We start from the raw sequence: 56,635 nt of genomic DNA, 5'->3' as shown, positions 1-56,635 counted from the left end.
ACCCGGGTGCCGCGCTGGAGCAGTACCCGTACCACCGCCATGTCGTCGGCGGTGAACATGTGCACCTCGTCGATGCCGACCACGTCCACCTCCTCGTCGAGGGCGGCGGCGAGGCTGGTGGTCTTCACCGTGGCGAGGGCGGCGCCGCTGCGGGAGACGACGCCGATGTCGCGTACGTGCCGGGCGCTCTGGTAGACCCGGTGCCGGACGTTCGTGTACTGCAACGGCGAGAGCAGGCTGACCAGTTCGAGCGACTTTCCGCTCTTCATCGGCCCGAGGATGACGGTGAGATCCACGGCGCACACCGTAGCGCCCGGGTCCGACCGTCGAAGAAAGGGCCAAATGTGCCCGGATAACCGACGTGATCGTGGGTAGTCCCGCTCAGACGGGGGGAGTTTGTCCATGGCGACGGTCCGGGAGACGACGTACGACCTGCTCCGGCGCCTCGGCATGACCACTGTCTTCGGCAACCCCGGCTCGACCGAGGAGCCTTTCCTCGGCCACTTCCCGTCTGACTTCAGCTACGTGCTCGCCCTCCAGGAGGCGTCCGCGGTGGCAATGGCCGACGGGTACGCCCAGGCGACCGGCGAGCCCGCGCACGTCAACCTGCACACCGCCCCCGGCACCGGTAACGCCATGGGCAACCTCATCACCGCCTGGCACAACAAGACCCCGCTCATCGTGACCGCCGGTCAGCAGGCGCGGGAGATGCTGCTGATCGAGCCCCGACTGACCAACGTACGTCCGGCGGAACTGGCGCAGCCGTACGTCAAGTGGAGCTACGAGCCGGTCCGCGCCCAGGACATCCCGGCGGCGCTGATGCGCGCGTACCACACGGCGGTGCAGCCGCCGGCCGGTCCGGTCTTCCTCTCGTTACCGCTGGACGACTGGCACCAGCCGGCCGAACCGGTGCCGCAACTGCGTCGGGTCAGCCGCCGGTTCGCCGCCGATCCACAGCGGTTGGCGGACTTCGCCGAGCTGCTCGCGGCGAGCGCGAACCCGGTGCTGGTCTTCGGTGGCGGGGTCGACCGCAGCGGTGGCTGGCCGGCGGCGGTGGCGCTGGCCGAGCGGACCCGGGCCCCGGTCTGGTCCGCGCCCGCGCCGGAACGGGCCGGCTTCCCGGAGGACCATCCGCAGTTCCAGGGCATCCTGCCGTTCGCGATCGGCCCGCTCGGGGAACGCCTGCGCGGGCACGACACGGTGCTGGTGATCGGGGCGCCGATCTTCCGTTACTACCCGCATGTGCCCGGCGATTATCTGCCGCCCGGCACCCAACTGCTGCACATCACCGACGATCCGGCCGAGGCCGCCCGCGCCCCGGTGGGGGAGAGCCTGCTCGGCGACCCCGGTCTGGCCTGTGCGGCGTTGGCCGCGCTCGTCCCGGTCGCGGACCGTCCGCCGCCGCCGCCCCGGCCGGCGCCACCGGAGCCGGAGGTCGGCGACCCGCCCGCCCCGGCGGCGCTTTTCGACCTGCTCGCCCGGCACTGGCCGGCGGACGGGATCCTGGTGGCCGAGTCCCCGTCGAATCTGACCGTCCTGCGCCGCTACCTGCCGATCAACCGGCCCGGCTCGTACTTCACCACGGCCAGTGGTGGCCTCGGCTTCGGGCTGCCCGCCGCGGTCGGTATCGCCCTCGCCCAGCGGGCCACCGGCCGGAGCCGGCCGGTGATCGCGGTGATCGGGGACGGTTCGTTGCAGTATTCGGTGCAGGCCCTCTGGACCGCCGCCCAGCATCGGTTGCCGGTGGTCTTCGTGGTTCCGGTCAACCGCCAGTACGGCATCCTCAAGGCGTTCGCCGAGTTCAAGGAGACCGCCGGGGTGCCCGGACTGGACCTGCCCGACCTCGACATTCCCGCCGTCGCCGCCGGTTTCGGCGCGCATGCGCCCCGGCTGACGACCCTGGACGGCTTTGTCGAGGCGTTCCGGGCGGCGCTCGCTGCGGACGGGCCGACCGTGCTGGCGGTGCCGATCACCGCCGAGGTGCCGCCGATTCTCTGAGCCCCGGTTCTGCCCCGATTCTTCGGGGGCCGGTTCCGCCCCTGCCGTGGAGCGCCGACAGCGATTACACTACTAATCCGATCGGGATTGAGGAATACCGAGAGGAGAACGTCGTGACCGCCGAGATCGTGGTGCTGGTCGGCAATCCGCGCCCCGGATCACGCAGCCGAGCCCTTGCCGAGGCCGCCACCGAGGCGCTGGTCGCCGGAGTCGGCCGCACGGCCGTCCCGCCACACGGCGTACAGGTGCTGGAACTCGCCACCCTCGTCGGGGTCACCTTCGGCCCCGAGCCGGCCGTCGCCGCCGCCGCGGTGGACGACCCGTTCGAGCTGGTCCGCTCGGCCCGACTGCTCGTCGTCGCCACCCCCACCTACAAGGGCAGCTACACCGGACTGTTGAAGATCTTCCTGGACCAGTTCGGCCACCGTGGGCTGGCCGGTGTCGTCGCCGTACCGGTCACGGTCGCGGCCTCCGACGCCCACCTGCGCGCGGTGACCGACGCGCTCACCGACGTACTGGTCGAACTCGGCGCCGAACTGCCCGCCGAACCGCTCGCCCTGCGGGAAGCGGCACTCGCCGCGAGCGAACAACCGGTCCTGGAGTGGGCCGACCGGCAGGCGGGACCGGTCGCCGAGGCCCTCGGGCGGCTCCCGGTCCGCGCGTAACCCGGGCGACCGGCAGCGCCCCGGGTTAGCGTGGGGCTTGCTTCCGGCCCGAGCCGGTGGCCGCACCCGAACCGGGGCCGGACCGGAACCGGCCGACGACCGCGCCGAAGGACAACCGTCATGGACGACATCACCGCACTCATCCTGGACGACCACCACGCCTTCCGGCGCGGCTTCGCACGCCTCGACGACGCCCGGGACGATGCCGAGATCCGGGCGGTCTGGGAGGCGCTGGCGCTGCACCTGGACATCCACGCCGAGGCGGAGGAGGCGATCCTCTACCCGTACCTGGTCCGGCACGGTGACGACGGTGCGGCGGAGACCGACGACGCCATCGGCGACCACAACCACATCCGGGACGCCATCGCCGAGGCGAAGCAGCACGTACTCGGCTCCGGCGAGTGGTGGGCGGCGGTCTGGCGGGCGCGGAAGGAGAACAGCGAGCACCTGGCCGAGGAGGAGGACGGGGCGCTGGCCGACTTCCGGCGAAACGCCGGCGTCGAACTGCGGGCCGAACTCGGTTCCCGCTGGCTCACCTTCTACGGCCAGCACCCGAACGGCAAGGGCCTCATGTTCCGGGACAAGGACCCCCAGCAGTACATCCAGGCACATCGCTGACGTCAGACCCCTATTCCCGCCAGCGAGGTGACCACCGTCCCGTCGGAGATCAACCGCAGCCCTGACGGTGGGCAGCGCGGCGAGCTAGCGTGTTCCAGGTGACGGAGATATCCCAGTTGCCGCCCAATCCGCCGGCCGACCTGCCCCGCACGCTCGGAGAGCTGCGCGCCGCAGGTCACCGCTACCGCACCGTGAAACAGGAACTCCGGAACAACCTGCTCGCCCGGATGCGGGCGGGCGAGGAGCGGTTCCCCGGCATCGTGGGCTACCAGGACACCGTGCTGCCCGAGGTGGAGCGGGCCCTGCTCGCCGGGCACGACCTGGTCCTGCTCGGCGAGCGTGGGCAGGGCAAGACCCGACTGATCCGAGGGCTCGCCCAACTGCTCGACGAGTGGACCCCGGTGCTGCCCGGCTCGGTCCTCAACGAGCACCCGCTGCACCCGCTGACCCCGGCCACCCGTCGGCTCGTCGCCGAGACCGGTGACGAGCTGCCGATCGCCTGGCTGCACCGCTCGATGCGGTACGGCGAGAAGCTCGCCACCCCGGACACCAGCGTCGGCGACCTGATCGGCGACGTCGACCCGATCCGGATCGCCGAGGGACGCACCCTCGGTGACCCGGAGACGATCCACTTCGGGCTGGTTCCCCGTACCAACCGGGGCATCTTCGCCGTCAACGAACTCCCCGACCTCGCCGAACGGATCCAGGTCGCGCTCCTCAACGTGCTGGAGGAGCGGGACATCCAGGTCCGTGGCTACCAGCTCCGGCTACCCCTGGACCTGCTCCTGGTGGCAAGCGCCAACCCGGAGGACTACACCAACCGGGGCCGGATCATCACCCCGCTCAAGGACCGGTTCGGCGCCGAGGTCCGCACCCACTACCCGCTCGACCTGGAGTTGGAGCTGGACCTGATCCGGCAGGAGGCGGAACTCGTCGCCGCCGTACCGGAACACGTGCTGGAGGTGCTGGCCCGGTTCGCCCGTGCGGTCCGCGAGTCGCCGTCGGTCGACCCCCGCTCGGGGGTCTCGGCCCGGTTCGCCATCGCCGCCGCCGAAACCGTGGCCGCCGCCGCACTGCGCCGGGGCAGCCTGCTCGGCGAGGATGCTGAGGGCTCAGGTGCGCCGGTCGCCCGGGTCGGTGACGCGGTCTCCGTCACCAGCACCCTGCGGGGCAAGGTCGAGTTCGAGAGCGGCGAGGAAGGGCGCGAGGTCGAGATCCTCGGCCACCTGCTGCGTACCGCCACCGCGGAGACGTTCCGGGACCGGCTCGCCGGACTCGACCTCTCCGGTTTCATCAACCTGGTCGCCGAGGGCACCGTGATCGAGACCGGTGAGCTGGTCGGCACCGCGGACCTGCTGCGCCAGGTCGGCACCGTACCGGGGCTGGCGAAGGCGCTGGACCGGCTCGGGCTCGGTGACGCGCCCACCCCGGGCGAGGCCGCCGCCGGCATCGAGTTCGTGCTCGAAGGGCTGCACCTGACCCGTCGGCTGGCCAAGGACGTGACCGAGGACGGCCGGACCCGCTACGGCGGGCGCAACCCGGAGGGCGGCCGGTCGGCCGGTGGGCGGGGCTAACCGATGACCCGCGCTGACCTGCCCGGCGGAAACCGGTTCCGGTACGGCTCCTGGCGGGGCGGTCCGGACCCGCTCGCCCCGCCGTACGACGTGCGTGCCGCGGTCGACTCCGTCGGTGCCGAGGTGTTGGCCGGGGGGAGCCTCCGGGACGCGCTGCGTGCCCTGCTGCGCCGTGGACCGGAGGGTCGCGCCGGCCTCGACGACCTGCTCGCCCGGGCCCGGCGGCTGCGTCGGGAGGCGATGCGTCGCGGCAACCTCGACGGTGCGGTCACCCGTGCGCAGGCCCTGCTCGACCAGGCCCTCGCCGCCGAACGCGACGAACTGCGGGGCCGGGACGACGACGCCGCCCGGTTCGCCGAGGCGGTGCTCGACAACCTGCCCCACTCCACCGCCCGCGCCGTCGAGGAGCTGAACGGCTACGAGTGGGCCAGCGACGAGGCCCGTCAGGCGTACCAGCAGATCCTCGACGGGCTTCGCCGGGACGTGCTCGAACAGCGGTTCGCCGGGATGCGCGACGCGCTCCGCTCGTCGGCCGCCGACCCGGCCGCCCGCCAGCAACTCGGCGAGATGATGCACGACCTGAACGACCTGCTCGCGCGACACGGTCGGGGTGAGGACACCACCGACGCGTTCGCCGAGTTCATGCGCCGGCACGGCGAGTTCTTCCCGGAGCAGCCCGGGTCGACCGACGAACTGGTGGACGTACTCGCCCGGCGGGCCGCCGCCGGGGAACGGCTGATGCGTTCGCTCTCCGACAGTCAGCGGTCCGAACTGGCCCAGCTGATGGAGTCGGCGCTCGGCCCGGACCTGGCCCGGGAGATGTCCGCGCTCGACAACAACCTGCGTGGACTCCGCCCGGACCTCGCCTGGGACCGGCGGGAGCGGGTGCGGGGAGAGCAGCCCCTCGACTACGGGCAGGCGACCGGGGCACTCGCCGAGCTGGCCGAGTGGGACGACCTGTTGGACCAGCTCGGGCAGGAGCATCCGGGGGCGACCCTGGACGAGGTGGACGTGGAGGCGGTCCGGCGCAACCTGGGGCGGGACGCCGCCGACGACGTACGCCGCCTGCGTGACCTGGAGCGGGAGCTGCGCCGGCAGGGCTGGGTGACGCGGGACGCCGAGGGCCTGACGCTGAGCCCGAAGGCACTGCGCCGGCTCGGCGGCACGGCCCTGCGTCGAGTCTTCGCCGATCTCGGTTCCGGCAAACGCGGGGAGCATGACCTGCGCGCGGCCGGTGCGGCCGGCGAGGTCACCGGGGCCTCCCGGCCCTGGGAGTACGGCGACGAGCAGCCGCTCGACGTCGTGCGCACGGTCGCCCGCGCGGTACGCCGTGGTGGCGGCGGGGTGCCGGTCGCGCTGGCGGTCGAGGACTTCGAGGTGGTGGAGACGGAGCGGCGGGCGTCTGCGGCGGTCGCACTCTGTGTTGACCTCTCCTATTCGATGATCTCGGAGGGGCGGTGGGGTCCGATGAAGCAGACCGCGCTGGCCCTCTCGCACCTGGTGGCGACCCGGTTCCCGCAGGACGCGTTGCAGATCGTCGGGTTCGGCCGGGAGGCGGCGACGCTCTCCCAGGAGGAGCTGGCGGCGGTCGAGCCGGACATGGTGCAGGGGACCAACCTCCAGCACGCGTTGCGGCTGGCCGGGCGGCACCTGCGCCGGCACGCGGGCAGCGAGCCGGTGGTGCTGGTGGTGACCGATGGGGAGCCGACGGCGCACCTGGATCCGGACGACGGCGAGGCGGTGTTCCACTGGCCGCCGTTGCGGGAGACGATCGAGGCCACCGTGGTCGAGGTCGACGCCCTGACCCGGTACGGCGCCACGATGAACCTGTTCATGCTCGGCGAGGATCCGGGCCTGCGCCGGTTCGTCGACGCGGTGGCGAAGCGCTCGGGTGGGCGGGTCTTCACCCCGTCGACCGAGGATCTGGGTCAGTACGTGGTCGCCGACTACCTGCGGGTCCGTCGGGGTCGTCGGCGTTGACGTACGTCCCCGGGGCGGCGAGGTGAGCCGGCCCGGGGCACTTCCCAACCTGCCCCGGTGCCCCGCCCAGCGGTCGTAAGCTCGGGGAATGGAGACGGCCGAGCTGCGTCGGGCGTACGAGGACCTGTTGCGTGAGGTCACGCTGGGCGGGTTCGGCTCGCCGGACGGTGACGGGCTGAGCGCGGAGCAGGTGCTCGCCCACCTGGTGGCGAACGACGAGTTACTCGCCGACGCCACCGAGGCGGTGCTCGTCGGTTCGCCGTACGCCTACTACGAACTGGACACCATTCACCGCCCGCAGCTCGACGACCTGGTCGCCCGGTACGGCGGGCTGGACGGTCTGACCGACCGGTTGCGTGCCACCAGTGACCAGCTCTGCGCGCTGACCGAGCAGGTGGGTGACCGGGTGGACACGCTGGTCCAGACCCGGTTGCGGGAGGCGCCCCGGCTCGACATCGACGAGGCCCTGCCCTGGGGGCGGGTGCTCGACATCCATGGCCGGGTGCACCTGCCCGCGCACGCCGACGACCTCTGCCTGCTGCGCGACCCCGCCCTTGGCTGACCGGCGGCTCCGGTGTTCCGGAATCGGGTGGCTCAGCGGGCGTCGGTGACCACGTGCGAGCAGGCGGGGCAGGCGGCCGGTCCCTGCTCGGCGTACCACCGGCAGGTCCGCCGGATGGCGCAGCGTGGCAGCGCGGCCTCGTCCGGCACCCCGGTTTCCTGGTACGAGGCGACCAACCTTTCGCCGAGGCCACAGTGGTCGCCGGTCCAGAAGCCGCAGGACGAGGTGACGCAGGGCCCGGCGAGGCGGTAGCGGGACTCGGTCGCTTCGGTCGGGTCGGGGAGTCCGGCCAGGGCCACCTCGGCGGCGAGCGGTGGGGTGACGTACGCGACCCGGCCCGCCGGAGTGATCATGCCCAGGAACACCGTGGCGTTCGCCTTCGGCGTGCTCGGGCACATCCGCTCCGACGGGTCCGTCCGTACGGGAGCGTCGGTCACCGTTGGATCCAGAAGCCGATGTCGTTGATCTTGTGGCCGAGTTCCTCGGCGAGCGGGCCGTCCAGCACCCAGAGGCCGTACCACTCGGGGCGGAGCTTGATGTTCCCGTGGCCGACGGTCAGCGGGTTGGAGAGTCGGGCCGATACGTTGTGCAGCGCGTTCAGCCCGGCTTTCTGGATCTCACCGGCGATGCGCGCTTTCTGTGCCTCGTCCAGTTCGACTCCGTCGACGACGAATCGGAATTCGCTACGTGCCATTCCTGCCTCCTGTGGCTAGTACGACTCGGTGTCCAGTCCGAGTCGCAGGCTTGTTCTGGTGAATGCCGCCCAACCGGCCCGGGAGACGATGTCGGCCCCCTGGCCGGCCCGGCGCAACGCGCGGTTTGCCGCGCCGTGCCAGTCGGTGTCGGCGGCGGCCCGGTAGCCCCACAGTTCGCGGCAGGCCGAGGCGATGAAGGCGTGTTGGTCGGGGGAGCCGGTGTAGCCGGTGGCGGCGCCCGAGACGTGGACGGCTCCACCGACCGGTTCGACGCGACCGAAGTGGTGGTGCAGGCTGGCCAGGGTGGCCCAGTAGGTCCGATCCGCGCGCCCGGCCACGAACCCGTCGTGTGCCTGGTCGTGCCGGCGGTAGCGGATCGCGGTGAGGGCGAACACCGCGCCGGTGGCGTCGGTCCGCCCGGTCACCTCGACCGGCTCGTGCCAGTTCGACGGCGAGTTGGCCGACCAGAACGCCAGCCAGGCACCGAGCCGGTCGTGCAGGTCCACCTGGAACGGCAGTGCGGTCAGGCCGCCGCCGGGCGACCGGATGACGGCGGCGGCGATGCGGTCCCGGGTGACGAGGCTGGTGGCACCGGCGGTCTCGGTGGCGCTGACGGTGGCCGGGGTGGCGAATGCCGGGGTCGTGCCCGAGACGGTGACCGCCGAGGCGGCTGCTGCGGTGACGAGGATTCCCCGGCGGGAAAGTCCAATGGGTGTGTCGCTCATGGCTCCTCTTCCCGCTGCGACGACCTTTGCGGAGAGCCTAGTCAGCAAATGATGGTGATCAATGCAATGTACTGTCGTAATCGCGACGCGAGTCGATCAGATAAGCGGTGGTGTTCATGGTGGTGGCGCGAGGTCGACGTGGTGTCGGCCGACCGGTGGGGGCGGAGGCAGGTGCTGTTGGCTCCGACTGGTGTCCCGGCACCTGATGGGAGCGTTCCCACGTTCCGGGAAGTCCACTCCGGGGCAGGTCGACGGCGTTACGTTCCAGTCAACTGATGGGAGTAAATATGCTGCGACGTCAATCGTTTGGCCGAATCTGCGCGGCCGGCGCCATCGCCGTACTCATGCCCCTCACCCTCACCGGCGCACCCGCCGTCGCCCGCGACAACGCCCGGACCGGGACGTCACCGGTGGCCGCACCGGTCAGGATCCAGGCGGCGGCGGTGCCGCTCGACCGGCTCAGCGTCAGCACCACCCAGGTCGCCTCCGGGCTCCAACGGCCGACCGCGATCTTCGCGCCGGACGACGGCAGCGGCCGGTTGCTGATCACCGAGAAGCCGGGGACCGTTCGGGTCTACCACCCGAGCACCGGCCTCGACCCGGCGCCGCTGCTGGACATCACCGACCGCGTCTCGGTCTCGGGCAACGAACGTGGCCTGCTCGGCATCGTCACCTCACCCGGCTTCACCGCCAGCCGGGCGCTCTACGTCGCCTACACCAGCCTGCCCGACGGGGCACTCACCCTCTCCCGGTTCACCCTCGACACCCCCGGGCAGCACCCGGTGCCGGCAGCCCGGGAACAGATCCTGCTCACCCAGCCCCACATCGAGTTCGGCAACCACAACGGCGGGCAACTCGCCTTCGGCCCGGACGGCTACCTCTACTGGAGCCTCGGTGACGGCGGCGGCGCGGACGACGTACTCAACAGCGGACAGAACCTGAACACCCTGCTCGGCAAGATCCTGCGGCTGGACGTCGGCCGGGCCTGCACACCGCTGGCGTACTGCGTGCCGACCGGTAACCCGTTCGTCGGGGTGGCCAACGCCCGACCGGAAATCTGGGCGTACGGGCTGCGCAACCCGTGGCGCTTCTCGTTCGACCCGAACGACGGCTCGCTCTGGATCGCCGACGTCGGCCAGGGCACCTTCGAGGAGGTCAACCACCTGCCCGCCGGGCGAGCCGGGGCGAACCTCGGCTGGTCCTGCCGGGAGGGCACCCAGGTCTTCAACCAGGCCCGCTGCCCGGCCGGGGCGACGTTCGTCGAACCGGTCTTCACCTACCGGACCTCGGTCGACGGCTGCGCCATCATCGGCGGGCACGTCTACCGGGGCCAGCAGTACGCCGACATCGCCGCCGGCACCTACCTCGCCACCGACTACTGCTCCGGTACGGGCTTCGCGATCCGGCCGGGCAGCGGTGGGGCGTACGCCAGCCGAGCGCTCGGCGAGCTGACCATCCAGCCGACCACGCTCGGGCTCGACGCGGCCGGTGAGATCTACCTCGCCAACGACCTCCCCGGCCAACTGCACCGGGTCTCGTTCGCCGCACTGCCTCCGCCGCTCGCCTGCGCGGTCACCTATCGGGTCGACGCCCAGTGGGGGACCGGCTTCACCGCCACCCTGACCCTGACCAACACCGGCACTCAGCCGGTCAACGGCTGGACGGTGAGCTGGGCCTTTGCCGGAAACCAGCGGGCCGGCACATTCTGGAACGCAAGCGGCAGCCAGCAGGGCGGCACCGTCACCGCCCGCAACGCCAACTGGAACGGCGCCGTCGCCCCGGGCGCCTCGGTGAGCTTCGGCTTCCTGGCCAGCGGCAGCGGTCCCAACCCGCCACCGACCGCCTTCACCCTCAACGGGTCGCCCTGCGCCTGACCCCATTTTTTCGGGATCGTCAGATGCTCAGCCGCTCCTTCTTCGGCGTGTCAGGTGGCTGAGCATCTGACGATCATGAGAGGTGCGATCGGGATAGCCTGCGCAGGTGTTGACGGACGAAGATCGCGAATCGCTCGTACGGGTGACCGCTCTCCTGCTCCGGGTGACCAATCTCCGTGCCGCTCTCCCGTCGGCCCGGATCAGCGACGACCGCCACGGCGGAAACCACGGCTTGGGGATCATCTGCTGGGACGGTGTCCCGGGCAGGGTGTGGGTATGGCAGGTGGTGCGCGAGGACGTCGACCGGCCCGCTGTGCTGGAGCAGATCCGCGCCCGGATGGTGGATGTCCGCCTCGATCCGCGAGCGGCGGGTCGTACGGTCGAGTTAGGACCGCGTGATCTGATGACACCCGCGATCGAGCAGGGAGCGTTCCTGTTCAGCCCCGACGCGCTGGTGACCGTCCGATCGGACCAGGACGGGGTGGAGCTGTATCGGATCGACCGGTTCGACGATTTGCTTCCCGAGGCCCTGATCGACACATCCACCGCGGCGGTGCGCGTCGCGACTCTGGCGGCGATCGACGCGGAACGTCTTCTCGACTCGTTGATCCGTTCACCCGCAGCCGGGTAGGTGCCCGTCAGTCGACCTGGGCCGGGTGGCGGAAGGTGCGGCGGTAGGCGGTCGGCGAGACGCCGATGTGCTGGTGCAGTTGCTGGCGCAGGGCGGCGGCCGTACCGAACCCGGACTGCTGGGCCACCTGGTCCACCGGCAGGTCGGTGGTCTCCAGGAGTTGTCGGGCGTGGTCGGTGCGCTGTTGGAGCAGCCAGCGGGCCGGGCTGAGGCCGGTCTCGGCACGGAACCGCCGGGTGAAGGTCCGTACGCTCATGCTGGCGTGACCGGCGAGCTGGCGCAGGGTCAGCGGCTCGTGCAGGTGTTGCTGGGCCCACTGTCGGGTGGTGGCGGTGCTCGCGTCGGAGACCCGGGGAACGGGGCGTTCGATGTACTGCGCCTGGCCGCCGTCGCGCCACGGCGGCACCACGCACCGGCGGGCGGAGCGGTTCGCCACCGCGCTGCCGTGGTCGGTTCGGATGACGTGCAGGCAGAGGTCGATCCCGGCGGCGACCCCGGCGGAGGTGAGCAGATTGCCGTCGTCGACGAAGAGGACCTCCGGGGAGAGCCGGACGTCCGGGTGCCGGCGCCGGAACTGCTCCGCGTACGCCCAGTGGGTGGTCGCTGGCCGCCCGTCGAGCAGCCCGGCTGCGGCGAGGACGAAGGCTCCGGTGCAGATCGACATGATCCGGACGCCCCGCGCGTACGCCGTGTTGAGGGCGCGGTGGACTTCTGGTTCGAGCACCCCTTCGTCCAGTGCCGGGCCGGCGTGTACCCCGGGCACGATGATGGTGTCCGCCTGCTCCAGCAGCTCCAGCCCGTGGTCGGGCACCATCTGGAAGCCAGCGGTGCTGCGTACCGGCAGGCCGCCCGGGGTGCAGGCGTCGACCCGGTAGAACTGGTGCCCGTCGCTGTCCCGGGCGGTGCCGAAGATCTGTGACGGGGTGCCCAGGTCGAGGCCGACGACATGGTCGAGGGCGAGTACGGCGATCCGGTGCTGACGCGACGACATGGCCCGATTCTTGCGCATGATGGCTCTCCGGCCACTCGTCCGGCCGGTGGAGGTGACCGAGACTTCGATCGTGAAGTCATCCCGCCTCTTCCATCCCGCCTGGGCGGTCGCCGCCGTCGCCTTCGTCGCCCTGGTCGGCGCCGCGGGCTTCCGCGCCACCCCGTCGGTCCTGCTCCACCCGTTGCACGAGGAGTTCGGCTGGCCGTTGGCGACGATCTCCACCGCGGTCTCGGTCAACCTGATCCTGTACGGGCTCACCGCGCCGTTCGCCGCCGCGCTGATGGAGCGATTCGGTATCCGCCGGGTGGTCGTCGCCGCCCTGCTGCTGGTCTCCGCCGGCAGCGGGCTGACCGTCTTCATGACCGCGAGTTGGCAACTCCTCGCCACCTGGGGCGTACTGGTCGGGCTCGGCACCGGCTCGATGGCGCTCGCGTTCGTGGCGACCGTGACCGGCCGCTGGTTCGTCAAGCGTCGAGGGCTGGTGACCGGTGTGCTCACCGCCGGGGGCGCGGCCGGACAACTGGTCTTCCTGCCGGTGCTCGCCAACCTGGTGCAGGCGTACGACTGGAAGGTGGCCGCGTTGGTCGTGGCCGGGGCGGCGCTGCTCGTCGTACCGCTGGTGGTGATCTTCCTGCGCGAGCATCCCGCGGACCTCGGGATGCCGGCGTACGGCGGGACCGAGGTGATCCGGCCACAGCCGGTGACCGGTGGACCGAACGCGGCGGCGCGGGCACTGTCCGGTCTCCGGATGGCGGCGCGTACGCGGCCGTTCTGGCTGCTCGCCGGAGGGTTCGCGATCTGCGGTGCGACCACGAACGGGCTGGTCGGCACGCATTTCATCCCGGCCGCGCACGATCACGGGGTGGCCGAGACGACGGCGGCGGGACTGCTCGCCCTGGTCGGCCTCTTCGACATCGTCGGCACGATCGCCTCGGGGTGGCTGACCGACCGGGTGGACAGTCGGTTGCTGCTCGGCGCCTACTACGCGCTGCGCGGGCTGTCGCTGCTGGTGCTGCCGAGTCTTTTCGCCGACGTCACCGGTCCGACGATGCTGGTGTTCATCGTCTTCTACGGGCTCGACTGGGTCGCCACGGTGCCGCCGACGGCCGTCCTCTGCCGGGAGTACTTCGGCGACCGGGGTCCTGTGGTCTTCGGTTGGGTGTTCGCCTCGCACCAGATCGGGGCGGCGGTGGCCGCCGCCGGTGCCGGCCTGATCCGCGACCGGCTCGGCGAGTACAACCTCGCCTGGTACATCGCCGGTGGCCTGGCGATCGGCGCGGCGGCGTTCTCGTTGATGTTGAGGCGGCGTGAGCCCGAGCCGGTGCCGGTGGTCGAGCCGGAGCCGGTGGTCACCGCGGCCCCTCGTGCGTGGCGATTGCGCCCCAGCGACGGATAGGGGCGGGCGGCCGGGCGGGGTCAGCCAGGTTGGTCCGTCCAACGCTGGTTGCTACCGCCCTGGCAGCCCCACTGTTGGAGCCCGGTCTCCGGGGCGTTGAGCGTCTGGGTCGGTACGTCCAGGCACCTGCCGCTGTTGAGGTTGACCAGCGAGATCTGCCCGCCGTCGGCGGTGACCAGCCGCCAGCGCTGTTCCACGCTGCCGTCGCAGAGCGCCGGGCCGATCCGGGCGCCGTCGTCGCGGCTCGCGCCGGTCACCTCCAGACACCCGCCGGTGCCGACGTTCACCAGGGTGACCTGGTCGCCGACGACGGGCGTCGGTCGCCACCGTTGGTTCGGCTCGTCGGCGCAGACCACCTGCCGTACCTCGGCCCCGCTCGGGTCGTTTCCGGCGGTCATGGCGAGGCAGAACGACGACGCGACGGAGTGGAACGTCCGGGCCGGGATCTCGGCCGGCGTGGGGCTCGGTGGTGGTGCCGGATCGGTGCTGCCGGCGGCGCCACCGCCGGGGCTGGCCGCTGGGGGGTTACCCGAGTCGACCGGGACGGGCAGGTGCGCCGCCTGGTCGACTCCGGTGCCGGCGCCGCTGTCGGGGCCGCTGCCGCGTAGGGCGCCGGTGGCGAAGAGCAGGCCGGCGAGGAGACCGGCGGCGCCGATGGCGTACGCGCCCGTCATCAGCCGGTCTCGGCCGGGTCGTGGTGGCGGGCCGCCGCCGTACACGGTGCCGCCGGACGAGCCGGGCGCGGCACCGCCGGACGAACCGTAGACGTTTCCGCCCGGTGTCCGGCGTTGCTCGTCCGAGGTTGCCATCTAGCGATGATGACCTAGTCGACGGCGCCGTGACCATCCGGCCCGCCCGTCCGACCAGCTATTTCTGGTACGGGCGAGGGTGGGTTCCTCGGAGTACTTCGTCCCGTGACACGGCGCGTGGGAAGTAGTGGCCGCCGGCCACGGCGGTGTCCGAGCTTCCGGTGATGACGGGCTGCCATGACTAGCTCGATCTTGAGTGAACGGCAAGTCCGCGCCCTCTATCGGATCACGCATAGTTACGAGATAATTACAATATGTGGAGCATACCGTCGGACCGGAAGCTGTTCCTACAGGTCAGCGGCCCGATAGCAAAGAGCGGACGAGCCGACGCCGAGGCTGCGACCGCCCTCCTCCGTGAGCTGCTCACCGAGACCGGCGTAACGGTCACCCGGACCGAAACCACCCCGACCCCGGAGTCCGACCCGATCCCGGAGTCCGACCCGACCGCGCCGGTCACCTCCCACCGGGAGTCCGACCCGAAGTCGGCGCAGGAGCAGCACGTCCGCAAGGGCGGTGAGAGCATCTCCCTCGCCGAACTCGCCATCACCGGTGCCTTCTCCGCCAGCACCCTCGCCGCACTCACCCAGATCGTGATCGCCTTCGTCCGGCGGGGCGCCGCCCGTCGGATCGTGCTGCGCGACGGGACCCGGACGCTGACGATCGTCGACCCGTCGGACCGTACCGAGCAGGCGGTCGCCCGCTGGCTCGCCGGACCCGACCCCGACCAGCAGGCCGACGCACGCACCCTTCCCGACCAGTCGGCCGGTACGGTCACCGTCCCCGACCGGATCGCCGTACCGGAGCCGACCGTGGCGGAAGCGGGCGGTGCCCCGGAGACGGCCACCGGACCACGCACGGCCCGCGCCCGACGGGGTGTCGGCTCCGGTGTCGACTAGGCCATCGGCTGGCCGGTACGCCCTGCTGGTCGCGACCGGCGAGTACGCCGACCCCTCCCTCGACCGGCTGCGCGCACCGCAGCAGGACGTACGGCGGCTCGCTGCCGTACTCGCCGACCCGGCGATCGGCAACTTCACCGTCCGTACGCTGAGCGACGCCCCGGAACGTGAGGTACGCGCCGCGATCGAGGACCTGCTCACCGACCGCAGCGACAACGACCTGGTCCTGCTCTACTTCTCCTGCCACGGGATCGTCGACCCGTACCACCGGCTCTACTTCGCCGCCACCGACACCGTCCGGGCCCGCCCGGCGAGCACCGCCATCTCCCGCTCGTTCGTCAACGAGCAGTTCGAGGCGTGCCGGGCCGCGGCCAAGGTGCTGATCCTCGACTGCTGCTTCGCCGGCGCGTTCGCCGAGGGGTTCAAGAGCGCACCGCAGGGCGCGCTCGACTGCCAGGTCGGCCGGGGGTACGTCGTCCTCAGTGCCTGCGACAGCTACGAGTACGCGTTCGAGTCCGGCGAACTGGTCGCCTCGGCACCCCGGGGTTCGATCTTCACGGACGTACTGATCGACGGGCTGGTCACCGGCGACGCCGACCTCGACGGCGACGGCCTGGTCGGCGTCGACGAACTCTTTCGCTACGTGCACGACGGGGTCGTACGTCGTCGGCCCGAACAGCAGCCGAAGTACAGCGCCTACAACGCCGAGCCACACATCTACCTCGCCACCGTGCCGCTGGTCGCCGCCGTGCCGGACCCGGCCCCCGTCACCGGCCCGTCCAAGGTCGGCGGCCCTCCGGCCATCACCTCCTACAACCAGCACCAGGCGATCGTGGCGCGGGGCTTCCGCGTCGGTGCGGAACTGGTCCGACGCACCTACGGGCCGTTCGGGCGGCGGATGCTGGTCGAGGACGAGCGCGGTGGGCTGCACGAGGTGGCGGACGCCAGCGGCATCGTCCGGTTGCTGGCCGGCGGGGACACCCGCGACGGTCTCGGCACCGGTTATCTGCGCGAACTCGTGGACGGGATCCGGCACCGGGTCGGCGACGGTGCCACCACCGGCGTGGTCCTGGCCCAGTCGATGCTGGACTCCGCCTCCGCCGCGCTGCGGAACGGGGCGAACCCGGTGGCGCTGCGGCGCGGGATCTCCGCCGCCGTGGCGGACGTGGCGATCGAACTCGCCGGTTTCGCGGTCCCTGTACGCACCCGGGCGGAGTTGCGTGCGCTCACCACCATCGCCGCCGGCGACGAACTCGTCGGCGACCTGGTCGCGGAGGCGGTCGACCGGGTCGGCCGGGACGGGGTGATCCGGGTCGAGGCAAGCAATCTGTTCGGCCTCGAACTCGAACTGACCGAGGGGATGAGTCTGCGGGCGGGACACGTGTCGCCGGCCTTCGTGACCGACGAGGAGGAGGGGGAGGCGGTGCTCGACGAGCCGTACCTCCTCCTGGTCGACGAGCGGATCTCCGGGGAGGAGGAACTGCTGCCGTTGCTGGCGGCGGTGCAACGGGAGGGGCGCCCGCTGGCGGTCTTCGCCCACGAGATCCGGGACACCGCGCTCGGGGCGCTGGTCCTGGAGAAGGCCCGGCGGCTGCTCAGCCCCGTCGCGGTGGCCCTGCCCTGGCCGGCTGGGCAACGTACCGAGGCGTTGGCGGATCTCGCCGCGCTGACCGGCGCGACCGTTGTCGGGGGCGGCTCCGGGCCGCGCCTCGCGGAAGCCACGCCGGACGTGCTGGGCCGGGCTCGGCGGGTGGTCACCACCCGCAGCGAGGCAGTCGTGCTGGCCGGTCCCGACACCCCGGCACCGATCGTCCGCCGCTTCCGTCCGCAACGGGACGAGTCGGGGCCGGAAGACGCCACGGGAACGGTGTCGGCGGAGCGGATGTCCCGGGTGGTCGGCGGGGTCGCCGTGATCAAGGTGGGTGAGGTGACGGTGGAGCAGCGCCGGGTACGTCGCCGCCAGATCGACCACGCGGTCCGCAACGCGAAGACGGCGGCAGAATGGGGGCTGGTCGCGGGCGGCGGTGCGGCGCTGCTCGGCGTACACCGCCGGCTCGCCGGTCGCTCCACCGTTCCGGTGCCCCGGCAGCGCGGCGACGACGAGGCGCTCGGCTACGCGCTGGTGGTCGACGCGCTCCCGGCGCCCTTCGAGGAACTGCTGCGCAGCGCCGGCCGCGACCCGACCGGGGTGCCCGAGGACCTCGCGTACCGGGGTCCTGGCGTCACTTTCGACGTGGTCGGCGGGCGTTACGTGGTGGCCCGCGACGCCGGCATCATCGACGCGGCGGCCACCGTACGCGAAGCGGTGACCGCGGCGGCGGGGATCGTCACCCGGTATCTCATGCTCGGCTGAGCACCGGCGGGGACGCATCCCCGGTCAGGGTGGTCGAACGGGGGCGGCACCGACCGACCGGCTGCGGTGGCCGGCACCGGTCGCCCGATGCCGGCCAACGCCCGTGCTGCGACGTGGTGCCGACGTGCAGCAGGTCTTTGAGGTGCGAGTTCGGCCACGCGCCACCGTGAGCCGCGCGCGACGCGATGCAACTTGCACTTGTCTAGTCCACTATCCGCCTACGGCGGTGGATCACGGTCAGCCCGAGCGGTAAAGAAGAGGCCCGGCATGTCCGATGCGCGTTCCCGGTTTGTCTGTTGTCCCACCGACGCAAACACGAAGGGTGACCGACCACAGTGGAGAAAGTGGTGGATCGATGCGCGTCACCAAGGGCCGGGCTCGACCCTGCCCGTACCGCCGGCTACCGTCCCGGAGCGAGGGTCGGCCGGAGCACGAAGACCGCCCAGCCGAAGTAGCGGCGACCATACTCCAGGTGCCAACGCCGGGACAGGTCCCGGAAGTCGCGTACCTGCTGGGCGCGGGGATCGTGTGGGTAGGCACGCAGCCACTCGGTCAGCGTCCACCACTGCTGGGCCACGTACCGGTCCCAACTGTCCGCGTCGGCGTGCACCACCTCGACCAGGTCCGTGCCGGCCGCCTCGAAGCGGTCCAGGGTGCCGCTGAGCGAGGCGAAGTCGTCCACCCCGAAGCCGTACGCCCCGTACGCCCCGGGCGGTGGCGGGTCGATCCAGTACGGCTCGCCGATCAGCAGCAGCCCGTTCGGACGTACGGCCCGACGCATCAGGTCGATGGTGCCGGCGAGTCCACCGCCGATCCAGGTCGCGCCGAGGCAGGAGACGACGTCGTAGCCACTCGCCTCGGCCCGGTACTCGGCGGCGTCACCGTACTGGAAGCTGACCCGGTCGCTCACGCCGAGTTCGGCGGCGCGCTTGCTCGCGGCGGTCAGGAACACCTCGCTGATGTCCACACCGTGCCCACGGATGCCGTACCCCTGGGCCCAGCGGCAGAGCAACTCGCCTTTGCCGCAGGCGAGATCGAGAACCCGACTCTGTGGGCCCACCCGGCTGGCCGCCCCGAGCAGCATCAGCTTCTCGTGGGTGAACGGGTTGAGGATGCGGTGCTCCGCCTCCGACAGCTCGTGCAACCAAAGCGACATCGGGCCAGGATTACCCGTTTTCCGGATCGTGTCGAGTCCCATCTTTCGGCGGAAGATCACAAGCGCGCGGTCGGGGCATCACGACCGCCCTCGACCTCCCGCTCACCGGCCGCCCTGCCGCACCGGTAGCCGCGTCGTCTGCGCAGCTCAGAGCCATCGTTTCGGGAGTGTTGAGTGGTCGAACCGGTCGGCCGTGAATCGCACAGACTAGACCGGCTTCGATGTGTTTCCGATCGGAGCGCGCCGACCCGTGTCGGGTGGTGGGAAAGCTCACGGCCGGTTCACCATCCGCTCTTCCGGCTCACCACCCGCACCACCGGGTCGACACGACCGCCCCCGGTCGGGCAGTCTGTCCGCCGTGCAACCAGAGGTATTCATCGCGGTCGCGTCGGCGGTCGTATCGCTCCTCAGTGTCCTATTCACCACGATCTCGGCACGCCGGGTGACGGTGCTCCAATATCAGTTGGAGGAGCAGCGGCACCAGCAGTCCAAGGCCGAGTTGGCCGAGCAGTTGCTCAGCCGCTACCGGGAGCCGCTCCTCTGGTCCGCGCACGCCCTGCAGGGCCGGCTCTTCAATGCCGTACGGCCGGGTTTTCTCTCCACGTACCTGCACTGCGGTGATCCGGACGACGAGCGCTACACCCGCGACTACACCGTCTACGTGCTGGCCGATTACCTCTGCTGGATGGAGATCATCCGGCGGGACCAGCAGTTCCTCGACCTCGGCGACATCGAGCGCAACAAGCGCTTCTTCGGCTTCCTCGATCAGACCACCCAGATCACCGCCGCGCTCGACCTGCCGGCGCCGCTGCGGCTCTTCCGGGGCCAGCAGCGGGCGATCGGGGAACTGATGCTGGTACGTCTGGAGGACGGCGGCGGCATCCGGTACGAGTCGAAGGGCTACGCCGAGTTCTGCGAGTTACTCGACACCGATCCTCGGTTCGCCTCCTGGTTCACCCGGCTCCGTTCCGACGTGGACGTGATAGCCGCCGCCGACTGGGACGGCAACGCCCGCCTGGTACGGATGCAGCACGAGCTGATCGCCCTGATCGACTTCCTCGACCCGGACGCGGCCCGGCTCGCCACCCCGAACCGGGCCCTGCTCGACCGGAACCTGATCAGCAAGATCACCACGAACACCTGACCGGTCGCTCCGTCAGACCTCGGCGCTACGAAGCGGCCCAGGCGTGCACTTCGAGGCGGCCGGTGGTGCCCAGGTCCAGACGCTTCGACACGGTCTGGCTGGGCTGCCCCGCAGCCGACGCCACCTCCAGGAACTCGCCCTGCGCCAGGTCCCCGTCGGTGACCGTGTTGCGCCAGCGTACGGAGGCGTGCGCGGTGCCACCCGGATAGATCGACAGTGCCTTCGGGCCGGGGTCCTCGTTCGTCCGGGACCCGTTCTCGACCGTCACGGCGATCGGTCTCCGCTCCGCGTCGAGCACCCGTACGACCGGGTAGCCGTTGAGTTCCAGGAGTTCCGTGCCGCAGTTGAAGAGCACGATCGACATCGCCCGCAGCCCCATCGCGGCGTTTGTCTCGGTCGTGCTCACCAGCACACCGGTCGCCGGGCAGGAGCCGACCGCCCCCGGTGCGGCGGTGACCGGAGGTGTGGCGGGTGAGACGCTCACCATCGGGCCGGCGGGCCGCCCGCCATCCCCCTCGGCGGCGTTGCCCGCCCTGACGGTGATCGGCAACGGGCTCTCCGGCAGCACGATCGGCTGGCCCGACACCGGGCCGCTGCACGCGGAGCCGATCAACGCCGCGCTGGCGGCCGTGACCAGTAACCCGAGCCGGCGGGCCGACAACCGTGAACCACCTCGGTACGACGTTTTCACCCGGTGATCCTGCACCACCCGACGCGGCGCCCGCCAGACGTTGTGTCGATGCCGTGCGCGACGTGTGAACGTGTCGACCACGACTGTTCGGCGGCGCCACGGCGGTGAACTTGTACGCTGCTGCGATGCCGGATTCCACCGAGTTCGCCGGGACCGAGCGGGTGACCGGCGTCGACCGCTGGTTGCGGCGGCTGCGCGGCGCCGTCGCCCCCCGTCGCCACAACGCCCGGACGATCGCCGCGCTGACCGGCAACCCGGGCTGCCACCGGCGGGCGGTGCTGGACGCGGCCGGGGTCGACAAGCCCCGGCTCGCCGAGCACATCGGGTTCCCGGCCCGATTCGGCCAGTCCCGGTTCGCGATCACCCGAGGCAACGCGTTCGAGGCGCAGGTCAAGGCGGACGGCGGGGCGGAACTGCTCCGGCTGCTGCGCGAGCGGCTCGGCCGGCCGATCCCGTACGCGTCCTTCACCGACCTCGACGACGACCAACCGGCCGCGACCCCGGAACCCGCCACCACCACGGACACCGGTCCCGACGAGAGCAACGAGCAACGGTACGAGCGGTCCCAGCGCCTGCTCGACGAGGCGGCCCGCGAGCCGGCCTCCGGCGACGCGGTGATCTTCGACCATCCGCTGCTCCGGCTACAGGTCGCCGGCCAGCCGGTCTACCTCGAACCGGACCTGATCGCGTTCCGGGTCGACGGCCGGTTCCACGTCGTGGAGATCAAGTCGTTTCCGGTGATCGACGGTCAGGCCGATCCGAGCAAGGTCTCCGCCGCAGCCATCCAGGCGGCCGTCTACGTGCTCGCGATGCGGCAACTGCTGACCGACGCCGGGCACGACCCGGAGATCGTCTCGCACGACGTACTGCTCGTCTGCCCGCGCGACTTCACCAACGAACCGGTGGCCGCACTCGTCGACGTACGCAAACAGCTCTCGACACTGCGCCGGCAGCTCACCCGGATGGCCCGGGTCGAAGAACTGGTGGCCGCGTTGCCGCCGGATCTGACCTTCGACCTGGCCCCCGGCCGGGACGGCCAGCCGACCCGGTCACCGGCTGCCCTCACCACCGCGCTCGACGTGGTCGAGGCCCGCTACGCGCCGGAATGCCTGGCCAGTTGCGAGCTGGCGTTCTACTGCCGGCACGAGGCACGCGGCCACACCGGGGCACTGGGCCGGTCGGTCCGGGAGGAACTCGGCGGAGTCGAACAGGTCCCGACCGTGCTCGCCCTCGCCAGCGGCGAACTCGCCCCCGCGCAAGGGCAGGCCGAGGCCGCCGCATTGCTCCAGACCGCCGCACGACTGCGGGCCGAGGCCCTGTCATGAGTACGCTCACCGCCCTCGCCCGCGCCCAGGCCCTCGCCGCCGGGGTGGCCCAGCCGATCGCGACCGTACGACACCTGCACCTCACCGAACGGCCACTGGTCCTGGTGCCACTCACCATGGCCGGTGAGGCGAACGCGCCGCTGGCGATGCTGGTCGGCACGGAACCGGAACACGCCCGGCTGGTGATCGTGCCCCAGCCGCGCGACCGGCAGCAGCGCCTCGACTTCGTCACCACGCTCGGCACCGCGCTCCTGCCGTACCTCGGCGCACACCGGGGCGTCTCCGAGTCGGTGCCGATCGACCGGGGCAGGGACGTGCGGTACCGGTACGCCGACGCGCCGCAGGTGCTGGTGCCGAACTCCGCCGGGATCACCTTCCTGCGGCTGTTGGGACGGAACAACCGGTTCCGGCGTACCGACGGGGACTATCCGGTGGACGCCTCGGTGCCGCTGGTCGGATGCTGGCTGACCTGGTTCGCCGAGCGGGCCGAACACCCCGCTTCCTCGCTGCTGGTGGCGATGACCGACGCGCTCGGACTGCACTGGGCGACCGGCCAGAGTGGAGTCGAGGACCTGAACCTGGCCGCGTTGCTCGGCTGGATCGACCCGCCCGCCGGCACCTCCGGCGCGGTCGCCGCAGCCGAGGCGGAGGACCCGTCGACCTGGCCACCGGCCGGACCGACCACCGACCCCGAGTTCGACAACGAGGTGCTCAGCCCGGCGATGGCGGCCTACCAGGCGGCGGTGGCGGCGGACGACGAACCCGCCCGGAAGCGGGCGCACGCGACCCTGGCGGCGGCGCTGCGCGGGCAGCTCGAACCGACCTGGCGACTGATGTGGCGGGGGCTGTCACTGCTGCGCGGGCTGCCACCGGGGGCGCGGGTCGCCGCACGCTGGGAAGCCGACCGGGATGCCTTCACCGACTACGCCACCTACCGGGACGAAGGCGGTCAGCCACAGCCCCGGCGCGACGGGGCGGTCGCCGCCGCCCAGCGGCTGCACCGGCTGGAACGGGCGCTGAGCGCGTACGCGGTCCAGCGCGCGTACGACGACCCGCTGGTGATGGCCGACCACCGGCTGACCGGGGAGGCGTTCGTCGGCGAGGTGACCCTGGCCGACCCGGCGCGGGTCGACGACAGCGGCAAGCGACCGGTGCTGCGTCCCCGGATCATGCTGGTCACCACCGACCCGATCCTGTTCCAGCCCGGCACCGGCCTCAGCTCCCCGACCCGGCCGAGCCAGAAGGCCAAGGTCGTCTTCGTCACGCCTACCGGCGACGGCTCGAAGACCGAGGTGGTGCTGGAACTCTCCGGCGGCATGGGACGAGGCTTGACCGCACCCCCGGGAACCGTGCCGGAGGTGGGCGAGCGCCTCTGCTACACCACCCTCACCGACGGCTACGTACCGCCCGGCGCCTTCCCCTCCCGCGAGGAAACCCCCTGGACCCACGGCGGCCCCCCCACTGAGATGTAAGGAAGGGCCCCTTGTTATCGCTTTCGGTAGAGGAAGGGGCCCCTATTAACTCGGCGGCGGGAGCGACTCGCGGCGGCGGGAGCGACTCGCGGCGGCGGGAGCGACTCGCGGCGGCGCCCGGAGCCCCGTGGCGGCGGGGCGGGACGATTCGGGTTGACCCTCACGTAGCGGCAGGCGGCAGCCTGGTTCTCGGAAGGGAGGGAATCCATGACCCATTCGGTAGGCATGGTGGCGCGGCTGGCCGGCGTGACCGTACGGACGCTGCACCACTATGACGAGATCGGCCTGCTCTCGCCGAGCGGTCGTACGAGTGCCGGCTACCGCCGGTACGACGACAACGACCTGGACCGGTTGCAGCAGATCCTGTTCTACCGGGAGTTGGGGTTCCCACTGGAAGAGATCGCCACGATCATCGACGACCCGTCGTCGAACCCGACCGAGCACCTGCGCCGGCAGCACGAGTTGCTGAGCGGGCGGATCGGTCGGCTCCGGGAGATGGTCAGCGCGATCGAGCTCGCGATGGAGGCGAAGAGAGTGGGCATCCAACTGACGCCGGAGGAGCGGTTCGAGGTCTTCGGCGACTTCAACCCGGACGACCACGCCGCCGAGGCTGAGGAACGCTGGGGCGGCACCGACGCGTACCGGGAATCGAACCGGCGGGCGGGGCAGTACACCAAGGAGGACTGGCTGCGGAACAAGGCGGAGAACGCCGAGTGGGGTGAGCGGCTCGTCGCCCTGATGGACTCGGGCGCCCCGGCGGACGGTCCGCAGGCGATGGCGTTGGCGGAAGAGCACCGGCAGCTCGTCACCCGCTGGTTCTACGAGTGCTCGTACGAGGTCCACACCGGGCTGGCCGACATGTACCTGACCGATCCGAGGTTCACCGCGTACTACGAGAACATCGCACCGGGCATGGCGGCCTACCTCAGCGAGGCCATCCACGCCAACGCGATCACGAACGCCTGACCGAGCGGGGCAGGGGCGTCGCGTCCGTTGGCTACGGCGACTGAGGGGGCGAGGTCCGTCCGGCCCGATCCTCGGCACTGCGGACACCGGACGGACTGCGACCCTGCCGAGACTCACCCCGGCGCTGCACGGCCGGCGCCTCACCGGGCGCCGGCCGTGATTCGCGTACGGCCTGCGCCCGGCGGCGCGGGAAATCAGTCGAGCGCGATGTAGAGGCGCTGCCCCATGGGTACGTAACCGACCCGCTCGTACACCCGCCACGAGTCGTCGCCGCCCGCCTCCAGCCAGGCCGCTTCGACGCCCGTGGCGAAGGCACGTGCGGTGATCGTGGCGGTGAGCGCCCCGGCGACACCCCGTCGACGGAACGCCTCGCGTACGCCGATGCCGGCGACCTCGCTGAGCCCGGCACCCGGCGGCGACGCCTGACCACCGCCCACGTACGTGCCGTCGTCGGCGCGGGCGACCAGCACCACCCCGCCCCGTTCCTGCGTTCGCCGCACCCGGGCGACGTCCGCCGGACCGGCTGTCGGCTCGCCGCCGAACGCCTCGTTCCGTGCGGCGAGGCCGCCGGCAAATTCCTCGTCGGTGGTCGGCTCGACGATGTCGAACCCGGCCGGGGTGACCGGCACGGTGAGCGTGTCCGGCGTGCAGACCAGGTACTGGTGCCGGGCCTCGATGGTGAAGCCGGCGTGGAGCAGGTGCTGTTCGAGGTCGGGGGCGCAACTGGTGACGTACTCCAGCCGGGGCACCCGGTTGATCTTCCGGAAGGCCGCGACCAGCGCGGTCACGCCGTCGGAGGTGATGACGGCACCGGGTCGCGGAGTCGCGTAGCTGATGAACCTGCTGTCGCTGGTCGGATCCCAGCCGATGACGAACGGGCCGGCGTCGACGGTCTCGGGACGGTGGGAGAGCAGGGCGACGACAGATTTCTGGACCAGAGAATCCATGGTGGGGTAAGCCTCATTGTCATAGCGAAGACGTCTGCGAGCTGCGTGGTGGAGCAAACGTGGGCCGCGCAGAAAGATGAGGTGCTCGCAGCGGATCGGGCAGCAGAGCCGATCAGGCTTGGGAGCACACCTCGGCGGCTGGGTGGGTCGCCGCAACCATGGGCTTCGTTCCTTAGAGAAAGGTTGTCGCGCCAAGCGCGCGAGCCGCCCCACCGTCGCACCGCTCTCCGGCCCTGTCAACAACTTTTGCGCTCACCGGCCGGGCCGTGGGGTGGTCGCCGCCTCCCGTAGCGCGTCGCGCAGGCCGTGCAGCGCGAGGTGGGTGGGGGACGATTCGCGTACGGCCGCGTAGATGACCCGGGTCGGCACCGGGTTGCGAATCTTGTGCGTGACCACGGCGGGGTGGTCTCGGTGGCACTCGGCACGATCGTGCTCGACGAGCGGCTCAGCCTGCGGATCATCGCCGGGATGGCGGTGGTGCTGGTGGGTGTCGGCTTGACCCGTACCGGCCGCCGGGAGCTCATTCCGGCACGTCAACCGGCTCCGACCCAATGATGTGAACCCGACAGTGATGTGTGTCTAGACAATAGTGTGTGGCGCACAGTATGGTGTGACACATGGCGAACGACGACATCCTGCGAACACACCTCCAGGAGCTGAGGCGGGGCACCGTGGTCGCGGCGAGCCTCGTCGCGCTGCGCCGACCCGACTACGGATACGCACTGCTCCAGCGACTCACGGAGCACGGGTTTCCCGTGGACGCCAACACCCTGTATCCGCTGCTCCGGCGGCTCGAAGAGCAGGGCCTGCTGACCAGCGAGTGGAACACCGACGAGAGCCGGCCGCGCAAGTTCTACCGCACCAGCGACGAGGGCGAGTCCATCCTGGGCCGACTCCTCGGCGACCTCGCGGCCATCCAGACCTCCATGACCGGGCTGATTGAAGGAGTGGACCGATGAGTTCCCTGACTGACCGCTACCTCGCCGCGACCCTGAACTCGGTGCCGGCCCAACGCCGCGACGAGATCGCCGCCGAACTCCGCGGCTCGATCGAAGACATGATCGAGGACCGGACCGGAAACGGGCAGGACCCCGTCGCCGCCGAGCGCGAGGTACTCACCGAACTCGGCAACCCCGAGCGGCTCGCCGCCCGCTACGCCAACCACCGGTTGCAGCTCATCGGCCCCACCTACTACCTGGTCTGGCGGCGGCTGTTGCGTCTGCTGCTCTCCTTCGTCCCGGCGATCGTCGGCACCGTCGTCGCGGTCGTCGACGTGGCCGACGGGGAATCGATCGGTGGGGCCATCGGCACCGGGATCGGAACCGCGATCGAGGTGGCGGTCCAGATCGCCTTCTGGATCACCCTGACCTTCGCCATCTTCGAGCGCGTCAGCCCGGCGGTGAACCTGCCCGACTGGAACGTCGACAACCTTGCCGACGTCCCGGTCAACCGCCAGGTGACCCTTGCCGACACCATCGCTTCGGTCGTCGCCATCACGGTCTTCATCGGCTACCTGGTTCTGCAGCACTTCCGGTCGTGGGTGGAGACCGGGGACGGTGCCAACATCCCGATCATCGACCCGGCGCTCTGGACGTCCTGGCTGCCGGTTCTCATCGCCGTGCTGGTCGTCAGCATGGTCTTCGAGGTCGTGAAGTACCGCGTCGGGCAGTGGACCTGGCCGCTCCTTGCCGGCAAGGTCCTGCTGAACCTGGCGTTCGCGGTGCCGGCGCTCTGGCTGCTGGTCACCGACCGGCTGCTCAGCCCGGCCTTCGTGGAGCGTTTCGAATGGCTCAGCACGGGCGACAACCTCGACACCGTCGCCAGCATCAGCGTCGTGAGCGTCGCAGCCATTCTCATCCGGGACACGGTGGACAGCGCACGCAAGATCCGCCGCCACAACGCCTGACGGCACTCGCCACACAGCACCGGCCCGGCGCGCCCGCCAGCGCGCCGGGCCGACGGCCGTCGTGTCAGGCGGCGGCTACCCGGGCGGCGTGGAAGATGCCGGCCGGTAGTGGCTGGTCGAGGCGCCAGACGATCCGCATCGGCCGGTCGCCCGTGTGGTGTTCGTACGTCATCGGGCCCGCGTACAGGTAGGGCGGCACCCCCAGGTCGCCGTCACGGTCTTTGGTTTCGCGTACGAACAGGTGCACGCTCGACCCGCGCTTGGCGTGGTTGACGTAGCGCTGACCGGTCGGGGATGCCGACGAGGTGGTGCTCTGCGACTCCCACTGGAACAGCTCCGGGGTGATGGCCCGGTCGGCGTACATGGTGGTGGGGGAGTAGTGCTTCTCCGACTTGCGCAGGGTGACGAGGAAGATGTCCGCCCGCTCCGCCTCGACCCACTTCACGCCCTCGCGTACCAACTCCGGGTCCGGTACGCCGAACGCCGCCAACGCCTCGTTGCGGCTGTACCGGGCGTGCACCCGCAGCGGCACGACGGCAGAAACCGGCGGTCCGACGACCCGGTGCATCCGATCCCGCAGCACCTCGTAGAGCTGCCCCAACTCGGCCCGGCGGTCCGGGTGCAGCGACCAGAGCCGGGCCAACCGCTGCTCCCGTTCGGAGGCGGGCACCTTCGGCCCCCAGAGGTTGAGGTGCATCAGGTCGGCCAGCCGCCCGGGAGCGGGCACCTCACCGGAAGCGATCTGCCGCAGCAGGTCGAGCCGGGCCGGGTCGTCCAGGTGCAGCATTCGGCCGATGGCCGCGCCGAGTACGGCATCGTCGGGGCCGGGTGCGGTGCTGTCCAGGTCGGCGGCGCGACGCAGCCCGGACCAGCCGCCGAGGTTCTTACGGCGGTAGAGGTCTTCGACCTCCAGGCCGGTCTCCCGCAGGTATTCGGCGAGGCTGACATTCTTGAGTTGGCGCAGTTCGGCGATCAGGTTCTTGTTTGTGTTCGGCAGCGCGTTGCGCAGGTTCGCCAGCACGATCTCCTTGGCGACCCGGTCGAGTTCGATGTGGCAGCCGCTCGGCAGGGTGGGGAAGTCTTCGCGTACGGCGGTTTCGACCGCCCGTCGGCTGACCCCGGTCAGCGCCCGCCAGCGGAGGTCAAAGCGGAAGTTGGCGTTCTGCCCGCCGATGAAGTCGAGCACGGTCAGGCAGGCTTTGTTGTCGTCGAGGCGCAGCCCCCGGCCGAGTTGCTGGAGGAAGATGGTGGCGCTCTCGGTGGGACGCAGCATCAGGATCGTGTCGACCATCGGCAGGTCGACGCCCTCGTTGAACAGGTCGACGGTGAAGAGGACCCGTACCTCGCCGCTCTTGAAAGCCTCGATCAGCGCGCGGCGGTGGGTGGGGTTCCGCGACGTCACCGCCCGTGCGGGCACGCCGGCCCGGGTGAACCAGTCGGCCATGAACTCGGCGTGCCCGATGCTGACGCAGAATCCGAGCGCCCGCATGCTGTTGACGTCGACCTTGTCGCGTACGGCTTGCAGGATTGTGCGGGCGCGGGCGTCGTTGCCGGTGTAGACCCGGTGGAGGTCAGCGGTCTCGTAACCCTGACCGCGTTTCCACGCCAGCGTCGACAGGTCCACCTCGTCGTGGAGCCCGAAATACTGGAACGGTGCGAGCAGTTGCCGCTCCAGCGCCTCCCAGAGGTGCAGCTCAACGGCCGTCTGCCCGTCGAACCAGCGGCGCACGTCGCCGCCGTCGGCCCGGTCCGGGGTCGCGGTCAGTCCCAGGAGTACGCGAGGCCGCAACTGTTCCAGCAGCCGCGCGTACGTCGGCGCCTCGGCATGATGGAACTCGTCCACGATCACCATGTCGTACCGGGTCGGGTCGATGTCGAGGCGTTGCAGCGACTGGATCGAGGCGAAGACGTGCTGCCACTGGCTCGGCCGCTCGCCGCCGACCAGGACTTCGCCGAAGCTGCCGTCGCGGAGCACGTGCCGGAAGACCGACCGGCTCTGCCGCAGGATCTCCTCCCGGTGGGCGACGAAGAGCAGCGACTCGACGGTCTTGTTCCGGCGCAGCTCGCGGTAGTCGAGCGCGGCGACGATGGTTTTGCCGGTGCCGGTCGCCATCACGACCAGGTTGCGGTGCCGGCCGTGCACGAACCGTTCGGCGGCAAGGTCGGCGAGGATCTCCTGCTGGTAGCCGTACGGCCGGACGTCGATGTTGGTGATCTCGATGTCGGGTTCGGTGAGCCCGCTACCACCGGTTTCGTGGCGCAGCGCCCGGCGTAGCCGTTCGCCGTCCCGCCCCGGCTGGTAGTCCTCGAACGCCGGGTCACCCCAGTAGTCGGCGAAGGTCGCCTCGAACGTGTCGATGACCGTCGGCTGTTCGAGGTTCGAGACCCGGATGTTCCACTCCAGGCCGTCGACCAGGGCAGCCTTGGAAAGATTCGAAGAGCCGACGTACGCGGTGCTGGTGTTGTTGCCACGCCGGAAGAGCCACGCTTTGGCGTGGAGTCGGGTGGTCCTGGTCTCGTAGGAGACCTTCACCTCGGCACCCAACTCGACCAGCCGGTCCAGCGCTCGTTGGTCGGTGGCACCGAGGTAGGTGGTGGTGATGACCCGGAGCTTGCCGCCACGGTCGATCAGTTCGCGGATGGGGCGCTCGATGAGGCGCAGCCCGTACCACTTGATGAACGCGCAGAGCAGGTCGACCTGCTCCGCCGACGCCATCTCGGTTGCTACTTCGTGCCCGATGCGCGGCTGACCCCGCCCGTTGACCAGCAGCGCCCCGGTCGACAGTGGAGTCCTCGGACGTACGGGAAAGCTCGGTTTTGCCGGTGGGGCGGGCGGGTCCGCGATCGCGGTGAGCAGCTTCCGGGCGTCGCTCACCTGGTCGGCGGCGTCGACAGCCTCCGGGTTGATCCGCTCGATCGCCTCGGCGATCTGGTTCGCGATCGCCACCTGCCGGGCCAGACTCTCCTTGTCCGAGCCAGGGACCGCCCGCAGCGCGCGACTGGTCAACGCGGCGATGTGCCGGGCCAGCACCCCGTGCGCCTCAGCCGGATCCAACTCCGTACGTTCCACCAGCTCAGGCCCGATCAACCGAAGCTGCTGTGCCAGCTCCCCGGTAATCAGGTGCTCGTAGATCCCCCGCCCCAGTTCCGTCACGACAGCAACCTAACCACCCGTACGCCCACCCGCTGTCCCGGTTGAGGCTAAATAATTTATGTTGCTGCGTTGCTGCGGCGGGGAGGTGCCCGGCCTGCCGGCCGGCGCCTTCGCAGTGTTTGGGGTAATTGGCCGAGTGATTTCTGGCAACAACGTGCCGGCAACTTCGGAGACTCGTTACCGATTCAATTGCCGGCAGGGGTACCGTGGATTTTCCTTACTGGAACTCAATCTCGTCTAGCTCTTCTATGTGCATGCCCATGTACTGGAAGAGTCGTGCCTGTATCTCTTCGAGACGTTCGGCGGCAAGAACGCCTAAGCGGTCTTCCAGGTCAGACTTCAGTAATGGTTGTACGGCTATCACGCGCACCCAGCACTTTTTCGATAAGCCGCCCTCGCCTGCACTGAGTTTCACGCAATAACTGGTTTTTAGCGATGTCGAGGATGAGATTGGCGCTACCAGTACGGTGCGCCATCCGCCGAAACTGTTGGTGTTGGGGCCGCTCAGGACGACGACCGGCCGCCGTTCCTCATGGTATTGACGGTCATCGTTCGAGGGAAGCGTGATGACCGAGTCTTTAACGTAATAGATCCCGCCATTGATGACAGGCTTGCTAATCGTCGACAACTAGATCTCCGGTCGCCCGCCGACGTGCATTGGCCAGTTCGTCCATCTCCCGCTCAATCTCCTGGAAGACGCCTGGATCGGTTTCCTGTTCGGGAAGCCGTCGAAGGACTGCCGACATTCGTCTCGTCAGCCCGGCGAGTCGTGGTCGCGGGCGCACAAGTGACAGGTCGAGAACGACACCTTGACCGCGTTGTAGCGCATCGACCATCGGTGGCGTCTGGTAGCTCAGGTCTTTGAGGCTCGATGCTGCGACGTTTCCGAACTCACTAAGAATGCCCTCTAAGACTGCCAGTTCTTCCGGTGGCATGTCGTAGCCTGGCAGGTCGCCAACTAGGCGGACTTGGAAACCGAAGTAATACGGGTCTAGTTGAACGATCCCGTCTCTTGCTAAATCATTTTCGAGAAACTGAAGGGCGTTATTGAATGGGCCGTGATTTAGCCACTTCCACTCCACGCCCGAGATAGGATCATCTCCCTTGCGTATGGCGGCAAGGTCGGCGAGGTATAGGAGCTTTGCCATCTTCAGTCTAGTGATGATGTAGCCCCGTTCCCGGGCAAGCCTGAGTGTCGCCAGGTACGCCGTGATCGTACGAGGCGAGGCGGACGGCTGGGTCAAGGGCTCTACCATCTCGACCAACTCTACCTCATCTCCAGCTTGACACAAGCATCAACCATATGTATTAGAACACATGTCCTAGTGACTCGCCAGGCTTGTGTACAAGATCATCACGCGGAGTGGGCTTGTGTTGGCTGGGAACGCAATGATCCGCGTCAGGCTCAGTTGCTTGGTGTCAGACCGAGCCAAGTGCCGTATGTCCGAATACTCAAGCTCGAATCAGCTGAGACATCGCTCCCGCCGACGTTGGGTGGTGCCCTTAATTGAGCGCGCCGACGTATGGGGTCGACCGGCTCGGCCGCGTGTCGTCATACGAGCGCGCCAGCCCCGGGACGTTATTGTCGGAGACGTCCTGTCGGTTGGCATTTGGGTGAGTCAGCCTGGTCGCCGCGTACGCGGCTCCGTGGCCTCGGATGGTGCTGACGGATCCTCGGAGTGGAGCAGCGACACCGCCATCCGTGTGGCTTCGCTGCCGATGCCGTACTCCTGGGCCAGCCGTGCCTCGCTCGCCAACCTTGTTCCAGGCGGCAGTTCGCCGGACTCGGTGCGCGCGCGGATCAGGTCGGCGAGCTGCACGTAGACCGGTGTGTGCGAGCGGGGGACAATGGTCGCGCGGATCAGTTGGTGAGGCTGGTGGCCTTAGCCCTAGCGACGAACTGGGTCCACTGGTTCTGGGTGAAGGTCAGGGTGGGGCCAGCCTGGTCTTTGCTGTCGCGTACGGCGATGAGGTTGGGGAGGTTGGTGGCGACTTCTACGCAGGCGCCGCCGTTGTCGCCGCTGCGGGTGCTCTTGCGCCAGTGCGCGCCACTCAGGTCAGTCATGGTGCCATCTCCCCAACGAGCCGGTGGATCATGCGCTTCGATTCTCCCTCATCGAGTGCCAGCGTGGCCAAGCCGTTCCACACCCGTTCGTAGGCGGCCAGTTCATCGGGCTTGTCGAGGTAGAGCGCCCCGGTCAGGGACTCGCTGTAGACGATGGAGGGCTCGGGGACAGCGCGGCCCTTCTCGGGCGGGAAGTCCAGGACCATGAAGGTTCCGGCGACCGCGCCGGGGTGCGGCCCGGCGGCCAGCGGCATCACCCGCAGCAGCACGTTCGGCAGCTCGGCCACCTGTAGCAGGTGCCTGAGCTGGGCGGCCATCACCTGCGGGCCGCCGACGCCACGCCGTAACACCGCCTCGGAGAGGATCGCCTCCAGCCGAGGTGGCTTCGGCAGCCGACGAGTCAACAGGGCTTGTCGCTGCAACCGAACCTCGATCATCCGCTCCCGTTCCTCGTCGCTCAGCGTCGTACGGGGTCGGAAGAGGGCTTGGGCGTACTCCTTGGTTTGCAGGATGCCGGTGATCAGGGACTCGTCGTAGCCACGGAGACGGGACGCGGCTGACTCCAGGCCGACGTACAGCTCGAACCAGCTCGGGACGGCGTCGCCGTACGCGTGCCACCAGCCCTTCGACTTCGTCTCCGAGGCGAGCCCGCGCAGGGCGTCGGTCACCTCCGGGGCGACGCTGTACAGCTCGCACATCGCCTTGACGTCCAGGCCGCGTACGGCACCCATGCCGCTCTCGATGCGCCAGATTTTCTGGCGGCTGTATTCGAGGGCTTCGGCCGCCGCGTCGAGCGTCACGTGCGCCTCGGTGCGGTACTGGCGCAGCAGCCGGCCGAGCTGGCGGCGCGGGACGGTCGAACCGATCTCTTCTGGCATGTGGACGCTCCCCAGTTCCAGCCTGCAACACTCGTCTGGCCGTTCTTGCAACACGTATCGGTTGCAGTAAAAGAAGTCAATGTGTTTGAGCGGATTCTTTTGATGAAACGTTGCGCTCTCGAATCATCCTGCCACAGGATGTCCACCAGGACGATGACCACTGTGGATTGCTGATCATCATTTGGCATTGATCAATCCCGGTGGTCTGACTCGATGAGCAGCCCTGCTGCCGTACTGCTGACCCGAGGCTGCGGTGGTGGGGCGGGGTGGCCCGCCCGTTCGCGGCGGATGGGTGGGCCACCCCTTCCAGAGATCCGATCCGACCGGAAGGCAGGCGACAGGCATGCGCAACGCGTTGGCACGGTTCCGTGAGCGGCGGCAAGGAGGGGGAGGGGGCACGCACTACCGCTCCGCCTCCTGCCCGCCGTTGCGGCCCTGGCAGGTACGCGCCCGGCGGTTCCGTACCGTCGGCTGGTTCGGCCGGGGTGGGCTCGACCCGGACGAGGTGCAGGAGTTCCTGGATCGGGTCGCCACCGATCTGAACAGCCTCTACGACGACCTGGCCGCCAGTCGGGACGAGACGATCCGGGTCAAGGCGGCGCTGCGCCAGTGGCAGTCACGGCAATCGCGTACGGCGAACGTGTCGGAGCGCTACTGATGGCGCAGCGGGAGCGTTTTGTCGTACGCCTGCCGATCGTTGCCCGTGACCTGGCCGGCGCTCAGCGGCTGGCCCGGGTGATGGGGCGGTCCCTGCGGCTGCTGCCGCTCTTCGACCCCGGCGAGATCACCGTGTCGTACGAGGACGAGCAGCGCGTACATCATCGGGTTTTCTGTGACCGGTTGCTGGGTGCGGGCCGGCGCTGCCTGCTCCGCGCCGACCACGACGGCGCCTGCGCCCGCCGGCTCAAGCGGTGAGCTGGCGGGGTCGGGGGGCAGAGACGCCAGCAGCAATTCGTCCTGGCCGTGTCGCCTGTCCAGCCATTGCCGATTCGCCCGACTTGGGTGTGTCGGCGGGAACGATCTGGAGCGCTGTGATTAGGTTTCCCGGGTCTGCAAGGTGCGCGACGAACCGGTGGGAGATCGTCATGAGCGATGGTGTGCGCGAGATCGAGGTCAAGTACCGGGTCAGCGACACCGACGCGATGATCGACGCGTTACGGGATCGGGGTGTGGAGCTGTCGGCCCCGGTCGAACAGGATGATCAGGCGTACGCGATGCGCGGCTGGTCGTACGGTCAGGGCAAGACCGGCTTCGCCTTCGCGCGGCTGCGCAGCCAGGGCGGGCGGCATCTGTTCTGCGTGAAGCAGCCGGTTGACAACGAGCTTGCCTGCATGGAACACGAGACCGAGGTTGCCGAGCGCGAACAGATGCATGCTGCGATCGTCGCGATGGGTTTCTACCCGACGGTGCGCATTGTCAAGGACCGTCGCACCGGTCGGCTCGGCTCGATGTCGCTCTGTCTGGACGAGGTTCGCGGACTTGGTTCGTTCTTGGAGATCGAGACGATGGTCAGTGACACCCGGTCAGGGGCCGAGGTGCAGCACGAACTGGATAGCTTTGCGCGCTCACTCGGCGTTGAGTTGATGCGCAGCACCGAAACGTATGACTCGCTGGTACGAGCCGCGCAGGCAGCGGTGGTCTAACTGCCTGCCCTGGCGGTGTGCAATCCCCGGATCCTCGGTAGGAGCGCCGCAACGACCTCGTCCGGCGTCTGCTCTCCGACGTCGTGTACCTGTACCTCGAAGGCTGCATCGACCAATTCAGCCGCCACCTGGCGATAGAGATCCCGTTCAACTCGGCCGGCGTCCTCCCCGCCGCGATGGAACCGGCTGTGGATGCCTCGCGCTGCGGCTCGGCTTCGGGAGAGCGCCGGGTCACCGGTGAGGATGCAGGTGAGGTCTGGGCGATCGGCGTACCTGTTGATCGACCAGATGAAGTCGGCCTCCACACCATCGAGACGCTGAAGCACCAATGACGTGGCCAGGTAGCGGTCACAGAGGACCAGCTTGCCTGCTGCCAGCGCCGGACGCACCTCCTGCTCCAGATGGTGATAGCGATCGGCAGCCACGAGGCAGGCCAGGGTCGGACCCCGGTACTTGTCGGTGCCGTACCGGGCGGTGGTTCCAAGCGTGTCCTGGGTTGGCTCTTTGGTGGGGTGCACGGGCCACCCCTCTTCGCGGAGTCGGGTGCAGAGCAGGGACACAACCGTGGTCTTGCCGACCCCGCTCGGTCCGTCGATGACGACGAAGACACCATTCGTCATCGCACGCCGTGCCGATCGAACTGGTGGCGAGCAAGCTCGACCAGATTCCGGCGCACGTAGCTGAGGTCTGCCTCACCGAACTGGAGGTTGACGGAAAAATTGAACTCGTCCCGTTCGCGCATGGCGTCGTCCAGCCCGTCCCCGGTGAGGTCTACCGCGCTGTAGCCGAGAAGTTGCGCCGGGTCGTAACGGCCGGTCGCGATCAACCGGTGCCATTCGGGGGTGCCGGGGTAGGGCCGGAACTCGAACACGCTCGCTCGGAATGAGCCAGCGCCGGAATCCGCAATCTGCCACAGCTCGTGTACGTGTCGTACGGTCGCGTCCAGTTCGGCCCGACTCTCGGTCGGTAGACCGAGAATGAAATAGCCCTTGACGTTGATCCCCTGACGGGTCAGCCGCCGTACGACCTGCCGCGTGAGTTCTGGGCTTATCCGCTTGCCGATGTGGCCCAGCACCCGCTCGCTACCGGACTCCACACCCAGCGCCACCTCTCGGCAGCCGTTCTCGGCGAGGATGCTGATGAGCGCGTCGCTGACCCGGGCGAGTACGTTGATTCGTCCTGTCGCGTCCCAGACGTAACGGTCGCCGATCCCCGCCTCGCTGAAGGCCGCCATACATCGCTGGATGAACCGCTCGTACCCCAGAAACAGGTCATCCACAAACCGGAAGGCAGACACCCCGTACCTGCCGTGGAGCCCGTCCATCTCCTCAATGATGTTCTCCGGAGTCCGGGTGCGGATGCTGACGTCAGGATTCGCACTGACAGCAGCACCACAAAAGGAGCAGTCGTAGGGGCAGCCGCGAGCGCCTACCATCGCGGCCTCCAAGGGGCCGTCCGCCGGTTGGTAAGGGTCCGCCGCGAAGAAGTGACGGTCGACGAAAGGAAGAGCGTCGATATCGGGCGCCAGGTGGAAGCCGGTGCCCGGCATCCCGCCGCTGACCGGCCGGTTGAGGATCGGGTCGTGCCACATCACACCGGGTAGCTGTCCCCTGTTGCGGCGATCATGAAGCAGCTCGACAACCCTGCTTTCCCCTTCCCCGAGGACAAGAGCCTGAAGGTGGCGGAAGCGTTTGTCAGCGAGGATCGGTCCGGGCATGGCCTTCGCCTGGTGGCCGCCGACCATGACATTGATCTCCTCCGCGAGACCAGCGGCGATCTGCGCACTCAGCTCATAGGTGGGCGCCAGCAGATTGAAGCCGACCCACCGGGGCGCGGTGTCGTTCACAAGCTTTTGGATCTGATCGACGCCCAGACCGAATGCCTCGCCATCCAGCACGCCGACGTTGAACCCTGCAGCGGCAGCGGAGGTCGCGATGTAGCCCATGCCGAGCACGGGCAGGGTGAAGTCGTTGACGCGGGGCCGGAGACGGTAGTCGCGCAGGGGTGCGTTCACCAGGAGTAGATCGAGTGACCGTTCCTGGTCTGCGCCGAGGATGAACGGGCTACAGGGCGGCTCCTTGGCGGACTCCCCAGGCGAGTGTGAGGAGCGTGCAGGTCCCGAGGTGGTCACCGGTTACCTGCTGCCAGCTGCGGTGGAACGCCGGTTCGTCGGACGGCCATGGGTGTTCTGGTGCGGCCTGGCGTGCCCAGGTCCGGACGGCGAGGTCGCCATAGGGGTAGAGCGACCAGTCGTTGCTCCAGTCCGCAACCGCGGCCCCGGCGCTCCATGGTCCGATACCACCGATCGTCTGGAGTTCCTTGACGAGGACGGCCGGCGCGAGTTCGAGCCAGGTGGTACCGCAGTCCAGAAAGGCTGCGGCAGCGAGGCGCAGTGGTCGCTTTTTGAAGGCCATACCGCTCTCGGTGAAGTCTTCATCACTCAGAGCTAGCACACGATCAGGTGATGGAAAAGCATGAATGTCGGTGTCGGCGGATAGCGCGATGCGGGAGCCGAACGACCGGGAGAATTCGCGATACAACTTCCTGGCCTGGCTGGCCCGGATTACTTGCCGCACGATGGCCGTCGCCACGGCGTCCCAGAGGCTGGGGTTAGGCAGGCGGGCGACCACACCCAATGTCCTGAGTGGGGCGGCCAGGGGTGACGGTCGACGCAGAGCCGCAGGCGACGTGTACACGCTTGGGCTGGGTGGCGTCGTCGCGCCGGCCAATGGGCTCAACGTGAGCCGCGTGTCGATGATCGTCGCCAACCAGGCGCTGCCTTGGTCGTCGGCCACTAGGCGGCGGTGACCATGGAGAGTTGGATGCCAGGACGGATGATCGGTCATGACGAAGTCGAAGTGCACGAGGGCCTCCGAAGATCATGAATGCGGACCCGGTGATTATCACCCGGATAACGACTCATTCACCGGTTCGACTCCCAGCGACATTTCGGCGAGATCACCTTGCCGGAGGCCCAGCCTGCGCCCGTCGCCTGCCCAGCAAACGCGGAACCTAGCGGGCGCTGGTGGTGTTGACCTCGTCCTGCACCAGTTCGATGAGGTCCACGATCTTGGCGGCTACCCGCTCGCCGAACGGGGTGAGGCTGTATTCGACGTGCGGCGGGATGGTGGCCTGTACGTCCCGGTGGACCAGGCCGTCGCGTTCCAGCCCCTGAAGGGTCTGGGAGAGCATTTTCTCGCTGACCCCGTCGACCCGGCGACGCAACGCGTTGAAGCGGTAGGCGCCCTCGTGCAGGGCGGCCAGGGCGAGCATGCCCCACTTGCCGGCGAGGTTCTCCACGATGCGCCGGGACGAGCAGTCGCGTGCGAAGACGTCGGCGACCAAGGCGTCGTAGCCGTCGTACCCGTCGTCGGCTGCTGTGGGGGTGGCCATGGCACTACGGTAGCCGCCACGGGGGCACTGCGGGTGGTGACAGCGCTCACCAATCCCTTGGCACTGTCGAAAAGTTAGTACATGCTTCTGGGTGGGTAGTGGGACCGTCGAGTCAACCAAGGAGCAATCATGATCGCCGTTACCGGGGCTACCGGACATCTCGGCCAACTCGTCATCGACGAGCTGATCACGCGGGGCGTCCCCGCCGGTGAGATCGTCGCGGCCGTACGGAGCCCGGAGAAGGCGGCCGGTCTCGCCGAGCGCGGTGTGCAGGTTCGGCGCGCCGACTACAACGAACCGGAGAGCCTCGCCGCCGCGCTCGCCGGCGCCGAAAAGGTGCTCCTCATCTCCGGCAGCGAGGTCGGGCAGCGGGTGCCCCAGCACCGCAACGTCATCGAGGCGGCCAAGGCGGCCGGCGTACGGCTGCTGGCGTACACCGGCATCCTGAACGCCGACGTCACCGAGACCCGGCTGGCGGACGAGCACAAGGCGACTGAGGCGATCATCCGTGAGTCGGGTGTGCCGTTCGCCTTCCTGCGCAACGCCTTCTACTTCGAGGTCTACTCGGCCAACTTCCCGGCGGCTCTGGAGCACGGTGCGCTGGTCGACGCCGTCGGCGACGCCCAGCTCTCGGTCGCGACCCGGTCCGACTTCGCCGCCGCCGCGGCGGTCGTGCTCACCACCGAGGGGCACGAGAACAAGGTGTACGAGTTGGGTGGCGAGCCCGCCTTCACGATGGCCGAACTCGCCGCGGAGCTGACCCGGCAGAGCGGCCGGACCGTGGTCTACAACAACCTGACCGTGCCCGAGTACGCGGGCTTCCTGGCCAGTGTCGGTCTGCCGCAGGTGATCGCGGACATCTTCGCGGACGCGAGTGGCGGCGCGTCGCGCGGCGACGGGTTCACCAACAGTGGTGACCTGTCGCGCCTGCTGGGTCGCCCCACCACCCCGCTTGCCGACGCTGTCGCCGCCGCGCTCAAGGACCTTGGCTGACGGCACAACACCGCGCACCTGGGCGCCTCCGGTCTTCGGGCCGGAGGCGCCCAGGTGTCGTCTCCGTTCGGCCGCGAGAGTCGGGTCCGCAGCCCGCTAAATGACATGCAAAGTACCCGTGACGTTACGAGCTTGTTTCCGACATGAACGTTGGGTTACAGGTACTTCTGCATGATCCTTAACGCTCCTACGTTTCGGGCCACCGTCACCAGTCTGTGGCGGCCGTCACCCGAACGCGGAGGACAACGACGTGCGACAACCGAAAGCGCAATGGTCCGGACGAACCAGGCGCGGGGTCAGCATGCTGGCCACCGCGACACTGGTCGCGGCCGGCCTGACGAGCCTGGCAGGGAGCGCCACCGCCGCCCCGGCGGCCACCAGCGGACCGACCGCCCGCTACCTCGTCCAACTCGACGGCGAACCGCTCGCCACCTACACCGGCGGCGTCGCCGGGATCGCGGCCACCAAGCCGACCCAGGGCGGCAAGCTCAACCGGAACTCCGGCAGCGCCAAGGCGTACCGGGATCACCTGCGCCAGGAGCGCGACGCCGTACTGAAGGGTGTCGGTCTCTCGACCGGCAAGCCCACGGTCACGCTGGAGACCGCGTTCAACGGCTTCGCCGTGGAGCTGACCGGGCCGCAGGTCGCCCGGCTGCGCGCCACCCGAGGCGTGCGGGCGGTGTACGAGAACCGGAAGGTGCACGCCACCACCTCGCACACCCCGGACTACCTCGGCCTGACCGGCCAGGGCGGGGCATGGCAGCAGCAGTTCGGCGACGTCGCCCACGCGGGCGAGGGCACCATCGTCGGCGTCATCGACAGCGGCTTCTGGCCGGAGAGCGCGAGCTTCGCGCCGCTGCCCACGCCTCGGCCGGACCAGGCGATCATCGACGCCAAGTGGAAGGGCACCTGCGACGTCGGCATCGAGGCGCCGGTGAGCTGCAACAACAAGGTGATCGGTGCCCGCTGGTACAACGACAGCGGGATCGCCGACCTCTACCCCGACGACTTCTCCTCGCCCCGTGACCGCAACGGCCACGGCACCCACACGGCGAGCACCGCCGCCGGCAACCACGACGTGTCGGCGGTCTCGGCCGGCCAGGACCTCGGCAGGATCTCCGGCATGGCGCCGGCTGCCCGGATCTCGGTCTACAAGGCCCTGTACGACGACGGCGCCGGCTCGGCGAACGGCGCCGAGATCGACATCGTGCACGCCATCGACGACGCGGTCGCGGACGGCGTCGACGTGATCAACTACTCGATCGGTGACGACAGCGAGCGGTTCGGCGCGATCGACGCGGCGTTCCTCAACGCCGCCGCCGCCGGGGTATTCGTCGCCGCCGCCGCCGGCAACGCCGGTCCGACGGCCGGCACGGTGGACAACTCGACCCCGTGGGTCACCACGGTCGCCGCCAGCACCACCGACCGGCAGAACTCCCGCAAGCTCACCCTCGGCAACGGCACCGTGATCACCGGGGCGGGCCTGGGTGAGACCGGTGTCGGGTCGGCACCGCTGGTCTTCTCCCGGGTCAGCGGACCCAACCCCGAGGACACGTACAACGCCGAACTCTGCGCCGACGACTCGCTCGACCCGGCCAAGGTCAAGGGCGCCATCGTGCTCTGCATGCGCGGCGAGGTGCCGCGTACGGACAAGAGCATCGAGGTGGCCCGTGCCGGCGGTATCGGCATGGTGCTCTACAACGACACGCTGAACTCCCTCAACGCCGACGTGCAGACAGTGCCGACGGTGCACGTCAACGAGGTCGACCTCGCCACGATCAGCGCGTACGTCGCCGCCGGCAACGCCACGGCGACCATCTCGCCCTCCACCCTGGAGACGGTCGAAGGTCCCGGTGTCGCCGCGTTCTCCTCGGCGGGCCCGTCGAACATGAACGCCGGTGACCTGCTCAAGCCGGACATCAGCGCCCCCGGACAGGACATCGCCGCGGCGTTCTCCCCGGCCGGCGGCGGCAACAACTTCGCCCTGGAATCGGGTACGTCGATGGCCGCGCCGCACATCGCCGGCATCGCCGCCCTGCTGCTCGCCAAGCACCCCGACTGGTCGCCGGCGACGGTCCGCTCCGCGCTGATGACCAGCGCGGTCGACACCACCGACAAGGGCAACCCGATCAAGATCGGCACGTACGACGCCACCCCGCTCAACTACGGCGCCGGCCAGGTGCGCCCGGGTAGTGCCTTCGATCCGGGCCTGGTCTTCGACTCCGGTGTGAAGGACTGGATACGCTACCTCTGCGGCGTCGCCGCCCGTGGCACCGAGTACGTGGAGATGGAGGGCTGCGAGACCGTCGGCACGATCGACACCGCCCAGCTCAACTACCCCTCGATCTCGATGGGGCGGATGGTCGGCAAGCAGACGGTCATCCGTACGGTCACCAACGTCAGTGACGAGAACAGCACCTACACCTCCTCGGTGCAGGCGCCTCCGGGCTACTCGGTGAAGGTCACCCCGGCCAAGATCCACATTCGCCCTGGCAAGACCGAGAGCTTCAAGGTCGAGATCACCAACACCGGTGGCGCGTTCGACGCCTGGGTCGACGGCGCGCTGACCTGGAGTGACCAGTACCAGCACAACGTGCGGATCCCGCTGGTCGTACACAACTCGGGCCTGGTCACCGCCGACTCGATCACCGGCACCGGCACCTCCGGCGACGCCAAGATCGCCGCCGAGGTCGGCTACAAGGGTCAGCTCGTCTCCCAGCTCAGCGGCCTGACCGCGGGCACCGGCAACACGATCACCCTGGACGGCAACAGCCCCGCCTGGGACTGGAGCTCCTCCAACAACCTGCCGGTGCCGCTGCCCCCGTCGATCCACAAGAGCACCGTGCACGTGCCGGCCGGCACCATCAACCCGCACGTACGGGTGACGTCGAAGTTGCCCGCCTGCTCGGCCATCGACTGGGACGACGAAGAGGGCGTCATGCCCTGTGTGGAGTTCAGCGTCGACGTCTACGACACCGCCGGCACATTCGTCACCGCCACCGCCAGCGGTCGCGCCGGCGCCACGGTGACGCTGCCGGAAGGCGCCGGGGACTACATCCTCGTCGTCGAGCAGAACTTCGTCGAGAACCTGCCCGCCGGACAGGAGACGAACACGTACACCGTCACCACCTACCTGCCGGGCGCGTCGGGCGCCTCCACCGGCAAGCTCACCATCGACCCGAAGCAGCGCAGCGTGCAGGCGGGTGCCACGGCGAACCTGACCCTGCGTTGGTCGGGGCTCGTCCCGGGACAGCGCTACGTCGGATTCGTGACGTTCCGCAACGGCGACGGGCCGCTCAAGACCGTGCCGATCACGATCCAGTCCTGACGGTGCCATTGATCCGGCGGGCCGGGGCGTGACTCAGGTCACCCCCGGTCCGCCGGCCGGCCGTCGCCGTCCAAAGGGGTGATGTGCTCGCCCCACGGTGACGGACAGCGGTGAGGACAAGGCGCGGGGCGGCGGGGCTACATCCCCGATCCGCCCCGCACGGCTGCGCGGACCCGTCGAATTCGTCGGACGGTCGGCGGAGCTGACCCTGCTACGCCGACTCGTCGAATTCCCGCCGTGCCTGGTCCTGCTGGAGGGTGAACCCGGCATCGGCAAGAGCCGCCTGGTCGCCGAACTCCTCGCCGACCTGCCCGGACGCCGCCTCGTCGGCGAGTGCGACGACATACCCGAACCCTTCCCCCTCGGCGTGCTGCTCGACGCCGTACGGGCCAACGCCGACCAACTCGGCCCGCTCAACCCGGTCGCCGGTGCCCTCGCGCCGCTCCTGCCCGAACTGGCCGACGTCCTCCCCGCCGCACCCGCACCGCTGGGCGACCCGGCAGCCGAGCGGCACCGGCTGCTCCGGGCCCTCGCTGCGGTGCTGACCGCGCTGACCCCCGCCGTACTGGTGCTGGAGGACCTGCACTGGGCCGACCCGGCAACCTGCGAATTCCTCGGCTACCTCAGCAACCATCCGGTGGCCGACCTGGCCGTACTGGTGACCGCCCGTACCCCGGCACCCGGTGGCAGCACGCCGATCCACGACACCCTCGCGCGTACCCCGCCGTGGGCGGTCACCCGCGTCCCACTCGGCCCGCTCGACGCCGACGACGTACGCCGGCTCGCCGCCAGTACGCTGCGGCTCGACGATCCGCCACAGCGGTTGACCACCACCCTGTTCGACCGGACGGCCGGCATCCCGTTCGTGGTCGAGGAAGTGCTCCGTACGCTCGCCGAGCGGGGCGGTGACCCACTGGCCGACGACAGCGTCCCGTTCGTGCTGCGGGACGTACTGCTCTGGCGGCTGCGCCCACTCGACGAGGCCACCCGCGAAGTGCTCGGCGCCGCCGCCGCCCTGGGGATGGCACCGGACCGGCGCATCCTCGCCTCAGTCCTCGGACAGAACCGGGCGGCGGTCGACACCGCGCTGGCCACCGCACACCAGGCCGGGCTGCTGCACGACGCCGGGGACGGCAGACGATTCCGGCACGACCTGGCCCGGCAGGTCGTCTACGACCTGGTTCCCAAGGAGACCCGGGAGTGGATGCACCTGCGCATCGCACGGGTGCTGGAACAGGAACTGCCCCGGCCGGTCGCCCAACTGGCGCACCACTACCGGCTGGCCGGCAGCGGCGCCGACTTCGTCCGCAACGCCGAAGCCGCCGCCGACCTCGCCACCGAACGCGGCGACGACGCGACCGCCGCCGGCTTCCTGCTCCAGACCATGGACGTGGCCGAGCTACCCCGACCCGTACGCGCCCGGCTCGCCGCCAAGCTCGGTCGGTCAGCCATCGACGGGCTCAGCCAGGCGGCGGCGATCCCGGTGCTGGAGCGGCTCCTGGCGGACCGGCGGCTGCCACCCGGAGCCCGGGGCGAACTGGGTCTGGTGCTCGGGCGGATGCTCCGTCAGCAGGGCGAGGCGCTGCGCGGGTACGCCGAAATCGAGCGCGCTGTGCCGTACCTTCGGGCACCCCGCCGCCGGGCCCCGGCCCTCGCGGTGCTGGCGGCCCCGGACACGGTCGTCGGCCGGCACGTCGACCACCACCTGGCCCAGTGTGTGGAGGCGGAAGCCGCCGCGGCGGCCAGCGGTGACCCGGCCGCCGACCTCGCCGTTCGCATCGCCCGAGCCTCACTGCTGCTGGAACTCGGCGATCCGGCCGCCTGGGCGGTCATCGCGGAGCTGCGCGCCGGCGCGGCGCTGGCCGAACGCCCCCGGGAACACGCGCGTGCCTGCCTGAACTGGGCGCAGGGCGCGATGCACGCCGGGCACCTGGAACAGGCCGCCGCGCTCCTCGCGAGCGGCCGGGAACTGGTCGAGGAGACCGGGTACGAGCGGTTGACCGCCCTGGTGGAGGCGACCGAACTGTCGCTGGACCGAGCTGCGGGGCGGTTCGACGGGCTGGCCGAGCGGCTCACCCGGTTGGTTGCCGCCACGGAGCGGATGCCGGTCACCCTGCTCGACGCACGCGTCGAACTGGCAACCGTGCTGGCACGTACGGCGACCGGCGGCGCGGTGGAGCCGGCCGAGCGGGCGCTGCGGGAGGTGATCGCCGACGCCCGGCGGGTCGGTGCGATCTGGCCGCTGGTGCAGGCGCTCTCGGCGTTGGCCCGGTTGACCCTCCCGGGCCAACCGGACGAGGCCGTCCGGCACGCGACCGATGCCCTGACGCTGGTGCGGGGCAAGGGAATCTGGGCATGGGCCGCCGATGCGGTTCTGGTGCTGGCCGAGGCGGCCGTGGCGGCGGGCGAACCGGCGCGGGCCACGGCGGCGGTGGGGGAGCTGGCGGCCGGCATCGAGGGCCGGGACGCACCCGTCGCCGTGGCCGTGCTGCGCCGGTGCCAGGAACTGGTCCCCGGCTGAAGCGGGACCTGCCCCCGGCGACCCGACGCGTGGAGCGTGCCCGAGCCGGGTTACTACAGCTCACCGCCGTACGTGGCCTGGTAGATCAGCCGTCCCAGCCGCTGGTGCAGGTGGTGGGCCTGTTGCAGGGAGAGCATGACCTGACCCCAGCCGTACCCGTCCGCGGTGGCGTCGGGCTGGTGCAGGTGGACCAGGACGCTCGGCTGGGACACGTCGTCCTCGTCCACGGTGGACATGTTCGTGAAGGAGACGCGCCCGTCGGCGTCGGCGCCCCACTCGCCGACCTCGATGCCGTAGCCGGCGCTGTACTCCGCCCAACGCTCTTCCCAACGCTGCTGCTCGACCTCCCGCCAGCGGATGTCCTCGCTGGACGTACCCGCGCCGGAGGTACCCGTGTCCGTTTCAGCACTCATCGTCGCTCCTTGCCGCTTTCCTGCGAGCCGGGAACGTACCAACCGCCGCGACGACGCGCCTGCCCGCCGCTCGGTTGACTGTCCGTGTTCGACCTCACAGCCGATGCCGCGCATGCCCGGTCCGTACCGGCTCCGGATCTACCCTTCCGAGGGGCAATTTGTTCGGCTTCGGGGGGAAGCGGGCGCCGCACGACCGGCCGCGCAGGCGGGGCGGCGGGGCGTACGTGCCGGTTTTCCGGCGAGCTGCCCGACAGGCGGGGGAGGGGGCACGAGCATGGCTGCTGACCAGGGACTTCGGCTCGCGGTGCTGGGTCCGGTACGGGCCTGGCGGAACGGACGGGAGATAGACCTCGGATCGCCGCAACAGCGGGCGGTGCTGGCGATCCTGCTGCTGAGCGACGGCGTGCAGGTCTCGCCCGAAACTCTGGTCGACGGTGTGTGGGGAGACGACCCGCCGCGTACGGCAGTCGGGACCGTACGAACCTACGTCTACCGACTCCGCAAGGTGCTGGGCGGCGACGGGTCACCCCTGGCCATCGAATCGGTCGCCGGCGGTTATGTCGTACGCGTCCCGCCCGAGGTCCTCGACCTCGGCATGTTCCGCCACCGGGCGTCGCAGGCCCGGGAGGCCCGACGCGCCGGTGACCTGGCGCGGGCGGCGACCGAACTGCGCGACGCCCTCAACCTGTGGCAGGGCACACCACTGGCGGGTGTCAACGGGTCCTTTGCCGACGCGCGCCGCACCGGCCTGCGGTCGCTGCGGCTCGCCGCGATCGAGGGGCGGTTCGACCTCGACATCCAACTCGGTTGCCACCACCAGGCGGCACTTGAGTTGACCGAGCTGGTCGCGGAGCACCCGCTTCGCGAGCGGCTGCGCGAACTGCTCATGCTGGCGCTGTACCGGTCGGGTCAGCAGGCCGAGGCGATCGACGTCTACCAGGACGCCCGTCGTCTGTTCGCCGAGGAGTTGGGCATCGACCCGGGGCCGGCACTGCAGGACCTCTACCGGCGGATTCTCGTCGCGGACCGGGAGTTGGACGCCGTGCCGGCCGGCGTGCCAGAGTCGAACCGGCCGATCTTCGCGCCGTCCCAGCTTCCGCCGGACCTGCCGGACTTCATCGGACGCGCCGACCTCCTGGCCTGCGCCGCCCACCTGTTGACCCGCCCCGACGCGAGCACGGTGCTCGGCATCGACGGGCTGGCCGGGGTGGGCAAGACCGTCTTCGCCGTCCATCTGGCGCACGCGGTGCGAAACTCCTTCCCTGACGGGCAGGTCTACGTCGACCTCACCGACGAGGGCGGCCAGCCGGTCGGTCCGGGTTCGGTGCTGGAATTCCTGCTTCAGGCGTTCGGCGTCCCGCCCCGCGAACTGCCGGAGAGCGTCGGTCAGCGGTCGGCCCTCTGGTGGAGCCTGCTTCGCGGCCGGCGGGCACTCGTCATCCTGGACGACGCACGGCACAGTGCGCAGGTTCGTGAGCTGCTGGCGATGTCGCCCGGCTGCGCCATGGTCGTCATCGGTCAGCGTCGACTTGTCGACCTGCCCGTCTCACACTGGCTGAGGCTGGAGGTGCTGGAGCCGGACGAGGCGTTGGCTCTCTTCGAGCGGGTCGCCGGCACCGACCGGGTGCGCGACGACCTCGACATGGTGACCCGGCTGACGGGAAAGTTCTCGTACCTGCCGCTGCCGGTGCGGATGGCCGCCGCGCGGCTCGCGAGCAGACCCCGGGGCAGCCTGGCGGTCATCGAGCACTACCTGTATGTGGACAAGTACATCAACGGTGATCCGGATCATGTGGTGTTCGAGGACTGCCGGATCGCCGCCGCCCCGGTCGAGCGGGCGTACCGGCGGCTGGACGACACGCAGGCCCGCGCCTTCCGGCTGTTGGCTCTGGTCGATGCCCCGGACGTGTCGATCAGGTCGGCGGCGGCGACCCTCGACGTCGAGCCGGACATCGCGGTGACGGTCCTTGAGTCCCTCGCCGACCTGCACCTGATCGAGCCGGACGGCGCACGTCGCTACCACTACCTCGGCCTGATCCGACCCTGGGCACGACGGCAGGCGTTCTACCAGGACGGCACCGCCGCGTGTGACGCGGCAATCGCCAGATATGTCGGCTTTATGCTCGCCAGTGCGTCCAACGCCCTGACCATGGTCGGTGCGGCGGCGTCCGGGATGCGGGTGCGCGACGGCGCCGGCCTCACCTTCCACGACCGGGAGGCCGCCGGAACGTGGCTGTCGGAGCGCCGCCGGCACCTGCTCACCGGGATCGACCAGGGCGAGGCGAACCCGACCGTGGCGCGGGCGCTGCACCGGGAACTGGCGATGGTCGCCCAGGCCATCCGCACCGACCCGGCGGCGCTGCGGGCCGTCGCGTGACCTTCCGGTCAGGGCAGGGGCGGCCGACTGTGTCCACACGTCGTCCATCAGTCGTCGATCGCGCGGTGGTGGGATCGCCTCGTCGCCAGATTCTGATACGCGACGCGAAACGATCGACCTTGGAGCGACATGCCCACGCCATCTTCCCGGCCTGACGGGGTCCAGATTCAGCGCCACGAGGCGGACGAACTCGGTGCCGAGGTCACCGGCACCGTCTTCCTGCCCGGTGACGCCGGCTACGAGCAGGAGTGCGCCGCGTACAACCTCGCCTGCCCGCACCACCCGGCCCTGGTGGTGGGTGCGGTCAACGCCGCGGACGTGCAGGCGGCGGTACGGTTCGCGGCGCGGCGGGGCCTGCCCGTCGCCGTCATGGCCACCGGCCACGGAACCCCCATGACCTCGGACGGGGCGGTGCTGATCGCCACCCGCCGAATGGACACCGTCACCATCGACGAGGCGAACTGGGCTGCCCGGGTCGAGGCCGGCACCCGCTGGGAGCAGGTTGTCGCGGCAGCCGCGCCGTTCGGCCTGGCGCCCCTCAACGGTGCCTCCCCGACGGTCGGGGTGGTCGGCTACACGCTCGGCGGCGGCCTCGGCCCGTTGAGCCGCGCGTACGGGTACGCCTCCGACCGGGTGCGCGCCATCGACCTGGTCACCGCCGACGGCGAGCTGCGCCGGGTGACCCCGGAGAGCGAGCCGGACCTGTTCTGGGCACTGCGCGGCGGCAAGGGGAACTTCGGCGTCGTCACCGCCCTGGAGTTCGACCTCGTAGCGATGCCGTACTTCTACGGCGGTGGCCTCTTCTTCCCCGGCGAGTACGCCCCGCAGGTGCTGAACGCCTGGCGGGAGTGGGTCGCGACGGTTCCGGACGAGATGACCTCCTCGGTCGCGTTGCTCCGGCTGCCGCCCCTGCCCGAGGTGCCCGAGCCGCTGCGGGGACGGCTGAGCGTGCACGTGCGCATCGCGTACGCGGGCCCCGCCGCCGACGCGGAGCCGTTGGTCGAGCCACTGCGGGCGGTCGCCCCGGCCATCATCGACACGGTCGGCGAGATGCCATACGCGGCGGTCGGTTCGATCCACGCCGACCCGCCTGCGCCGATTCCCACCTATGACCGGTCCGTGCTGCTGCGGGACTTCCCGGCGGAGGCGGTCGACACCATCGTCGAGCTGGCTGGATTGAACGCCGACTGCCCGCTGGTGCTGGTCGAGATCCGGCACCTCGGCGGTGCCCTGGCGCGTCCCGGCGGCTCGCCGAGCGCGATCGACCACCACCAGCTTCCGTTCCTGTTCTACACCGTGGGCATCGCCGGCCCCGACCGGGCGGACGCGGTCGACGCGTACGCCGCGAAGCTGCTCCAGAACCTGGCCCCGTGGGACAGCGGACGTCGTTTCGTCAACTTCCTCACCGCCGCCGACGCCACCGTCGAGGGTGTCCGGGGCGCCTACGACCCCGCCACCTACGAGCGGCTGCGGGCGGTCAAGGCGAGCTACGACCCGGAGAACCTGTTCCGGGTGAACCAGAACATCGAGCCGCTGCCGAACGCCTGACGGTGACGCTGCGGGCCGGTTGAACAGAGCGAGCCCGTACCTCGACGTTGAGGTACGGGCTCGCTCTCGGCCCGGGAGGGGCCGTACGGGCGTCAGTGCGTGGGTGCCGGGGTGCTCGCCGCCTTCTCCTCGGCGGCGAGGCGTTCGGTGCCGCTCAGCGTGCTCAGCGGCTTCTCCTTGATGAACACCACGGCGACGAACGCCAGCAGCGCGATCGGCGCGCCGACCAGGAACAGGTCGGCGGTGGCGGTGCCGTAGACGTCCTGCACGATCCGGAGCACCGGCTCGGGAAGGGTGCTCAGGTCGGGTACGGCGGCGGTGCCGCTGCCGCCGTCGGGCGCCGGGCCGAGCTTCTCGCTGAGCAGCGAGGTGACCCGGTTGGCCAGGACCGCGCCGAGGGCGCTCACCCCGATCGCACCACCCATGCTGCGGAAGAAGGTCAGCGCGGAGGTGGTCGCGCCGAGTTCGTTCGCCGGCACGTCGTTCTGGGCGGCGAGGACCAGGTTCTGCATCAGCATGCCGACGCCGATGCCGAGCACCGCCATGTAGATCGAGAGCACGAGCACGCTGGTACGGGCGTCGATGGTGCCGAGCAGGACCATGCCGGCGGTCATGATGGCGCCACCGGCCACCAGGTACATCTTCCACCGGCCGTACTTCGTGATGAGCTGGCCGGCGATGGTGGACGAGACCAGCAGACCGAAGATCATCGGCAGGCTCATCAGACCCGCCACGGTCGGCGACTTGCCGAGCGACACCTGGAAGTACTGCGACAGGAAGACGGTGCCGCCGAACATCGCCACACCGACCAGCACGCTTGCGACGGTGGCCAGCGAAACGGTGCGGTTGCGGAAGATGCCGAGCGGGATGATCGGTTCGGCCACCCGCGACTCGACCCAGATCGCCAGTGCCAGCAGCACCAGGCCACCACCGACCATCAGTGCGGTCCAGCCCGAACCCCAGGCGAACTTGTGCCCGGCCAGGGAGGACCAGACCAGCAGGGTGGAGACGCCCGAGATGATGAGCAGCGCGCCGAACCAGTCGATGCTGACCTTCCGACGTACGACCGGCAGGTGCAGCGTGCGCTGGAGCAGGAAGATCGAGAGCAGGGTGAACGGTACGCCGATCAGGAAGCACCAACGCCAGCCCAGCCACGAGGTGTCGACCAGTACGCCGCCGATCAGCGGCCCGGCGATGGTGGCGACTCCGAAGACGGCGCCGAAGATGCCGGAGTAGCGACCCAGTTCGCGGGGCGGGATCATCGCCGCCATGACGATCAGGGCGAGCGCGCTCATGCCGCCCGCGCCGATGCCCTGCACGATCCGGCTGACCAGCAGCACCTCGACGTTCGGGGTGAAGCCGGCGATCAACGAGCCGGCCACGAAGAGACCGAGCGAGAGCTGGATCAGCAGCTTCTTGCTGTAGAGGTCGGCCATCTTGCCCCAGAGCGGGACGGTGGCGGTCATCGCCAGCAGTTCGCTGGTGACGATCCAGGTGTAGACGGTCTGGCTGCCGTGCAGGTCGGCGATGATGCGTGGCAGCGCGTTCGCCACCACCGTCGAGGCGAGAATCGACACGAACATGCCGACCATCAGGCCGGAGAGTGCCTGGAGCACTTCCCGGTGGGACATGCGCCCGGAGCCGGCCTCGGGGTCGGCGTCGGTGTTGTCGGCTGGCGCGGCGGTTGTGGTCATCGACGCTTCCTCACTGTGGAACAGGGTTGGTGCGCCCCGGTGTGCGTACCGGTGCGGAACGTGTGGGTCAGGAGGCGGATCGGGGATCGGGCAGGCCGGCGGCGATCCCGGAGAACGCCTCGTCGACCAGGTCGGCGAGGGAGAGCGTGCCGGCGCTGCGCGCCCAGCGCATCATCGCGACCCGGAACGCGGCGCCGGTGACGGCGACGACCAGGGCCGGGTAGCCCTGCTCTGGTTCGATGCCGAGCCGTGCGGCGAGGGCGTCGGTCATGGCCTGTTCGGTCTCGGTGCTGCTGGCGACCAGACGGGGGAGCAGCGCCGGGTTCCGATGGATGACCTCCATCCGGAGCAGCCACAGGGGGGCGTCGGCCTGCATCTCGTCGATGATCTCCGCGAGGGCGAGCCGGACCGCGTCCAGCGCGGGCACCTCCAGCGGTGCGGCGTGCAGCGCCGCCAGCACCCGGGCGATGTCGACCGCCTGGTCGCCGAGGAGCGCGTCGTCCTTGGACGAGAAGTAGTTGAAGAACGTACGCGTGGAGACGTCGACGGCCTCGCTGATCTCCTCGACGGTGACCTGGTCGAGTCCGCGTTCGGCGACCAGGCGCAGCGCGGCGGCGGCCAGGGCGTCCCTGGTCTGCCGCTTCTTGCGGTCCCGGCGCCCGGTGGCGGCGTCGTCGGAGGTGGTCACCAGGCGACGGTACGAACAAACTTGCAGGCCGCGCAAACTTTTATCGGACGAAGTGATACTCGCCACCTCTCCTCGTTCGGTTGTCGTGACCGCAGCTCAGAGCTATTGTCCTGGACATGTCTGGACAGGTTATCCGGCTCAAGCACCAGCGGATCGCCGACGAGCTGGCCCGGGACATCCGGGGCGGCCGGCTCGCCAACGGCGCCCAGCTCCCCGGCGAGCACGCGCTCGCCGCGCGCTTCGACGTGAGCCGGAACACGGTACGGCAGGCCCTGACCGAACTCGGCAAACGCGGGCTCATCTCCACCCACTCCGGAAAGGGCTCGTTCGTCACCTTCGACGGCCGTACGCTCGACGACCGGCTCGGCTGGGCCCGCGCCCTCGCCGAACAGGGGGTGCCGACGACCGTACGGGTGCTCCGCCTCGAACTGGTCCACGAACCCGAACTCGCCGCCCGTTTCGACCTATCCGCCACCGAGTACGTCGCCGTCGACCGGCTCCGGTCCCTCGCCGACGGCCCCGCCATCTCGATCGAACGCAGCCGCATCCCCGCCGTCGGAGAGCTGCGGAAACTGCCCGAACGCGGCCTCAGTGGCTCGCTCTACGCCGCCCTACGCGACGCCGGCCTGGTGCCGGACCGGGGCGAGGAGTGGGTCGAGCTGACCCGGGCCACCGACGACGACGCCGAACTGCTCGGCTGCGCCGCCGGCAAGCTCTGGCTGCACACCCGCCGACTCAGCCGCGACTCCCGGGGCGACCTGGTCGAACACGTCGAGAGCCTGCTCGACCCCGAGCGGTTCCGACTGCACCTGCGCTTCGGTGGGGAGTCGGCATGACCACCTCGACCACACCCGCCGTCGCGGCACGGGCGGTCGCCGCGCTGACTGGACTCGCCATCGGCGACGCACTCGGCATGCCCACCCAGTCCCTGCCCCGCGAGCGGATCAAGGAACGGTACGGCCGGCTCACCGGCTTCGAATCCGGACCGGCGGACCAGCCCATCGCCCCCGGCATGCCGGCCGGCTCCGTCACCGACGACACCGAACAGGCGGTCCTGCTCGGCCGGCTGCTGCTCGACGGCGGCGGCCGGATCGACGGGCACCGGCTCGCCGCCGAACTGCTCGCCTGGGAGGACGAGATGCGCCGCCGGGGCTCACTCGACCTGCTCGGCCCCTCCACCCGGGCCGCCGTCGCCGCTGTCGCCGCCGGCCGCCCGATCGAGGAAGCCGGCCGGTACGGCACCACCAACGGCGCCGCGATGCGGATCACCCCGGTCGGCATCGCCGTACCTCCGAAGGACCTGGACCGGCTCGTGGACCGGGTCGTCGAGGCAAGCTGGGTCACCCACAACACCGGGGTCGCGCTCGCCGGCGCGGCGGCCGTCGCCGCCGCCGTCAGCGCCGCCCTCGACGGCGCCGACCTCACCACCGCGACCGCGACCGCGATACGCGCGGCCGAACTCGCCGCCACCCGGGGAAACTGGATCGCCGCCGCCGACATCGGCGCCCGGATCGACTGGGCCACCCGCCTCGTCGCCGGCCAGCCGCCGGAACAGGCCGCCGAACTGATCTACCGCCTGGTCGGCACCAGCGTCGCCACCCAGGAATCGGTACCGGCCGCCTTCGCGGTCCTCGCCGTCCACCCGGACGACCCCTGGCGAGCCGTCCTGCTCGCCGCCTCTCTCGGCGGCGACTGCGACACCATCGCCGCCATCGTCGGAGCCATCGCCGGTGCCGCCCACGGTGCCGACGCCTGGCCACCCGCCGCGCTGCACACCATCGACGCGGTGAACCACCTTCCGTTGCACGAAATGGCGATCAACCTGCTCGCCCTCCGTCAGGACGCCGACCCCGGTCAGCACCCTGACGCCGGAGACCGCAGGGGAAAGGCAGGACAATGATGTCCGCGACCGAACTGGCCGGAACCGCTCCGGCCGAGGCCAACCGGATCGGAGCCATCGAAACCCGAGGCATCGAACCGGTACCCGCCGACGAACGTACGGGCGGACCACGCCAACTCTTCTGGGTGTGGTTCGCGGCCAACATCTCGATCCTGGGACTACCGCTCGGCGCGACCCTGGTCGCCCTGCGCGGCATGAACATCTGGCAGGCGCTGCTCGTCGCCGCGCTCGGCTCCTTCGGCTCCTTCGCGCTGGTCGGCCTGATCAGCGTCGCCGGCAAATGGGGCGGGGCACCGAGCATGACGCTCTCCCGGGCGGTCTTCGGCCCCCGGGGCAACCACGGGCCGACCGTCGTGTCGTGGCTGTCCCGGGTCGGCTGGGAGACGGTCAACACCACCACCGCCGCGTACGCGCTGCTGGCCCTGATCAGCATCATCTTCGGGGTTGGCGCCAACTCCGTACTGACCGTCGTCAGCCTGCTCGTCTTCGTCGCGCTGACCCTGGTCGTCTCCGGACTCGGACACGCCACCCTGGTCTGGATCCAGCAGTGGGCGACGTACCTCTTCGGTGCACTGAACATCCTCGTCGGCGCGTTTCTGATCACGAAGGTGAACTGGGACGCGGTGGCGCACGCCCCGGCCGCCCCGGTCAGCGTGGTCGTCGCCGGGATCGGCGTGATTGCCGCCGGCACCGGTATCGGCTGGGCGAACGCGGGCGCGGACATGGCCCGCTACCAGCACCGGCACGTACCGGGTCGGCGGATCGTGGCAGCCGCTTCGGTCGGTGCCGGGGTGCCGCTCTTCCTGCTCATCGGCCTCGGTGGGCTGCTCTCTGCCGGTGACGGCAGCCTCGCCTCGGCGAGCGACCCGGTCTCCGCGATCCAGGTGATGCTGCCGTCGTGGATGGCGGTGCCGTACCTGCTCGCCGCCTTCGGAGGGCTGCTGCTCTCCAACAACCTCTCCGTCTACTCGGCCGGACTGACGATGATCACGCTCGGCGTACGGGCCCGCCGGGTGGTGGCCGTCGGGCTGGACATCGTGCTGACCCTGGCCGGCGGCATCTACTTCATGCTGATCGCCGGGGACTTCTACGGACCGTTCATCACCTTCATCTCGCTGCTCGCCGTACCGATCACCGCCTGGGTCGCGGTCTTCCTCGCCGACATGCTCTTCCGCCGGCACTACGACCCGCGCGGGCTGATGGACACCGGCGCCACCGGCGTCTACTGGTACCGGGGCGGATTCCGCTGGTCCGCGGTGCTGCCCTGGGTCGCCGGCATCGTCGTCGGCCTGCTCTTCACCACCGCCTCCACCTCGCCGACCGACGTCTGGTTCAGCGGGCCGCTCGCGGACTCCTGGATGGGGACCAACGGACTCGGCTGGGTCGCCGCGTTTGTCGTGGCCGGCGGGCTCTACCTGCTCTTCGGCGCGACGACCGCCCGCCGGTCCGGCGTGATGTCCCGACCCGACCCGACCACCCTGCCCACCGCCCGCACCGACGGCGAACCCGCGGCGGTGCGGCCGTGACCGTGCCCGGCGCGGCAGTCACCGGTACGGCCGTGACCGTGCCGATTACGGCGGTTACCGGTACGGCCGCGACCGCGCCAACCGGCGCGGTTACCGAAGCCCCGGTGGTGCACCGGCAGGACGTGCCGGCCCGGCTGGTGCACACGGGCAACGTCGTCGTCGACGTGGTGATGTACCTGCCCCGGCTCCCCGAGAGCGGCGGTGACGTGCTCGCCTCGGAGAGCCGGATCACCGCCGGGGGCGGACTCAACGTGATGGTCGCCGCCGCACGCCAGGGACTGGCCGTCGCGTACGCGGGCAGGCACGGCACCGGACCCTTCGCCGACCTGGCCCGACGGCAGCTCGCCGAGGCCGGCATCGAGGTGATCCAGCCACCGTCGCCCGAGTTCGACACCGGGTTCAGCGTGGCGATGGTCGACCCCTCCGGGGAGCGGACCTTCGCCACCAGCCTCGGTGCGGAGGCCCGGCTCGCCCCGGCCGACCTCGTCCGGATCGTCACCCGTCCCGGCGACATCGTCTACGTCTCCGGTTACAGCCTGGCGTACCCGTCGAACGGTGCCGCGCTCGCCGAATGGCTCCCCACCCTCGGTCCGGAGGTCACCGTCATCGTCGACCCCGGCCCGCTGGTCGCCGAGATCCCGGCCCCGGTGCTGGCGGCGGCCCTGGCCCGCGCCGACTGGTGGAGTGGCAACGAGCGGGAGGCGCGACTGCTCACCGGCCACGCCGACCCGACCGCCGCGGCGACGGCACTCGCCACCCGGACCGGGCGGGCCGGGGTGCTGGTCCGGACCGGGCCGGACGGTGCCGTACTGGTGGTGGCCGGTGGGGACGGGCCGGTTGTCGTGCCGGCGTTCCCGGTGGAGGTGGTGGACACCAACGGTGCCGGGGACGCCCACGTCGGAGCCTTCGTGGCGGCGCTCGCCCGAGGGCTCGACCCGGTCGAGGCGGTACGCCGAGCGAACGCCGCCGCCGCATTCGCCGTCACCCGTAGGGGCGGCCCCCCCCCCCCCCCCCCCCCCCCCCCCCCCCCCCCCCCCCCCGGGGGGGGGGGGGCGGCGGGGGGGGGGGGGGGGCCCCCCCCTGTGGGTGTATACCTGCACCACGTAGGGGATGTCCCGTTTGGTCAGGCCGTGGCGGAAC

General features: G+C 70.1%; 54 protein-coding genes (1 of these 54 cut by a window edge). 31 read left to right on the top strand and 23 right to left on the bottom strand.

Annotation, left to right across the window (positions count from 1 at the left end; all coding sequences use genetic code 11):
* Positions 1-296, bottom strand: partial view of a thymidine kinase gene (locus ACIBF5_RS07655; RefSeq protein WP_396809158.1) — the 5' end (the start) only. 328 nt of this gene lie to the left of the window's left edge; the window shows 296 of its 624 coding nt (coding positions 1-296); its start codon is at positions 294-296; the stop codon falls past the left edge of the window.
* A 106-nt stretch (positions 297-402) separates the two neighbouring features.
* Between ACIBF5_RS07655 and mdlC the strand changes: the two genes are divergently transcribed.
* The 6 genes from mdlC to ACIBF5_RS07625 all read left to right on the top strand — a co-directional run bounded on the left by mdlC (position 403) and on the right by ACIBF5_RS07625 (position 7,397).
* A complete protein-coding gene (mdlC, locus tag ACIBF5_RS07650; RefSeq protein ID WP_396809156.1) occupies positions 403-1,998 on the top strand; it encodes a benzoylformate decarboxylase in 1,596 nt (531 codons plus the stop codon).
* A gap of 113 nt (positions 1,999-2,111) precedes the next feature.
* Positions 2,112-2,663 carry an NAD(P)H-dependent oxidoreductase gene (locus tag ACIBF5_RS07645; RefSeq protein WP_396809154.1) on the top strand — a complete coding sequence of 184 codons (552 nt, stop codon included), beginning with the start codon at positions 2,112-2,114 and terminating at the stop codon, positions 2,661-2,663.
* A gap of 120 nt (positions 2,664-2,783) precedes the next feature.
* Positions 2,784-3,281, top strand: a complete 498-nt coding sequence (locus tag ACIBF5_RS07640; RefSeq protein ID WP_396809152.1) for a hemerythrin domain-containing protein — start codon at positions 2,784-2,786, stop codon at positions 3,279-3,281.
* Positions 3,282-3,379: 98 nt separating this feature from the next.
* Positions 3,380-4,855, top strand: coding sequence for a magnesium chelatase (locus ACIBF5_RS07635; RefSeq protein WP_396809150.1), 1,476 nt, complete (start codon positions 3,380-3,382; stop codon positions 4,853-4,855).
* A gap of 3 nt (positions 4,856-4,858) precedes the next feature.
* Positions 4,859-6,835, top strand: a complete 1,977-nt coding sequence (locus ACIBF5_RS07630) for a VWA domain-containing protein (protein WP_396809148.1) — start codon at positions 4,859-4,861, stop codon at positions 6,833-6,835.
* A gap of 88 nt (positions 6,836-6,923) precedes the next feature.
* On the top strand, positions 6,924-7,397 hold the full coding sequence (locus ACIBF5_RS07625; protein ID WP_396809146.1) for a hypothetical protein: 474 nt from the start codon (positions 6,924-6,926) through the stop codon (positions 7,395-7,397).
* Between the two features lie 32 nt (positions 7,398-7,429).
* On the opposite strand, the gene ACIBF5_RS07620 is transcribed toward ACIBF5_RS07625, so the two are convergent.
* Genes ACIBF5_RS07620 through ACIBF5_RS07610 form a run of 3 tightly spaced genes read right to left on the bottom strand, consistent with a single transcriptional unit; the run spans position 7,430 to position 8,817 of the window.
* On the bottom strand, positions 7,430-7,834 hold the full coding sequence (locus ACIBF5_RS07620) for a hypothetical protein (RefSeq protein ID WP_396809144.1): 405 nt from the start codon (positions 7,832-7,834) through the stop codon (positions 7,430-7,432).
* Positions 7,831-8,091 carry a hypothetical protein gene (locus ACIBF5_RS07615; RefSeq protein ID WP_396809142.1) on the bottom strand — a complete coding sequence of 87 codons (261 nt, stop codon included), beginning with the start codon at positions 8,089-8,091 and terminating at the stop codon, positions 7,831-7,833. The genes ACIBF5_RS07620 and ACIBF5_RS07615 overlap by 4 nt, the downstream gene beginning before the upstream one ends.
* A 15-nt stretch (positions 8,092-8,106) precedes the next feature.
* Positions 8,107-8,817 (bottom strand): hypothetical protein, encoded by a 711-nt coding sequence (locus ACIBF5_RS07610; protein ID WP_396809140.1) that lies wholly within the window; start codon positions 8,815-8,817, stop codon positions 8,107-8,109.
* A gap of 287 nt (positions 8,818-9,104) precedes the next feature.
* On the opposite strand from ACIBF5_RS07610, the gene ACIBF5_RS07605 reads away from it, so the two are divergent.
* Both ACIBF5_RS07605 and ACIBF5_RS07600 read left to right on the top strand, forming a co-directional pair.
* On the top strand, positions 9,105-10,691 hold the full coding sequence (locus ACIBF5_RS07605; protein ID WP_396809138.1) for a PQQ-dependent sugar dehydrogenase: 1,587 nt from the start codon (positions 9,105-9,107) through the stop codon (positions 10,689-10,691).
* 106 nt (positions 10,692-10,797) lie between these two features.
* Positions 10,798-11,322: a hypothetical protein gene (locus ACIBF5_RS07600; protein WP_396809136.1), complete on the top strand. Its 525-nt coding sequence runs from the start codon at positions 10,798-10,800 to the stop codon at positions 11,320-11,322.
* A 7-nt stretch (positions 11,323-11,329) separates the two neighbouring features.
* Here the strand turns inward: ACIBF5_RS07600 and ACIBF5_RS07595 are convergent, their stop codons facing one another.
* Positions 11,330-12,331 carry a GlxA family transcriptional regulator gene (locus ACIBF5_RS07595; RefSeq protein ID WP_396809134.1) on the bottom strand — a complete coding sequence of 334 codons (1,002 nt, stop codon included), beginning with the start codon at positions 12,329-12,331 and terminating at the stop codon, positions 11,330-11,332.
* 52 nt (positions 12,332-12,383) lie between these two features.
* Between ACIBF5_RS07595 and ACIBF5_RS07590 the strand changes: the two genes are divergently transcribed.
* Positions 12,384-13,709: an MFS transporter gene (locus ACIBF5_RS07590; protein WP_396809132.1), complete on the top strand. Its 1,326-nt coding sequence runs from the start codon at positions 12,384-12,386 to the stop codon at positions 13,707-13,709.
* A gap of 20 nt (positions 13,710-13,729) precedes the next feature.
* Here the strand turns inward: ACIBF5_RS07590 and ACIBF5_RS07585 are convergent, their stop codons facing one another.
* Entirely contained in the window at positions 13,730-14,518 is a 789-nt protein-coding gene (locus tag ACIBF5_RS07585) for an RICIN domain-containing protein (protein ID WP_396809130.1), read from the bottom strand.
* 254 nt (positions 14,519-14,772) lie between these two features.
* Between ACIBF5_RS07585 and ACIBF5_RS07580 the strand changes: the two genes are divergently transcribed.
* Both ACIBF5_RS07580 and ACIBF5_RS07575 read left to right on the top strand, forming a co-directional pair.
* Positions 14,773-15,414 (top strand): hypothetical protein, encoded by a 642-nt coding sequence (locus tag ACIBF5_RS07580; RefSeq protein ID WP_396809128.1) that lies wholly within the window; start codon positions 14,773-14,775, stop codon positions 15,412-15,414.
* Positions 15,404-17,767: a TCP-1/cpn60 chaperonin family protein gene (locus ACIBF5_RS07575; protein ID WP_396809126.1), complete on the top strand. Its 2,364-nt coding sequence runs from the start codon at positions 15,404-15,406 to the stop codon at positions 17,765-17,767. Before ACIBF5_RS07580 ends, ACIBF5_RS07575 begins: the two co-directional genes overlap by 11 nt.
* Before the next feature lie 400 nt (positions 17,768-18,167).
* On the opposite strand, the gene ACIBF5_RS07570 is transcribed toward ACIBF5_RS07575, so the two are convergent.
* A complete protein-coding gene (locus tag ACIBF5_RS07570; protein WP_396809124.1) occupies positions 18,168-18,923 on the bottom strand; it encodes an SAM-dependent methyltransferase in 756 nt (251 codons plus the stop codon).
* 358 nt (positions 18,924-19,281) lie between these two features.
* Between ACIBF5_RS07570 and ACIBF5_RS07565 the strand changes: the two genes are divergently transcribed.
* Positions 19,282-20,067 (top strand): hypothetical protein, encoded by a 786-nt coding sequence (locus ACIBF5_RS07565; RefSeq protein ID WP_396809122.1) that lies wholly within the window; start codon positions 19,282-19,284, stop codon positions 20,065-20,067.
* Positions 20,068-20,092: 25 nt separating this feature from the next.
* Here the strand turns inward: ACIBF5_RS07565 and ACIBF5_RS07560 are convergent, their stop codons facing one another.
* Positions 20,093-20,473, bottom strand: coding sequence for a DUF4232 domain-containing protein (locus ACIBF5_RS07560; protein ID WP_396809120.1), 381 nt, complete (start codon positions 20,471-20,473; stop codon positions 20,093-20,095).
* On the opposite strand from ACIBF5_RS07560, the gene ACIBF5_RS07555 reads away from it, so the two are divergent.
* From ACIBF5_RS07555 to ACIBF5_RS07540, 4 genes are all read left to right on the top strand, one after another.
* Positions 20,466-20,765, top strand: coding sequence for a hypothetical protein (locus ACIBF5_RS07555; RefSeq protein ID WP_396809118.1), 300 nt, complete (start codon positions 20,466-20,468; stop codon positions 20,763-20,765). The genes ACIBF5_RS07560 and ACIBF5_RS07555 overlap by 8 nt on opposite strands.
* Positions 20,766-20,883: 118 nt before the next feature.
* On the top strand, positions 20,884-22,083 hold the full coding sequence (locus tag ACIBF5_RS07550; RefSeq protein ID WP_396809116.1) for a hypothetical protein: 1,200 nt from the start codon (positions 20,884-20,886) through the stop codon (positions 22,081-22,083).
* Positions 22,080-23,555, top strand: coding sequence for a hypothetical protein (locus ACIBF5_RS07545; RefSeq protein ID WP_396809114.1), 1,476 nt, complete (start codon positions 22,080-22,082; stop codon positions 23,553-23,555). Before ACIBF5_RS07550 ends, ACIBF5_RS07545 begins: the two co-directional genes overlap by 4 nt.
* A 207-nt stretch (positions 23,556-23,762) precedes the next feature.
* Complete coding sequence (locus ACIBF5_RS07540; protein ID WP_396809112.1) at positions 23,763-24,521, top strand: MerR family transcriptional regulator; 759 nt, start codon at positions 23,763-23,765, stop codon at positions 24,519-24,521.
* Positions 24,522-24,715: 194 nt separating this feature from the next.
* Here ACIBF5_RS07540 and ACIBF5_RS07535 read toward each other — a convergent pair whose 3' ends face one another.
* A complete protein-coding gene (locus ACIBF5_RS07535; protein WP_396809110.1) occupies positions 24,716-25,468 on the bottom strand; it encodes a GNAT family N-acetyltransferase in 753 nt (250 codons plus the stop codon).
* A 252-nt stretch (positions 25,469-25,720) separates the two neighbouring features.
* Positions 25,721-25,864 carry a hypothetical protein gene (locus tag ACIBF5_RS07530; protein ID WP_396809108.1) on the bottom strand — a complete coding sequence of 48 codons (144 nt, stop codon included), beginning with the start codon at positions 25,862-25,864 and terminating at the stop codon, positions 25,721-25,723.
* Positions 25,865-25,879: 15 nt separating this feature from the next.
* Between ACIBF5_RS07530 and ACIBF5_RS07525 the strand changes: the two genes are divergently transcribed.
* The 3 genes from ACIBF5_RS07525 (at position 25,880) to ACIBF5_RS07515 (ending at position 27,374) form a co-directional block, all read left to right on the top strand.
* Positions 25,880-26,023 (top strand): hypothetical protein, encoded by a 144-nt coding sequence (locus tag ACIBF5_RS07525; protein WP_396809106.1) that lies wholly within the window; start codon positions 25,880-25,882, stop codon positions 26,021-26,023.
* 62 nt (positions 26,024-26,085) lie between these two features.
* On the top strand, positions 26,086-26,427 hold the full coding sequence (locus ACIBF5_RS07520; RefSeq protein WP_121158692.1) for a PadR family transcriptional regulator: 342 nt from the start codon (positions 26,086-26,088) through the stop codon (positions 26,425-26,427).
* Positions 26,424-27,374 (top strand): permease prefix domain 1-containing protein, encoded by a 951-nt coding sequence (locus ACIBF5_RS07515; protein WP_396809103.1) that lies wholly within the window; start codon positions 26,424-26,426, stop codon positions 27,372-27,374. Before ACIBF5_RS07520 ends, ACIBF5_RS07515 begins: the two co-directional genes overlap by 4 nt.
* Positions 27,375-27,438: 64 nt before the next feature.
* Here ACIBF5_RS07515 and ACIBF5_RS07510 read toward each other — a convergent pair whose 3' ends face one another.
* From ACIBF5_RS07510 to ACIBF5_RS07485, 6 genes are all read right to left on the bottom strand, one after another.
* On the bottom strand, positions 27,439-30,528 hold the full coding sequence (locus ACIBF5_RS07510) for a DUF3427 domain-containing protein (protein ID WP_396809101.1): 3,090 nt from the start codon (positions 30,526-30,528) through the stop codon (positions 27,439-27,441).
* A 217-nt stretch (positions 30,529-30,745) separates the two neighbouring features.
* On the bottom strand, positions 30,746-31,156 hold the full coding sequence (locus ACIBF5_RS07505; RefSeq protein ID WP_396809099.1) for a type II toxin-antitoxin system PemK/MazF family toxin: 411 nt from the start codon (positions 31,154-31,156) through the stop codon (positions 30,746-30,748).
* Entirely contained in the window at positions 31,143-31,772 is a 630-nt protein-coding gene (locus ACIBF5_RS07500) for a Panacea domain-containing protein (protein ID WP_396809097.1), read from the bottom strand. The genes ACIBF5_RS07505 and ACIBF5_RS07500 overlap by 14 nt, the downstream gene beginning before the upstream one ends.
* 375 nt (positions 31,773-32,147) lie before the next feature.
* Entirely contained in the window at positions 32,148-32,348 is a 201-nt protein-coding gene (locus ACIBF5_RS07495; protein WP_396809095.1) for a hypothetical protein, read from the bottom strand.
* A gap of 41 nt (positions 32,349-32,389) precedes the next feature.
* Complete coding sequence (locus ACIBF5_RS07490) at positions 32,390-32,593, bottom strand: DUF397 domain-containing protein (RefSeq protein WP_396809093.1); 204 nt, start codon at positions 32,591-32,593, stop codon at positions 32,390-32,392.
* On the bottom strand, positions 32,590-33,471 hold the full coding sequence (locus tag ACIBF5_RS07485) for a helix-turn-helix domain-containing protein (RefSeq protein ID WP_396809091.1): 882 nt from the start codon (positions 33,469-33,471) through the stop codon (positions 32,590-32,592). Before ACIBF5_RS07485 ends, ACIBF5_RS07490 begins: the two co-directional genes overlap by 4 nt.
* A 343-nt stretch (positions 33,472-33,814) precedes the next feature.
* On the opposite strand from ACIBF5_RS07485, the gene ACIBF5_RS07480 reads away from it, so the two are divergent.
* The 3 genes from ACIBF5_RS07480 (at position 33,815) to cyaB (ending at position 35,114) form a co-directional block, all read left to right on the top strand.
* Complete coding sequence (locus tag ACIBF5_RS07480; RefSeq protein ID WP_396809089.1) at positions 33,815-34,129, top strand: DivIVA domain-containing protein; 315 nt, start codon at positions 33,815-33,817, stop codon at positions 34,127-34,129.
* On the top strand, positions 34,129-34,386 hold the full coding sequence (locus tag ACIBF5_RS07475) for a hypothetical protein (RefSeq protein WP_396809087.1): 258 nt from the start codon (positions 34,129-34,131) through the stop codon (positions 34,384-34,386). The genes ACIBF5_RS07480 and ACIBF5_RS07475 overlap by 1 nt, the downstream gene beginning before the upstream one ends.
* A gap of 170 nt (positions 34,387-34,556) precedes the next feature.
* Entirely contained in the window at positions 34,557-35,114 is a 558-nt protein-coding gene (gene cyaB / locus ACIBF5_RS07470; protein ID WP_396809085.1) for a class IV adenylate cyclase, read from the top strand.
* Here the strand turns inward: cyaB and tmk are convergent.
* From tmk to ACIBF5_RS07450, 4 genes are all read right to left on the bottom strand, one after another.
* On the bottom strand, positions 35,111-35,734 hold the full coding sequence (gene tmk / locus ACIBF5_RS07465) for a dTMP kinase (protein ID WP_396809083.1): 624 nt from the start codon (positions 35,732-35,734) through the stop codon (positions 35,111-35,113). The genes cyaB and tmk overlap by 4 nt on opposite strands.
* A complete protein-coding gene (locus tag ACIBF5_RS07460) occupies positions 35,731-37,128 on the bottom strand; it encodes a B12-binding domain-containing radical SAM protein (protein ID WP_396809081.1) in 1,398 nt (465 codons plus the stop codon). Before ACIBF5_RS07460 ends, tmk begins: the two co-directional genes overlap by 4 nt.
* Before the next feature lie 49 nt (positions 37,129-37,177).
* Positions 37,178-37,978, bottom strand: a complete 801-nt coding sequence (locus ACIBF5_RS07455) for a hypothetical protein (protein WP_396809079.1) — start codon at positions 37,976-37,978, stop codon at positions 37,178-37,180.
* A 148-nt stretch (positions 37,979-38,126) separates the two neighbouring features.
* Positions 38,127-38,507 carry a winged helix-turn-helix transcriptional regulator gene (locus ACIBF5_RS07450; protein ID WP_396809077.1) on the bottom strand — a complete coding sequence of 127 codons (381 nt, stop codon included), beginning with the start codon at positions 38,505-38,507 and terminating at the stop codon, positions 38,127-38,129.
* A gap of 129 nt (positions 38,508-38,636) precedes the next feature.
* Here ACIBF5_RS07450 and ACIBF5_RS07445 point away from each other — a divergent pair, with 129 nt between their 5' ends.
* From ACIBF5_RS07445 to ACIBF5_RS07435, 3 genes are all read left to right on the top strand, one after another.
* Positions 38,637-39,500, top strand: a complete 864-nt coding sequence (locus ACIBF5_RS07445; RefSeq protein WP_396809075.1) for an SDR family oxidoreductase — start codon at positions 38,637-38,639, stop codon at positions 39,498-39,500.
* Between the two features lie 250 nt (positions 39,501-39,750).
* The gene (locus ACIBF5_RS07440; RefSeq protein ID WP_396809073.1) at positions 39,751-42,828 is read left to right on the top strand and encodes a S8 family serine peptidase; all 3,078 of its coding nucleotides are present in this window, start codon (positions 39,751-39,753) and stop codon (positions 42,826-42,828) included.
* Between the two features lie 97 nt (positions 42,829-42,925).
* Entirely contained in the window at positions 42,926-45,349 is a 2,424-nt protein-coding gene (locus ACIBF5_RS07435; protein ID WP_396809071.1) for an ATP-binding protein, read from the top strand.
* 53 nt (positions 45,350-45,402) lie between these two features.
* On the opposite strand, the gene ACIBF5_RS07430 is transcribed toward ACIBF5_RS07435, so the two are convergent.
* Positions 45,403-45,762, bottom strand: coding sequence for a hypothetical protein (locus ACIBF5_RS07430; RefSeq protein WP_396809070.1), 360 nt, complete (start codon positions 45,760-45,762; stop codon positions 45,403-45,405).
* A 274-nt stretch (positions 45,763-46,036) separates the two neighbouring features.
* Here ACIBF5_RS07430 and ACIBF5_RS07425 point away from each other — a divergent pair, with 274 nt between their 5' ends.
* Both ACIBF5_RS07425 and ACIBF5_RS07420 read left to right on the top strand, forming a co-directional pair.
* Entirely contained in the window at positions 46,037-48,139 is a 2,103-nt protein-coding gene (locus tag ACIBF5_RS07425; protein WP_396809068.1) for a BTAD domain-containing putative transcriptional regulator, read from the top strand.
* A gap of 129 nt (positions 48,140-48,268) precedes the next feature.
* Positions 48,269-49,687 carry an FAD-binding oxidoreductase gene (locus tag ACIBF5_RS07420; protein WP_396809066.1) on the top strand — a complete coding sequence of 473 codons (1,419 nt, stop codon included), beginning with the start codon at positions 48,269-48,271 and terminating at the stop codon, positions 49,685-49,687.
* Positions 49,688-49,779: 92 nt separating this feature from the next.
* Here the strand turns inward: ACIBF5_RS07420 and ACIBF5_RS07415 are convergent, their stop codons facing one another.
* Complete coding sequence (locus ACIBF5_RS07415; protein WP_396809064.1) at positions 49,780-51,381, bottom strand: MDR family MFS transporter; 1,602 nt, start codon at positions 51,379-51,381, stop codon at positions 49,780-49,782.
* 67 nt (positions 51,382-51,448) lie between these two features.
* Positions 51,449-52,069: a TetR family transcriptional regulator gene (locus tag ACIBF5_RS07410; protein ID WP_396809062.1), complete on the bottom strand. Its 621-nt coding sequence runs from the start codon at positions 52,067-52,069 to the stop codon at positions 51,449-51,451.
* Between the two features lie 116 nt (positions 52,070-52,185).
* On the opposite strand from ACIBF5_RS07410, the gene ACIBF5_RS07405 reads away from it, so the two are divergent.
* The 4 genes from ACIBF5_RS07405 to ACIBF5_RS07390 form a co-directional block, all read left to right on the top strand.
* Complete coding sequence (locus tag ACIBF5_RS07405; RefSeq protein WP_396809060.1) at positions 52,186-52,905, top strand: GntR family transcriptional regulator; 720 nt, start codon at positions 52,186-52,188, stop codon at positions 52,903-52,905.
* Positions 52,902-53,969: an ADP-ribosylglycohydrolase family protein gene (locus ACIBF5_RS07400; RefSeq protein ID WP_396809058.1), complete on the top strand. Its 1,068-nt coding sequence runs from the start codon at positions 52,902-52,904 to the stop codon at positions 53,967-53,969. Before ACIBF5_RS07405 ends, ACIBF5_RS07400 begins: the two co-directional genes overlap by 4 nt.
* Entirely contained in the window at positions 53,969-55,495 is a 1,527-nt protein-coding gene (locus ACIBF5_RS07395; protein WP_396809056.1) for a purine-cytosine permease family protein, read from the top strand. Before ACIBF5_RS07400 ends, ACIBF5_RS07395 begins: the two co-directional genes overlap by 1 nt.
* On the top strand, positions 55,492-56,635 hold a 1,144-nt coding region (locus tag ACIBF5_RS07390; protein WP_396809054.1), incomplete at its 3' end, for a PfkB family carbohydrate kinase. The genes ACIBF5_RS07395 and ACIBF5_RS07390, both read left to right, overlap by 4 nt.

This window comes from Micromonospora sp. NPDC050417, assembly GCF_044458865.1.
Classification (GTDB): Bacteria; Actinomycetota; Actinomycetes; order Mycobacteriales; family Micromonosporaceae; genus Micromonospora_G.
Note: the sequence above shows the minus strand (reverse complement) of the source record. Positions and strands in the feature narration are given on the sequence as shown.

Bases quoted from the DNA above. Each gene is read 5' to 3' on its own strand.
- ACIBF5_RS07490 (WP_396809093.1), bottom strand. From the start codon at position 32,593: ATGACTGACCTGAGTGGCGCGCACTGGCGCAAGAGCACCCGCAGCGGC.
- cyaB (WP_396809085.1), top strand. From the start codon at position 34,557: ATGAGCGATGGTGTGCGCGAGATCGAGGTCAAGTACCGGGTCAGCGAC.
- ACIBF5_RS07515 (WP_396809103.1), top strand. From the start codon at position 26,424: ATGAGTTCCCTGACTGACCGCTACCTCGCCGCGACCCTGAACTCGGTG.
- ACIBF5_RS07595 (WP_396809134.1), bottom strand. From the start codon at position 12,331: ATGCGCAAGAATCGGGCCATGTCGTCGCGTCAGCACCGGATCGCCGTA.
- ACIBF5_RS07625 (WP_396809146.1), top strand. From the start codon at position 6,924: ATGGAGACGGCCGAGCTGCGTCGGGCGTACGAGGACCTGTTGCGTGAG.
- ACIBF5_RS07580 (WP_396809128.1), top strand. From the start codon at position 14,773: ATGTGGAGCATACCGTCGGACCGGAAGCTGTTCCTACAGGTCAGCGGC.
- ACIBF5_RS07610 (WP_396809140.1), bottom strand. From the start codon at position 8,817: ATGAGCGACACACCCATTGGACTTTCCCGCCGGGGAATCCTCGTCACC.
- ACIBF5_RS07615 (WP_396809142.1), bottom strand. From the start codon at position 8,091: ATGGCACGTAGCGAATTCCGATTCGTCGTCGACGGAGTCGAACTGGAC.
- ACIBF5_RS07605 (WP_396809138.1), top strand. From the start codon at position 9,105: ATGCTGCGACGTCAATCGTTTGGCCGAATCTGCGCGGCCGGCGCCATC.
- ACIBF5_RS07400 (WP_396809058.1), top strand. From the start codon at position 52,902: ATGACCACCTCGACCACACCCGCCGTCGCGGCACGGGCGGTCGCCGCG.
- ACIBF5_RS07430 (WP_396809070.1), bottom strand. From the start codon at position 45,762: ATGAGTGCTGAAACGGACACGGGTACCTCCGGCGCGGGTACGTCCAGC.
- ACIBF5_RS07540 (WP_396809112.1), top strand. From the start codon at position 23,763: ATGACCCATTCGGTAGGCATGGTGGCGCGGCTGGCCGGCGTGACCGTA.
- ACIBF5_RS07450 (WP_396809077.1), bottom strand. From the start codon at position 38,507: ATGGCCACCCCCACAGCAGCCGACGACGGGTACGACGGCTACGACGCC.
- tmk (WP_396809083.1), bottom strand. From the start codon at position 35,734: ATGACGAATGGTGTCTTCGTCGTCATCGACGGACCGAGCGGGGTCGGC.
- ACIBF5_RS07475 (WP_396809087.1), top strand. From the start codon at position 34,129: ATGGCGCAGCGGGAGCGTTTTGTCGTACGCCTGCCGATCGTTGCCCGT.
- ACIBF5_RS07640 (WP_396809152.1), top strand. From the start codon at position 2,784: ATGGACGACATCACCGCACTCATCCTGGACGACCACCACGCCTTCCGG.
- ACIBF5_RS07445 (WP_396809075.1), top strand. From the start codon at position 38,637: ATGATCGCCGTTACCGGGGCTACCGGACATCTCGGCCAACTCGTCATC.
- ACIBF5_RS07405 (WP_396809060.1), top strand. From the start codon at position 52,186: ATGTCTGGACAGGTTATCCGGCTCAAGCACCAGCGGATCGCCGACGAG.
- ACIBF5_RS07535 (WP_396809110.1), bottom strand. From the start codon at position 25,468: ATGGATTCTCTGGTCCAGAAATCTGTCGTCGCCCTGCTCTCCCACCGT.
- ACIBF5_RS07425 (WP_396809068.1), top strand. From the start codon at position 46,037: ATGGCTGCTGACCAGGGACTTCGGCTCGCGGTGCTGGGTCCGGTACGG.
- ACIBF5_RS07480 (WP_396809089.1), top strand. From the start codon at position 33,815: ATGCGCAACGCGTTGGCACGGTTCCGTGAGCGGCGGCAAGGAGGGGGA.
- ACIBF5_RS07485 (WP_396809091.1), bottom strand. From the start codon at position 33,471: ATGCCAGAAGAGATCGGTTCGACCGTCCCGCGCCGCCAGCTCGGCCGG.
- ACIBF5_RS07395 (WP_396809056.1), top strand. From the start codon at position 53,969: ATGTCCGCGACCGAACTGGCCGGAACCGCTCCGGCCGAGGCCAACCGG.
- ACIBF5_RS07550 (WP_396809116.1), top strand. From the start codon at position 20,884: ATGCCGGATTCCACCGAGTTCGCCGGGACCGAGCGGGTGACCGGCGTC.
- ACIBF5_RS07420 (WP_396809066.1), top strand. From the start codon at position 48,269: ATGCCCACGCCATCTTCCCGGCCTGACGGGGTCCAGATTCAGCGCCAC.
- ACIBF5_RS07545 (WP_396809114.1), top strand. From the start codon at position 22,080: ATGAGTACGCTCACCGCCCTCGCCCGCGCCCAGGCCCTCGCCGCCGGG.
- ACIBF5_RS07570 (WP_396809124.1), bottom strand. From the start codon at position 18,923: ATGTCGCTTTGGTTGCACGAGCTGTCGGAGGCGGAGCACCGCATCCTC.
- ACIBF5_RS07415 (WP_396809064.1), bottom strand. From the start codon at position 51,381: ATGACCACAACCGCCGCGCCAGCCGACAACACCGACGCCGACCCCGAG.
- ACIBF5_RS07630 (WP_396809148.1), top strand. From the start codon at position 4,859: ATGACCCGCGCTGACCTGCCCGGCGGAAACCGGTTCCGGTACGGCTCC.
- ACIBF5_RS07585 (WP_396809130.1), bottom strand. From the start codon at position 14,518: ATGGCAACCTCGGACGAGCAACGCCGGACACCGGGCGGAAACGTCTAC.
- mdlC (WP_396809156.1), top strand. From the start codon at position 403: ATGGCGACGGTCCGGGAGACGACGTACGACCTGCTCCGGCGCCTCGGC.
- ACIBF5_RS07520 (WP_121158692.1), top strand. From the start codon at position 26,086: ATGGCGAACGACGACATCCTGCGAACACACCTCCAGGAGCTGAGGCGG.